Consider the following 56792-nt stretch of genomic DNA (forward strand, 5'->3'; position numbering starts at 1 on the left):
ATCACGATTAAGGTTCCGTTCAAGCTTCGATATTGTTCAATTTTCAAGGTCCTGTGCCGCTCTCCCTCGCGGGACAGCTTGTTTATTATATCTCGTGAAGTCTTGTTTGTCAAGCACTTTTTTGAAATATTTTTTATCAGCTTTTCAGCGGCTCGCTGTCTCTCGCGACAGCTTGATTATAATACCACACAAGGAAACACATGTCAACAGCTTTTTTCAATTTTATTTCTGTTTTTTGGGGGCAACGGCTTTTCCACCCTTATAATTGTATTTATATATAAGGCGCGTCTTTTTTCGATATAACCCGTCAATTCCCAAATCCCCGCAAAAAACTTTTTATCTTTTTTGAGAAAAAGCCTTTTCAAAGTCTTTAAAATATGATAAGATAATTTCTGCACCAATTAATGTGCGCTCGTGGCGCAGCTGGATAGCGCGTTAGACTCCGACTCTAAAGGCCGTGGGTTCGAATCCCGCCGGGCGCACCAAAAGCCGCTGTATTTCCAAGGAAATACAGCGGCTTTTCATTTTCTCCTGACGACCTGACTTCGATACAGGCTATATCTCCTGAATCCACTTATAAGTCACCCGTTCCTGCAAAAACATTCTCAATTCCTCCAAAGAGCCACTGCACAGATCTTTCGTTTGCAGCACCACCGCTCTCTGCCCGCACACCGGTACCAGCAGCTCCTCGGTTTCCCCCACAAACAGGAATTTATCATAAACAAAGCACTGGGCTCCCGTTTCGGTGCCATCGCTCAAAACCATTCCTTCGTCGCTAAAGATCACCCGCATTCGCTCCATATCTGCAACCGTTCGACGTTGACGGATCAGCTCTCGTGCCTGACGGTCAAAAGCAGACTCCTTCCGGTGTGTCTGTTTTGCGGCCAAAGCCCAGAGCGCAACCGCAAGGCAAAGAATTCCCGGTATCAGTAACGCCTTCAAATGTGTGTACTCCAGAAACGCTCCCAGGCAAAGGACAATGCCCATTGCCAGGTTCAGCCCGCCCAACAGCTTCCGCTTTCTGCTCCGCATGGCAATGCACCCCAGGAAAAACCCCAACACGCTCAGCACAAGCGGTGCCGCCAGCTCTGATGGATCCATTACAGAGGGAACCAGCAAAAACAGGCTCAGCCCCCATAACACTATCCCCCACATGCCTTCCCGCCGCCGACGCTTTTCCAGTATCTCCGGGTCCGCTTTGGGAATCCGATTCAGCCGATCCGTAAATTCCCACAACACCGGAAGCTTCTGGCGGGAGGAAAAATCCGCGCAATACCGCAGCACCTGGCTCAGCTGAGGGGCCAGTCGGTCATCGATTGTGGTAACTTCAAATACAAATTCGGGCTCCATTTCGCGTTCCTCCATCGGCAGCAGCCGGTATTTTGGCTCAGTATACCATGGTATCCTTTGCATTCCATGAAGGATTTTTAAATTTTCCCCAAAAATCAGAAAGCCATCTGCTCCGGTGGAATCCGATCTGCTTCGGTGACGGGGCGGATTGCACGGCAGGGCACCCCTGCGGCCACCACGCCCGCCGGGATATCTCTGGTAACCACGCTCCCCGCCCCAATCACAGAGCCTTTTCCGATGGTTACTCCGCCGCAAACCACCGCATTGGCACCGATCCAAACATCTTCTTCCAGTGTAATCGGTCTGGATGTTCCGATTCCCTCGGCCCGCTGTTCCGGATCCAGAGCATGGCCGGCACAGGCCAGGCACACTCCGGGCGCAATGAATGCCCCGGCGCCGATGTGTACCGGAGATGTGTCCAGAATCACACAATTATAGTTGATCACCGCCAGACCATGCGTGTGAATATTGAATCCATAGTCGCAACGAAATGTCGGCTCAATAAAGGTGAGCGGGTGGCAGGTGCCCAGCAATTGCTTTAACAGTTCCGAACGGGTCTGCTGATCCGGCGCAGACTGGTTGTATTCCCAGCACAGCCGTCGGGCCTTTTCTTTCCATTCCCCCGGAATTGCCCGGTTCTGCCCCACATATCCCTGACTGCTTTTCAGGCAATCCATTATCCTGTTATCCATCTTTGCAATCCTTTCTGCTGCGTTTATTACGTTTTCTCTATCATATCACCCGCACGCGCTTTCGCCAAATTCACGTTTCAGCCTTTTCGGCTCGTGCGTTTTTTGTTATACTGAGTATATCTGCCCATCCGGCAGGCCAATTTTAACAACTGACGAGAGGAGCTTTACTCCCATGCGTTCCAAAAAAATCTGGATCAACGTGATTTTCGCGGTGGTACTGCTGGCTGCCGCCGGTATCCTGTTCTGGATGAACAGCGGCCGCAGCACCGGCGGCGTGGCCGAACTCACCTACGGGGACGATAACACCGTAATGGAGATTCCCCTGAACAAGGACGCTCAATACGACATCGATACCGGCTATTACACCATCCATCTGAAGGTGGAGGACGGTCGGATCGCCTTTGTGGATTCCCCCTGCCCGGATCACAAGTGTGAAGGCTTCGGGTGGCTGAGCCGGGAGGATGACTGGGCCGCCTGCCTGCCCGCCCGCGCCACATTGATCGTACTAAGCGAAAGCTGAGTGCCCCCTCTTTGCCCGCGGGCAAAGGGGGTATTTTTATAAAAACAGCTTTTCCACCCTGTTTTTGTAAAATCAAGGTAGAATATTTCGCGCTTTTCAGACCGAAAACGGCAAAAAAATGGTATAATGATTCAGGTATGCACATATCACAAAATTCAGGAGACTGCATTTTATGACCATTTTTAATGTGATCAATCTGGCCGGCGGCATCGCGCTGTTTCTTTACGGCATGTCCATCATGGGCGCCGGCCTGGAAAAACTGGCTGGCGGCAAGCTGGAAGGCGTTCTGCAGCGGCTCACCCGTTCGGTGCCCCGGGCAGTGCTGCTGGGCGCGGTGATTACCGGCCTGATTCAGTCCTCGGCCGGCACAACCGTAATCTGCGTGGGCCTGGTGAACTCCGGCATCTTCACGCTGCCTCAGGCCATCGGCGTGATCATGGGCGCCAACATCGGCACCACCGTCACCGGCCAGCTGATTCGTCTCTCGGACATTTCCGGCGGCGGCTGGCTGCTCACCATGCTCAAACCCAGCACCTTCAGCCCGCTGGTGGCCTTTGCGGGCGCAATTCTGTTCGTGTTCTTCAAGGCCCCCAAAAAGCGCAACATCGGCCAGATCATGATGGGCTTCGGCATCCTGTTTACCGGCATGTTCACCATGGAAGCCGCAGTGGCCCCCTTAAAGGACAGCCCCTTCTTTGTACAGCTGTTTTCCAGCCTGCAGAACCCCATTCTGGGTGTGCTGGCAGGCGCGCTGGTCACCGTGGCCATTCAGTCCTCCTCGGCCAGCGTGGGCATTCTGCAGGCGCTGTCCACCACCGGCGCCATTACCTGGGGCAGCGCCATCCCCATTATCCTGGGCCAGAACATCGGCACCTGCTCCACCCCGCTGATCGCCTCCATCGGCGCATCCACCGGGGCCAAGCGCAGCGCCATCGTGCACCTTTATTTCAACGTAATCGGCACCACGGTCTTTCTGGTGGGCATTTATGGCCTGAAGGCCGTTGGCCTGTTCCCCTTCTGGGATCAGGTGATGAGCAAGGGCGACATTGCCAACTTCCACACCCTGTTCAATGTGCTGGTTACCCTGATGTTCATGCCCTTCACCCGGGCACTGGCCTGGCTGGCGGAAAAAACCGTGCCCGAGCGTGCAGAGGATGCGCAGGATCTCTCGCTGCCCGTGCTGGACGAGCGTCTGTTCACCAGCCCCGCGGTGGCCCTGCAGCAGGCCCGGGCCGCGGTGGAGAAGATGGGCCGCCGCGCCTCCACCAACTTCTGCAAGGCATTTGGTCAGCTGGAGCATTACAACGATGAGGTAACCCAGAACATTCAGACCCGTGAAGATCTTCTGGACAAGATGGAGGTGTCCATCTCGGATTATCTGGTGAAGATCGGTGACCGGGAGCTGACCGAAAACGAAAACCGGCAGATCACCGAACTGCTGAAGCTGATCGGTGAATACGAGCGCATTGGCGACTATTCCATCAACATTCTGGAATGTGCCCAGCGGGTGCAGGATCGGGAACTGCATTTTTCCTCCGCCGCAAAGCAGGAGCTGGAGCTGCTGTATCAGGCCGTAAAGGAAATCCTGCAGCTGACGGCCGGCGCCTTTTCCGGCGCGGATCTGGCCAAGGCCGAACAGGTGGAGCCCCTGGAAGAAACGGTGGATCAGATCTGCCTTGCCATGCGGGAGCGGCATATCCTGCGGCTGAAGTCCGGCCGGTGCGAACTGGAGGCCGGCATCGTGTTCCTGGATATTGTCACCAATGCAGAGCGTGTGTCCGACCACTGCTCCAACATTGCCGGCCGACTGGTGGGCAATGAACTGGATATGGACGCCCACGCCCGCAAGCAGGCACTGCACGCCGGCAGCAGCCCGGAATACAACCGTATTCTGGAAGATTACCGGCAGAAGTATCTGGCTCTGCTGCCTCAGATGAGCTGAATTATTTGCACTTTCAACACGCAACCGCCCTTTGCTTTCGGCATGGGGCGGTTTTTGTTTTGCAGTCTTTTAAAAATTTTTACGACAATCTATTGACAAAGGTGTTAGTCAGTGCTAACCTTGTATTGCAGTTAGATGTTACTAACCATTGCAGCGATGCTGCGCCCGCACCCGGGCACAGTGCGCAAAAGAAAGGATGCGTTATGATGCCCATTTCCATGGCGGCGGTCGGTCAGTCCTATGTGATTCGGCGGCTCAGCGGCAATTCTGAGGTTCGGGCCCACCTGCGGGCTCTCGGTTTCCACGAAGGGGTCAGCGTTACGCTGGTCAACCAGCTGCAGGGCGATGTGATTGTCCATGTAAAAGACGCCCGCATCGCCATCAATCAGGAGCAGGCCCTGCATATCTATGTGTAAGCGGAGGCGGGCCCCTGCGCCCGCTTTCCGTTGGCAACAGGCCGGTCGCCCCGGTGGCCGGAGCTTAGAGGAGGAGAAATTGATCATGACTTTACAGGATGCAAAAGTCGGCACCCGTGTGACCGTGCGCCGCATCAACGGCGAAGGCGCCTACAAGCGCCGCATCATGGACATGGGCATCACCAAAGGCAGCGAGATCCACATTCGCAAGGTGGCCCCCCTGGGCGACCCGGTGGAAATTACCGTACGCGGATATGAGCTGTCGCTGCGCAAGGCGGACGCCGCCTGCGTGGACGTGGAGCCGGTAACCGCATAAGCGGCACGGCTGTTTTTTTCGCCCATTGGTTAGTTTTGACTAATCATAGTTTGCTTGCGTAAACCAACACTGGAGGAGGAATTCACAGCTATGGCAATCACCATTGCACTGGCCGGCAACCCGAACTGTGGCAAAACCACCATGTTCAACGCGTTGACCGGCGCGAATCAATATGTGGGCAACTGGCCCGGCGTTACCGTGGAGAAAAAGACCGGCAAACTGAAAACCGGCAAAAAGGGCGAGGTGGTCGATGTGACCGACCTGCCCGGCGTTTACTCGCTTTCCCCCTACACACTGGAAGAGGTGGTTACCCGGGATTACATTCTGAATGACCGCCCTGACGTGATCATCGATCTGGTGGACGCCACCAACATCGAGCGTAACCTCTACCTGACCGGCCAGCTGATCGAGACCGGCATCCCGGTGGTGGTGGCGCTGAACATGAGCGACCTTGTGAAGAAAAACGGCATCCACATTGACGTGGCCGACCTCTCACTGCGGCTGGGCTGCCCCATCGTGGAGACCAGCGCCTTAAAAGGCACCGGTCTGAAGGAAGTGGTGGCCGAGGCTGTAAAGCTGGCAAAAAGCCGCCAGATCAAGCGGCCCGGGGCTGTTTTTGAAAAGGCCATCGAGGAAAAGATCGCAGAGGTTTGCGCCAATCTGCCTGCAGGCGTTCCGGATCAGGAGCAGCGGTGGTACGCCATCAAGCTGCTGGAGCAGGATTCCAAGGTGCTGGAGCAGCTGCATCTGGGCGAGGACAACGCCTACAAGCCTCTGTCTGATGCCATTGCCAAAGAATACGACGACGATGTGGAGGCCGTGATCACCGATCAGCGCTACCGTCACATTCAGGGTCTGGTGCACGCCACCGTGAAAAAGCCCGCCGGGCAGATGAGTCTTTCGGACCGAATCGACCGGGTGGTAACCAACCGGGTGCTGGGCCTGCCCATCTTCCTTGTGATCATGTGGGTGGTATACTACATTTCGGTGTCCACCGTGGGCACCTGGGTCACCGACTGGACCAACGACACCTTCGTGGGCGGCATCCAGGGCATGGTGGGCGATCTGCTGGCCAGCGCGGGCGTGAGCGATGTGCTCACCAGCCTGGTGGTGGACGGCATCATCGGCGGCGTGGGCGCCGTGCTGGGCTTTGCACCCCAGATGGCCATTCTGTTCCTTTTCCTCTCCATTCTGGAGGACTGCGGATACATGGTGCGCATCGCCTTTGTGATGGACCGGATCTTCCGCCACTTCGGCCTTTCCGGCAAGAGCTTCATTCCTCTGATGATCTCCTCCGGCTGCGGCGTGCCCGGCATCATGGCCTCCAAGACCATTGAGCAGGACAACGACCGCCGCCTGACCATTATGACCACCACCTTTGTTCCCTGCGGCGCGAAGCTGCCGGTCATCGCCCTGCTCAGCGCGGTGATGGCGGGTCAGGCCACCGGCAGCAAGCTGCTGGCGGCAAACCTGGGCCCCGTGATGTATGTGATCGGCATCGGCGCGGTGCTGGTGTCGGCCATCATGCTCAAAAAGACCAAACCCTTCTCCGGCAAGCCCGCCCCCTTTGTAATGGAGCTGCCCGCCTACCACATGCCCAGTGCCAAAACCGTGCTGATGCACGTGTGGGAACGGCTGCGGGGTTACCTGATCAAGGCCGGCACCATTCTGTTCCTGGCCTGCGTGGTCATGTGGTTCCTCTCCAGCTTTGGCTTTGAGAACGGCGCCTTCGGTCTGGTGGAGGATACCTCCGCTTCCCTGCTGGCTGTGGTAGGCAGCGCCATCGCGGTGCTGTTCGCCCCTCTGGGCTTCGGCCAGTGGCAGCCTGTGGCTTCCTCCATCTCCGGCTTCACCGCCAAGGAGGCCATCGTCTCCACCATGGGCGTGCTGGCCAACGTATCCGAGGATCTGGTGGAGGATACCGGCGCGGTAGCCGCCGCGGTGGGCACCTGGTTCCCCTGTGCAGCCGCCGGCTTCTCCTTCCTGGTATTCAACCTACTGAACAGCCCCTGCCTGGCGGCCATTGCCACCATGGCCAAGGAAATGCAGGACCGCAAGTGGTTCTGGTTCGCCATTCTCTATCAGAACATCTTCGCCTACGCGGTGGCGCTGATCGTGTATCAGCTGGGTGGTCTGGCCACCGGTCAGGTTGCCGTGAACCCCTGGACCTTCATCGCCTTCGCAGTGCTGGCGGTGATCCTGTTCCTGCTGTTCCGTCCGGATCCCTACAAGGCCAACCGGGTCTATGCAAGACGTTCGGTGGAGGCCGCTGCGTAAGCCATGGGTGAACCATCTGTTTCCATGTTCTATGTGCTGGCCGCGTTTCTGGCGCTCTACTTTGCGGCCATGGGCCTGTTCCGCCTGGCGGAATGGCTAAAAAAACGCTTCAAAAAATAAGCCGCACGCGCCGCGGCAGAAAGAGAGTTTCCATTATGACATTTGCAGATCTGATTGTAATCCTGATCGTTGCGGTGATGCTGGTGCTGGCTGTTCTGGCCACAAAGAAACATTTTGGCGGCAAGGGCGGCTGCTGCGGCTGTTCCGGTGGCTGCGCCGGCTGTTCCGGCAGCTGCCACGCGGGCGGACATTGCAGCCACCCCGCACCGGACCGGAACACCCCCGATTCGGGGCATGCCGGATAACCGCTTCCGCCAGTTTTCAGACGAAACATTTCCCCCAAGATTTCTTCCAATCTTCTTTTTCAAACAGCAGAACCGCCCGGGAAATTTTTCCCGGGCGGTTCTGTATGTTCCCGGCTTAGTTTTCCACGGAAGCAGGCATTCTCTGTGGAAAACCCAGGGCACAAAAAATACACCGGGATCTCTCCCGGCGTATTTTAAAAAACAGATTATTTCAGGAAGCCCTGAATGATCTTTTCCTCAGCTTCCTCGCTGGTCAGGCCCAGCGTGCGCAGCTTCAGCAGCTGCTCGCCGGCAATCTTGCCGATGGCGGCCTCGTGGATCAGCTGAGCGTCCACATGATTGGCCTCCAGACCGGGCTGAGCCAGCACCTTGCCGTTTTCCGCCAGAATGGCATCACACTCGGAGTGGCCGGTGCAGGGGGCGTTGCCCTTGATGGTGGAGTAGAACTCCTGACGGGAATTGCCCCGGGCCACGCTGCGGCTCACCAGATCGCAGGCACCGCCCTCGCCCTCCATGCGCACCACAAAATCGGTGCGGGCAAACTCGTCGCCGTCGGTCATGATGCGCTCGCGCACCACCAGACGGGCGTCCTTCTGCAGCACCGCACGGGTCTTGCGGGTAGTGCTGGTCACGCCGCCCAGCTGCACAGTGTCCATTTCCAGGCTGGCACCCTCGGCCAGCTCGATGTCGGTCACCGGGTCGATGCGCTTTTCGCCGGTGCCGTTGCCGGTGGCGATGTGTTTTTCCAGATACAGCACCCGTGCGTTCTTCTCCAGAAAGAAGCGGTGAATGCCGTTGTGGCGGGCCTGCTCCTCGCCCTCGCTGTGCACGCCGCAGCCGGCCTGCACAGTCACGTCGGCGCCCTCGCCGATGTAAAAATCGTTGTAGACCAGATCGTCCACACCGGCGTGGGTCACGCAGGCGGGGATGTACACGGTCTCACCCTTGGTGCCGGGCTTGACCCGGATCACGATGCCGGGCGCACCTTCCTTGTTCTCGATGGAGATATTCTCGGTGGACTGGCGGCCAGCGCACTGGCTGTCCTCCCGGATGTTAAAAGCGCTCTTTCCGTCGATGGGGTTGGCGGAGATCAGGCGCAGCAGTTCGTCGGTGATCTGGTTCATACGATCGCACTCTCCTTTTCCAGCGGGCAGCGCACCGCGTGTTCATTGGCCAGCAGCTGAGGCAGAATCTCCTGCCGGGGGCCGTGCTGGCGCACCTTGCCGTCTGCAATGACGACAATCTCGTCCGCAATGGACAGAATCCGCTCCTGATGGCTGATCACCAGCAGGGTGCCGGTGCTCTTGGCACGCAGCTCCTCAAAGGTCTCCACCAGACGGGCGAAGCTCCACAGGTCGATGCCGGCTTCCGGCTCGTCGAAGATGGACAGCTTTGCCTTGCGGGCCAGCACGCTGGCAATCTCGATGCGCTTGATCTCGCCGCCGGACAGGCTGGCGTTCAGCTCGCGGTCGATGTATTCGCTGGCACACAGGCCAACCTTACCCATCAGCGCGCACAGCTCGCCCTCGTTCAGCTCCTTGCCCGCGGCCAGCTCCAGCATATCCCGCACGGTGAGCCCCTTGAAGCGCACCGGCTGCTGGAAGGCATAAGCCAGGCCCTTTTTGGCTCGCTGGGTCACGTCCATATCGGTGATGTCCTCGCCGTCAAAAATGATGCGGCCGCCGCTCAGGGTCTCCACACCGGCGATCAGCTTGGCCAGACTGGTCTTGCCGCCGCCGTTGGGGCCGGTGACCACCACCAGCTTGCCCTCGCCCAGCTCCAGGTCGATATCCTTGATGATGCTCTCGCCGCCCGGAATGCTCCAGGCCAGATGCTCCAGTTTCAGCATAGCATTCTTCCTCACTTTATTTTCAAACCTTCTGCCCGCACACCGTGGCGGGCCGTATAATCTCATTAACCTACACTATTATCGTCCAGTTCGCCGGAAATGTCAATATCCTCCCAGCGGGGCTGCTGCTCGACCTCTGCCTCCACAGCCGGTTCGGGTTCCGGCTGCTCCGCGGGCGCTGGTTCCTGCTGCCGGGCTGGGGCGCTTCGCGCATCCTCCAGACCGGACAGATAGCTGCGGGAGCCGATGACCTCCATAGCCCGTTCCAGCCGCAGCTTGCCCTGCCAGTAGCCCTGCGCCGCCAGCATATAGGCTGCACCGGTGCGCTCGGCCTGATCCAGCAGGCCGGCCAGGTCCGTCTGCTGCTCGCCGGTGAAGGGATGCTCCCAGACCTCCGGCAGCGGCTTTTCGCCCTTGCGGGTGCCCGCAAGGCGGGCGGGGGTGATGTGGCCGGTGATGAAGCCCCGGCCGCCGAACAGCGGCTCCACCAGCCAGAACAGCGCATACTTCACGCGCAGCCGGCTCACGAAATGGCCCCGGAGCATCCGGGTGTGGGCGAAGCTGTCCTTCAATGCCTGCCGGCTCACGGTCAGCCCCAGCGCCGCCTGAATGCCGGCCTGCAAAAGCTCGACCGCGCCATCCAGCGCCTGCCCGTTCAGGGCGGGGGTATTGTCGTTCACCGGCACCGCGCTTTTTCCGGTATCCTTCTGATGGAGAAAGCTGTCCAGCGCGATCTCAAAATAGCCGTGGCCGCCGGGTCGGCTATAAGCCGCGCCCGGTTTGGTGATCATCACCACATAAGGGTGCAACGCGCAGTCTGCCGCGTAGTGGCACAAAAAGCCCAGCGCATAGCTCTGCTGCGCCGGAGTCTTTGCGTTTTCCAGCAAAGACTGCAACAATGCACCGGTATTTTCGTCGTGCAGCCGGTCGCCGATTTTGGGCAGATCCTCGCCCCGGCGGGCGCTTTTGCGCCAGATCCGGTAGCAGAACAGCATGTCCGGCCCGTTTGCGCCGCAGTCGAAGGCCGCGCCGTCGGCGGGGGTGATGCCCGCCAGCCGCGCCGACGCCCGGGCGGTTCGGATGTGAGTATAGCCTTCCGGCATGGAATTCAATCTTCCTTTCAGCCCCCGGCCTTTTCGGCAGGCAGAGGGCGGTAAAATCGCTGAAAAAAAGGGTATGCGAAAATGATTACGCATACCCTTTTATATTACACGATATTGGCCGATTTCTCAATTCTTTTTGCTTTTCGGGCGGCATTTGGGTGCAAATTTATGCCTTTTTCTCCTCGCCGTCCGTCTCCTGAACCGGCCCCAGGGCGCTGAGCGCCTGTTTGAGCAGCTCCAGCGGCTTTTCGCCGGGGGCCACCCGCACCGCCAGATAGGGCTTGGCACTGCTGTTCACGGTGATGCGCCCGGGCAGCGCAGCTACCGCCAGCTTCACCCGCTGGGCGTTCAGTGTGTCGGAATAAAGGATCAGCGCGTCCCGCTTCTGGCCGATCTCGTAGATGCCGGCCCGGGCGGCGCTCACCCGCACCAGCGAGATGTCCACCAGACCCGCCACACTGTCCGGCACGTCGCCGTAACGGTCGATCAGCTCGTCCAGCACATCCTGCGCGTCCTCTTCGGTCTCGATGGCCGCAATGCGCTTGTAGGCCTCGATGCGGCCCGCCGCCTCGGCAATGTAGCGCTCGGGAATGTAGGCATCCACCGTGATGTCGATCAGGCATTCGCTCTTGTCCGGCTGCAGCTCCTCGCCCTTGGCCATGGCGATGGCGTTGTTCAGGATCTTCACATACAGATCGTAGCCCACTGCTTCCATGTGGCCGTGCTGGCTCTGGCCCAGAAGGCTGCCCGCGCCCCGGATCTGCAAATCCCGCATGGCAATGCGGAAGCCGGAACCGAAGCTGGTGAACTCCCGGATGGCGGAAAGCCGCTTGGCCGCCACATCGGTGAGCACCCGGTCCCGCCGGAAGGTGAAGTAGGCGTAGGCCTTGCGGCCGGAACGGCCCACCCGGCCCCGGATCTGATACAGCTGGGCAAGGCCCATCTTGTCCGCGTCCTCAATGATGAGGGTGTTGCAGTTGCGCACGTCCACGCCGGTCTCGATCAGGGTGGTGCAGACCAGAATGTCGACCTCGCCGTCCAGCAGCTGCTGCCATACCTTGGACAGCTGCTCCTCGGTCATCTTGCCGTGGGCGGTGGCAATGCGGGCCCCGGGCACCATCTGGCCCACCATGCCGGCGCAGGCGTCGATGCTGTCCACCCGGTTGTGCAGGTAGTAGACCTGCCCGCCCCGGGCCAGCTCCTTTTTGATGGCCTCGGCCACAATGTTGGCGTCGTATTCCATCACATAGGTCTCGATGGGCTGGCGCTCCACCGGGGGTTCCTCAATGGTGCTCATATCCCGGATGCCGCTCATGGCCATGTTCAGGGTACGGGGAATGGGCGTGGCAGACAGGGTGAGCATATCCACCCCGATGAAGGCTTCCTTCAGCTTTTCCTTGTGCTTGACGCCGAACCGCTGCTCCTCGTCGATGATCACAAGGCCCAGGTCATTGAATTTCACGTCGTTGCTCAGCAGCCGGTGGGTGCCCACCACCACGTCCACGGTGCCCTCCTTCAGGCCCCGCAGCGTCTCCTTCTGCTGGGTGGGGGTACGGAACCGGCTGAGCAGCCCGGCCTTCACCGGGAAGGCCTCCATCCGGGCCAGCAGACCGTTGTAATGCTGCCAGGCCAGCAGAGTGGTGGGGGCCAGAATGGCGCACTGCTTGCCGCCCATGATGCACTTGAAGGCCGCCCGCAGGGCCACCTCGGTTTTGCCCACGCCCACGTCGCCGCAGAGCAGCCGATCCATAGGCCAGGGCTTTTCCATGTCCTTTTTGATCTCGGCGGCGGCAGTGAGCTGGTCGCCGGTCTCGTCGTACTCAAAGCGAGTCTCAAAGTCCCGCTGCCAGTCGCTGTCCTCCGGGAAGGCGAAGCCCTTGGCCTGTCGCCGCTTGGCATACAGCTCGATCAGCTCCTGAGCCATCTCGGCGGCGGCGGTCTTGACCCGGCGGCGGGTCTTGGCCCACTCGGTGCCGCCCAGCTTGGCCAGCTTCACCTTGTCGGAATCGCCGGGGGCGGTGTAGCGGCTGAGCAGGTCCAGCTGGGTGACCGGCACATACAGAGTGTCGCCCTTATCGTAGCTGATCTTCAGATAATCCTTCACCACACCCTGCACTTCCAGCCGCTGGATACCGGTATACATGCCGATGCCGTGGTTCTGGTGCACCACATAATCGCCGGGCTTGATGTCGGTCAGGCTGGAAAGGGCGTCCTTGTTTTTCTTTTTGGCGGGCTTTTTGCCGCTGTCGGCGCTGCCCGCCTTGCGGCTGGTGAAAAGGGCGTATTTGGCAAAGGGAAACTCCGCACCGCCGGTCAGGTGCCCCGGGCGCACCGCGACCACACCCGGCCCCGGCAGCACATCCTTTGCAGCGGTGGCGGCAAAGCCCTTGGCCGCCAGATCCTTTGCAAGCGCGGCGGCGGCGCGGGAAGTGCCCGCCAGCAGCTCCACCACATAGCCCTGCCTGGTCAGCGGCTCCAGATCCTCGGCCAGCGAGGCCACCTCGCCGCTGAAGGGCGGATGAGCATGGGCCGGGGCGTTCACGATGTCCTTCAGCTTTATCTCCGGCATGGTGCGGGCAAAATTCTCGCAGCACAGGCTGGGCATGCTGTCCACCGCATGCATCAGATCCGGCAGATCCTGATACAGCACATCCAGCCCGGGGCAGAGCAGCCCTTCCTCAAACAGGCCCTTCATCTCCTCGGTGCGGCGGAACTGGGTGGCCTTGTGAGCCTCCCGGATGGCGCTGGGCTCCTCCAGCACCAGAATCGCATTGTCGAAGTAATCCAGCAGGGTGGCGGGCTTGGGGTAGCGGATGCCCAGATACTTGTCCAGCGCCTCGGGCACAAGGCCCGCGTCCAGCTGGGCAAGATCCGCTTCCATGGCCTTTTCCATGGCGCTGGCCCGCCGGCCCTTCTGGGCGGCAAGGGCGCTGCGCAGGGCGGCGGCAGTCTCGGCCGCATCGCCGAACAGCACCTCACGGGCGGGCGAGATGTACACCTTTTCCAGCGCGTCATCCCGCCGCTGGCTCAGAATATCGAAGCTGTTCAGGGTGTCGATCTCATCGCCCCAGAACTCCGCCCGGGCGGGGGCCCTGGAGTCCGGCGGGAACACGTCCACAATACCGCCGCGCACGCTGAACTGGCCGGGGCCCTCCACCTGGCTGCGCCGGTGGTAGCCCGCCGCCAGCAGCCGGGCGGCCAGCTCCTTCACCGGAATGGTCATGCCCGGCTTCAAGGTCAGGGTGTTGGCGCAGAACTCGGCCTTGGGTACGGTGTATTGCAGCAGGGCCTCGGCGGGCACGCACACCGCCCGCAGACGGCCACCCACCAGATCGCCCAGCACCGCCAGGCGGCGGTACTCGTATTCTCTGCCCGCACCCTCGATGGGCCGGAGCAGAAAGTCCCGGGGCGGGAACACGGCGGCGGGCAGGCCCAGCGCCTCCAGATCCTGGGCAAAACGGGTAGCCTCCGCCTCGCCGGGGGTCACCACCAGCAGGCTCTGGCCATTCTCTTCCGCCAGCTCCCGCAGAAGCCGGGCATGGGCCACCGGGGGCATGCCGAACAGGGCCGCCGCGCCGGGGGTCTGCAGCGCCGTTTGCAGGCGCTTGTATTCCGCTGTATGCTTGAAAATCTCGAACATGGAAGTTCCTTTCTGTGCTGTTTCGGGCAGCACCATTTGCCCCGATCCGCCCCGCCGGGGGGCGTGCAGACCGGGGATGCTGCGCGGGCAAGGCGCCCGATTTGAATCTCTATCTAGATTATAAAAGAAAACCGCCGCCGGGGCCAGTCGTTTTTTGCCCCGGGGCGGTTTTCTTTTTGTATTTTCTTTCCGGTTTTACTTTTTCCCGTTCAGGTAGCGGGGCAGCACGAAGAAATACAGCCCGCCGCCCACGAAGAAGATCAACAGCAGGCTCAGAATGCCCCAGGGCGCGGCCGCGGTGTCCACCTGAGCCAGCACATCGGCGCTGGCGGTGGCACGGGTCAGGCCCATCTTGTTCAGGGCCACGTTCGAAGCGATGGCGCTGCTCCAGCCCACCAGAGCCGGGCCCATGATGGCGCTGAACTTGCCGAAGATATCGTAGAAGCCGAAGAACTCGCCGCTGCGCTTTTTGTCCGGGATCATCTTGCCGAACATGCTGCGGCTCAGCGCCTGAATGCCGCCCTGGCTGGTGGCCACCATGATGGCCATCACCCAGAACTGCCAGACCTCACGCAGGAAGAAGCCGAAGATGGTCACACCCACATACACGCAGATGCCCACGCCCACCATGGTGCGGGCGCCGAACTTCTCGCTGGCCTTGATGTACAGCAGGCAGAAGGGCAGGCCCAGCACCTGCACCAGCAGCAGCGCCAGCAGCATGCTGGTGGAATCCAGGCCCAGGGTATCGCCGTAGCTGGTGGACATGTGGATGATGGTGTTCACGCCGTCGATGTAGAAGAAGTAGGCGATCAGATACACGAACATGGCCTTGTGATGGAATATCTCCTTCACGGTACCGGCCAGGCCCCGCAGTGCGTGGCCCACCGCGCCTTTGGTCTTTTCGTTGTAGCTCTTCTGCTCCACGTTTTTCAGCAGGGGGATGCTGAACACCAGCCACCACACGGCGGTCAGGCCGAAAGCGAAGGACAGGCAGAACAGCATCTTGTCGCTGCCCAGCACCAGATTCAGAATCAGGAAGGTCAGCAGCGGAATGGTGGAGCCGCCGATGTAACCCATGCCGTAGCCCATGGTGGACACCTTGTCCATCCGGTCCTCGGTGGTTACGTCATTCAAAAAGCTGTCGTAGTAAAGGTTCGCACCGGCGAAGCCGATGGTGGACAGAATGTACAGCGCCAGCACTGCCATGCCCACCTTTTCCGCCATGCCCGGCTCCATGAAGTCCATCATGGGAGTGGCGGCCATCAGCGCGCAGGATACAACGCCCACCAGCATGAAGCCCACAAACAGCTTTTTGCGCATGCCCTTGAAGTCACCGAACACCCCCAGCACCGGGGCCAGCAGCGCCACGATGGCCATGGCCGCGCTGGTGGCGTAGCCCCAGGTGCTCATACCGGAGGCAGAATCCGCCATGTAACCCGCAACCGTATTGTAGAAGATGGGCAGGATGGTGACCACGATCACCGAGTGGGCGCTGTTGGCCCAGTCGTACATCATCCAGCTCTTTTCTTCTTTTGTATATCCTTTGAGCAGTTTCATTCCTTCTCACCTTTCCACCGGGCCGAAAGCGGCGCCGGCAACTGTTCAAATTTTTGAAATAATCCATGTTCAGTGTAGCACGGGCAGGCACAAAGTACAACCAAAAAGCATTTTACAAATGCGTTTATTTTTTAACAGTGCATTCCGGTCTGTTTGACATTACTGCCGGGATATTGTATCGTAAACTTATTCCTTTTCCCCGCAGAACCCGCACGGCAAGGAGGGCGAAGCGCCATGGCGCGGCGAAAACTGTTTTGTGAATACGGCCCGGTATGCTACCGGATCTCTCTGCGCAAGGAGCGGCTTTTGCGCCGTGTGCAGGATCTGACGGGCCGCCAGCGGTTTGCCTCCACCCGGCAGGCCGAGCCTCTGCCTGCTTTGGTGAAAGGCCACTGCTCGGTGATCCGCCGCCGGCTGGCCGGAGTGGATCCCCGGCTGCAGGAGGGCAAGGCCCGCAACCTGGAGCTGGCCGCCGCGCAGGTGAACGGGCTGATCATCGCCCCCGGCGAAACCTTCTCCTTCTGGCGCACGGTGGGCAACGCCACCCGCCGCAAGGGCTATCAGGAAGGGCTGACCATCTCCGGCGGGCAGCTGGGCCGGGGCATCGGGGGCGGGCTGTGCCAGCTGGCAAACCTGATCCACTGGCTGGTGCTGAACAGCCCCCTCACCGTCACCGAGCTGCACCATCATTCCGATGCCCTGTTCCCGGACGAGCGGCGCACCGTGCCCTTCGGCACCGGAACCTCAGTGTTTTACAACAATGTGGATTACCGCTTCCGCAACGATAGCGATCAGCCGGTGCAGCTGCTGGTCTGGCTGCGGGAGGACGAGCTCTGCGGCGAGCTGCGCTGCCTGCGCCCCTTCCCCTGCCGCTACCGGCTGGTGGAGGAAAACAGCCACTATGCCCGCCTGGACGACGGCTACTACCGGCTGAGCCAGGTCTACAAGCTCACCATTGACCGGGCCAGCGGCCGGACACTGCGCCGGGAGCTGATTCTGGACAATCACTCCCGGGTACTGTTCGACCCGGCCCTGATTCCGCCGGAAGAGCTGCGCAGGGAGGACGGCGGCCAATGGTGCCCTGACCCGCAAAAGGAGAATGCTGTGTGAACAATCGGATTTGTTTGAACGATCTTGTGGAACGCTGTGCCCAAAGCCCCCATCTGCCCGCCTACGAAAGCGGCGGATGGGGGCTTAGCTACGGCCAGCTGCTCACCCGCGCCCGGGTTCTGGCCGCGGCGCTGGGGCAGCTCTGGCCGGGCGAAGGCCCCATCCTGCTTTACGGCCACAAGCAGCCCGCCCTGCCGGTGGGCATGCTGGCCTGCCTGCTGGCGGGCCGGGCATACGTGCCCTGCGACGAGGGCTGGCCCGCCGCTCGGGTGGAAACCGTGTTCCGCCAGGCGGGGGCCGCCGCTCTGCTGTTTGCCGACGAAGCCCCCGCTCCCTGGCCGGAAGAGCTGCCGACCGCGCCCCTCTGGCCCATGTGCGAGCCGGGCATTATTGAGCCGTTGGCTGCGCCCCGCCCCTGCAGCCCGGAACAGACCGCCTACATTCTGTTTTCCTCCGGCAGCACCGGCCGGCCCAAGGGCATTCCGGTGCCCCGGCGGGCGCTGGCGAACTTTGCCCGCTGGATCACCGCCCGGCCCGCGCTGACCCTCGCCCCCGGCGAGACGGTGGTGGGGCAGGCAGGCTTTTCCTTCGATCTCTCGCTGACGGATCTGACCCTTGCCTTCTGCGGACAGGGGCGGCTGGTGAGCCTTTCCCGTGAAGAGCTGGCCGACCCGGCGTTGCTGTTCCGGCAGCTTTCGGCCAGCGGCGCAGCGGTGCTGGTGTGTACCCCCACCTTTCTGGAGCTGTGCCTGTGCGACAAAAACTTCTCCCCGGCGCTGATGCCGAAGCTGCGGGCGGTGTTCTGCTGCGGCGAGGTGCTGCCCAGACCGGCGGCGGAGAAATTCCTGTCCCGTTTCCCCGGCGCAGCCCTGCTGAACGCCTACGGCCCCACCGAGGCCGCCTGCGCGGTGTGTGCGGTGAACGCGGCCGACGCGCTGGCCACCTTTGCCGACGGCCCTCTTCCGGTGGGTCTTGTGGAGCAGGCTGCGGTGGAAATCGCGGCGCTTGGCCCAAAGGGAGAACTCCTTGCCGAAGGGGAGCCCGGCGAGCTGGCCCTGCGGGGCGAGAGCGTGTTTTCCGGCTACCTGCCCGGCAGCGGCGACGCCCGGTTTTCCGGCGGCTGGTACCGCACCGGCGACAGCGGCTTTGTGAAGGGCGGCCATGTGTGGTGCACCGGTCGGCTGGACGACCAGCTGAAATACTGCGGCTGGCGCATCGAGCCCGGCGAGGTGGAAGCCGCACTACACGCTCTGCCCGGTGTGGAGCGGGCGGCGGTGCTGCCCCAGCGCTCACCGGACGGCCGGGTGCGCCGGCTCTGCGCCTTTTTGCAGGCAGCCCAAAGCGCCCGCCTGCCAGAAGAGGAGGTTCGCCGTCTGCTGGCTCAGCGCCTGCCCGCCTACATGCTGCCCGGCCGGCTGTTCTGGCTGGACGAGCTGCCGGTGACCGAAAACGGCAAGTGCGACCGGGCGCAGCTGGCCCGGGAATTTCTGCTGTGATCGCCGAAAGGAGACATTTTCAATGCAACTGACCGACGACATGATCCTGAGCCTGATCGCCAACGCCTGCGGCACGCCCCGGGCGCTGGAGGAGGGTATGGATCTGATCGAAAGCGGGCTGATGGATTCTCTTGCCCGCATCACCCTGTTCGAGGGGCTGGAGGATCTGGGTGTGGAGCTCTCCCCCACACAGCTTGCCCCCGATGCACTGCGCAGCGCCCCCGCCATTCTGGCTGCGGTGCACGCGGCGCTGTAGCCCCACTGTTTTTGTCTGAATGGAGTAAGGTTTCATGTGTTCTTCCAATTCTGAGTCCCCGGCCGCAAAACGCGGCTGGCGAACCTTTGTGCCCTTTGCTGCCTCCTCGCTGGTTTCCTCCGGGGTGGATCTGGGGGCGTTCTGGCTGCTGTGCTGCGCATTGCGGCCCTATCTGCCGGAGGCAGTCTACATCACCGCCGCCACCATTGTGGCGCGGGTGCTTTCCAGCCTGATGAACTATCTGATCAACTATTTCTTCGTCTTTCAGAGCCGTGCGGCGCACCAGCGCAGCGCTACGCTCTATACCATTCTCACCATTCTGAAAACGCTGGCCAGCGCATTTTTCGTCTCGCTGCTGGTGGGCCTTGTTCCCGGTCTTCCCGAGCTGGGCGCCAAGATTCCGGTGGACGTGGCTCTCTTCGTGATCAATTATCTTGTGCAGAACGCCTTTGTCTACTGATATTCAAAAAAGCCCCGCAGAGCATGCGTCATTACGCAGCTCTGCGGGGCTTTTGCGTATTGAATTTTTCTCAGCCGTTCTCCATGGCGGTCACTTCCGCGCTGGTCTCACCGGCTTGTTCCATGGTGATCTCTGTGGAATCAGCTTCCGGCTGAGGCTCCTGCCGGTCGGTATTCTCCTGTTCGGCCAGATGCTCCGTCAGCTCATCCTCATCCCACCAGGTGTAACTGTCGTCCTCCCAGTAGCGCACCATGTGGGTCACCTGAACCGCCAGCTCCTGAGCACTGGCGTTCATCTGGAACGGGCCGCCGATCTGCAGCTCCCACTGATCGTCGCCATTCTCCGAATGGAAGTCCACCTGATCCACGCCCAGCTCCCGCAGGGCGGGCAGCATCTGCGCGCAGGCCTCGGCAAAGGCATTTTCATCCGCGTATGCACCGGCCAGGGTCAGATTCACCCGCACCAGATCCTCGGTTTTCAGATCCGCCAGCGTCATTTCCCTGTCGAACTCCATCCGGTTCAGGTCCACATAGCTGTAACCATCCAGCACGATTCCGTCAGGCAGCTTCTCATTCAGATGCTCCTCCAGCTCCTGCTCCAGCCGCCGCTCAGTGTACTCCCGATCCGGCCCGTAATAGCGCAGCAGAATGGGCAGGGTGGCCGCGCCCATGCTGGCGCAGATGAGCACAAAGCAGACAAACATGCTCAGCAGATCGTATTTCAGCTGGGCGTCACCCTTACGGGCATTGGCCCACAGTACCTCTACACCCAGAGCCACCAGCACCAGCGGAGCCAGCTTTGCCACGGTGAACAGCGGGAAATCCGGCAGAATCATGCTTGCGGCAATGCAGCCGCCGGTAAGGATCAGCGCAATGCCCAGCGTGAAAAAGCCCACCCGGCGCACCTTCGGCCGCTCCTGGCGCATCTTCTGCGCCCGCCGGGGCTGCGGCGCGCCCTGCGGCCGGTCTGCCTGCATTTCCGGCTGTGCGGTTTCTTCCATGGGGTTCATCGGTTCAAAATCGGTATTGTTCATTGCCTGTTCCTCCCTCATTCACCCTTGTATTCGGTGAAATCGTCCTCCAGATCCTGCGGCAGCTCGCCGCCCTTTTTCGGGCCGGAGCCCCGGATCAGCCGCACGCCCGCGTACACGAAGATCACCGACACCGCCAGCGTGGGCAGATTGTTGATAAGAGAACGCACCGCGTTCACCACCGGGTTGTCGTAACCGAAGATGTCGGCCAGATCCCACACCCAGGGATAGATGAAGTTGGAGTAAAGGCCCCAGACGCCCAGCAGCACCAGGCCCCAGCCCACCAGATTGTGGCGCTGCATGGCCAGCCGGGCAAGGCCTTTCAGTTCGTCCAGATTGAACTGGTACTCGTCCGGCGGGCAGATGCCCATCTTCAGCTGGCTGCGCAGGTTCAGCGAATCGAAGAAGCTGTACATATACACCACGGCGGCGAACACCGCGATGGGGCCGAACAGCCCCGCTCCCAAAGCGATGAGCAGCACAAAGGCGGTCACCTGAGAAAGGCCCCGTTTCATGTATCCCTGATACATCTGACCCGCGCCCGGGATAAAGGAAAAGCAGAAGGTCAAAAATCCATTTTTGATCATATTGTCGCACGCTCCCATTCAGTCGTTTTGATCAGTTGTCCTGCCGGTTGATCAGCTGGCTCAGCCACTGGCCCAGCCCGCCGTTCTCTGTATCGTCCGGCTCATCCGGCCCGGCTTCTTCCGGATCATCCAGCTGGTGCACGTTTGCCGGCCGGTGCTCCGGGCCAAGGCCGTTGTCCGGCCGGGCCGGTTCGCCCCCGTCGGCCACACCGATGCGCTCCAGCAGCTGGCCCAGCGGGCCAGGCTCCTGCGCCTGTGCGGTCTGCTCCAGCGCGGGCGGCTGGATGGCCAGCGCCTCCATGGCTCCGCCAAACACACCGCTGTACCACAGGCCCGCAGTGATCACCACCGCGGCGGCCGCCGCTGCATACCGGTTCCAGGCGCTCTTCACGGCCCGACGGCGCAGCCTGCGCATCACCGGCAGAGTTACGTCCTGCTCCGGCTCCTCCAGCACATCCCCGGTAAGCAGAGCAGTATATCGCGTCAGGCACTCGTCGCAGAAGCTCAGATGCTCCGCGGCTTCCAGCCGCTGCAATTCATCCAGCGTACCGTCGATGAGGGCCTGCAGTCCCTCGTCGCTCAGATGGCCGTTTTGTAAAAACAGTTCCGTCATTGCGCCTGTCTCCTTTCTGTGATCTGCTGCTGCAGCAGGCGTTTTGCCCGATACAGCTGGGTATGTACCGTTTTGGGCGGGCGGCGCAGAGCGCGGGCGATCTCTTCCACGCTGCGCTCCTGCAGAAAATACATCACCGACACCTGGTAATAGGGCTCCCGCAGGTCCTTTACCATCTGGCGGATTGCCTGGGCTTCCGTCTCGCTCACCGTCAGATCCTCCGGCCCCGGGGGTGCCGCGCCCACCGCCGCCGTTTCCGGCATGGACTCGTCTCCGGGGGTCATCACCCGCCGGTTCCAGGCGCTCTTCAAATGGTCGCGGGCTTTGTTGGTCGCGATGCGGGCCAGCCAGGGCTTGTAATGTTCGGGCGGGCAGTCATCCATGTGAGAAAAGGCTGCAACAAATGTATCCTGGGTCAGGTCCTCCGCCAGCTGATGATCCCGTACCAGCTGGTAGCACACGGTATAGACCAGCTTTTGATACTGCTCCACCAGTGCGCTGAACTGTGCATTGGTCACTCGGCTGAACGCCCCCTTCCCTTACTTGTTTGCCCCTTCGCCCAATACAACGAACCTGGAAGGAGGTTTTCTTCACAAATTGAAAGATTTTTTTGCCTTGGGCAACCCCGCACAAAAAAACGAGCAGGCGGCGCGCCGCTTGCTCGTTTTTTCAAAGGATGAATCAGGCCTCTTCCTTGCTGCCCATCAGCCAGGTGACCCAGGCGCCCAGGGCCGCCAGCACCAGGCCAACCACCAGCTCCACCACCGAGAAGCCGCTCAGAGCGTCGGCAGAATAGAGGATGGCAAAGGGAGAGGAGACGATCAGGCCGATGATGGCCGCGAAAGTCTGGCTGGGGAATCGCTGGAACAGATACTCAATCACCTTGGCGATCAGGAAGATGCCCAGCACAACACCCACACCGAAGGGGGCCAGCAGCAGGCAGTTGTTGATCACGCCGCCGATGTCCATGTCCTTGAGCATGGTTACGGTGCCGGTAACCAGCGCCAGAATGGTGCTGTAATAGCCCAGCACCATCAGCACCATGCTGCCGGACACACCGGGAATTACCATGGTGGCGCTGGCGATCAGGCCCAGCAGGAACAGCACCACAATGGTGCCGGGGTTCAGGGTCAGGGTCTTGACCGCACCCTCGGAGCCCTGCAGCAGAGGCAAGCCCACGCCGATGGCCAGCAGCACCAGGAAGCTGATCACTTCGCCCGCACCGATGCGGCCGCCGGGCTTTTTGGCCACGTTGCGGGTCAGGTTCACCCACAGGATGGGCAGGCCGCCCAGAATCAGGCCCACAAAGGTCAGGCAGGTGGCCAGCACATGGGCCTCCAGCAGGTACTCCAGCAAAAAGCCGAAGCCTACAATGCCGATGCCCATGCCGATGCCCAGAGGGATCAGCAGCTTCATGCTCTCCTTAAAATGCTTGAACAGGCCGGTCACCGCGCTGATCAGCTTGTCGTAGATGCCCATGGACACCGCCATGGTGCCGCCGGACACGCCGGGAATGATGTTTGCGATACCGATCACGATACCGCGCAGGATATCCAGTAAAGCTTTCATAATAAACCGCGTTTCCTTTCTTTTGGATCAGAGGTTTCTCTCGTTCTCATTCAGACCCCTTGCTTTGGGCCTGACCTTTTTACTATACCGTATCCCGCTGCTGCATGCAACCCAAAAACAGCGTTTTCCCTTCTCCTTCCCACCGTTTTGTGGGCAAATGCCCGCAATTTTGTCCAGAAAGAAAATTAACTTGCATTTAACATTTATTTGCAGGAAAAACTTACATTTTCTCTGGTACACTGATGATGCACCCGAAATGCCGGGTGCGGACTGCTTTGAGAACGAGAAGAAAACGGGAGGAATCCATTCATGAACGCATCGCAAAAAACGACTGCCACCCAGTCGCAGAAACTGATGATTTTTGTTTTGACCATGTCGCTCTACGGCCTGGCCACCCTGTTTACCGAGCTGATCCCCAAGTTCCAGATCGGTCTGGTGGAATTCTCGGTGGAATATTTTCTGTTCATCCCCCTCACCCTGGCCATGCTGTTCGACCCGCTGAGCGCGGCGCTGGGCGCTTCCACCGGTGAGCTGGTATTCAGCGAGATCATGCTGGGCCAGTTCGGCGGCCTGGGCGAGCTGGAGAAGTTCATCACCGTTGCCATCGGCGTTTACATCGCCGGCCGTCTGGTGAAGGATCCCCGCAACAAGCTGGCGGTGGGCGCGGCCGCCCTTGCGGGCACCGGCCTGCAGCTGTTCATGGGCGCTGTGGTGGACGTGCTGAAGGTGCAGTTCGCCGTGGAGGATTTTGAGGCCGTGGCCGGCCTGCCCGAAAGCGTATTTGCCACCGAGGGCTTCGCCTTCCTGAACGATTTCCTGTTCAGCGGCATTCTGTTCTGCATGCTGCCCACTCTGTATCTGGTTCCCCGCCTGTACGGCAAGATCGAGCCCCTGCTGGGCATGGCTCCCCGCACTGCGGGCGCAGAAGGCGGCGTAAACCTTCGGGTCGCGGGCATCTGCGTGCTGGGCTTCGTGGTGGCTGTTCTGGCTGAGCTGGCCGCCACCGCCGGCATGGCCCTGATCGACTGGGAGGCCAGCTGGGCTGAAAGCGGCACCGCAATGGCCGCCGGCATGGTGGTTGCCGCCGCGCTGGCTGTGATTGTGCTGCTTGCCCTGAAGAAAAACAGCGAAAGGAACGTGGCTGGCTGATCATGAACGCAGTGGAGATCCAACACCTGACCTACACCTACCCCGGGGCGGAAAAGCCCACCCTGAACAACCTTTCCCTCACTGTGGAGCAGGGCGACTTTCTGGCCATTGTGGGCAACAACGGCTGCGGCAAAAGCACCCTGTGCAAGGTGCTCAACGGCCTGATCCCCCATTTCATCACCGGCCGGTTTGAAGGCCTTGTCACCGTGGACGGGCAGGACACCCTGAGTGCCGATGTGGGCGAACTTGCCCGGAAGGTGGGCTATGTTTATCAGGATTTCGAAAACCAGATCGTTCGCCCCACCGTGTTGGACGACGCCTCCTATTCCTGCCTGAACTACGCCTTCCCCGATTACAAGGATCGGGGAAGGCGCGCTCTGGCCCAGTGCGGGCTGGAGGGGCGCGAGGAGGAATATGTGTGGCAGCTGTCCGGCGGGCAGACCCATCTGCTGGCGCTGGCGGGCGCAGTGTCGCTGCAGCCGGGCATCCTGATTCTGGATGAGCCCATCGCCCAGCTGGATCCCATGCACGCCGACCGCATTTATGAGGTGCTGCGGGATCTGAACCAGAACCACGGCAAGACCATCATCGTGATTGAGCATCACACCGAATACATTGCCGATTACTGCAAAAATGTTCTGCTGTTGAAGGACGGTCAGGTGCAGTGGAAGCTGCCCACTGAAAAGGCCCTTCAGCGGGTGGATGAGCTGGAACACTGCAACATCTTTCCGCCGCAGGTAACCCAGGCGGGCCGACTGCTGCAAAAGCGGGGTCTGCTGGCAGAGGACGCGCCCCTGCCCACCACCGTGGATACCGGAGTCGACTGTTTTTCCGCCTTGCCCTTCCGGCTGCCCGCTCCAGCACCCGCATCTGTGGTGCCGGATGCTCCGCAGGCCGTGGAGTTTGAGAACATTCAGCTGCGTTACCGCTCGGTGAAGGGCGAAGCCCGCACCATTTTTGACGGGCTGAATCTGACCATCCGCCAGGGCGAGCGGGTGGCGCTGATCGGCTCCAACGGAGCGGGCAAGTCCACCCTGATGAAGCTGATGGTGGGCCTGCTGCGCCCCGCCGAGGGCCAGGTAAGCCTGCTGGGCCAGCCGGTGGGCGACCGCCGGGCCGAGGAGCTGGGGCGACTGATCTCACTGGTCTACCAGAACCCGGAGGAAATGTTCATCAAGGACTCCATCCGGGCCGACATCGCCTATGCCATGCAGGTGCGGGGCGTGCCGGACTGGCAGACCCGCTGTGAGGAGCTGCTGGCCCGGTTCCGGCTCACCGAGCTTGCCGACCGGGACGGACGGCTGCTCTCCGGCGGCCAGATGCGCCGGGCCAGCCTTGCCATCGGCGTAGCGCTGAACCCGGCCATTCTGCTGCTGGACGAACCCACCGCCAATCTGGACATCGCCACCCGCCGGGAGATTCTGGGCGTGCTGGAGGAGATGAAGGACGTGATCCACACGGCGGTCATCGCCACCCACGACATGCAGCTGGTCTGCCAGTGGGCGGACCGGATCATCGTATTGTATCAGGGCCAGGTGATTGCCGACGGCCCCCGGGACGAAATCTTTGCCCGGCAGGACGTGATCGACCGGGTGGGCATCCGCCCGCCGGAAATCTTCGCCATGGCCCGCCGGCTGGACCCTGCCGCCCGCTGTTACACCGTGAACGACTTTGTGAACGCCTTCGAGGAGGCCGAATAAACCATGCTGAACAAACTTTCGGAAAATATCCTGGACAAATTCTCCATGGATTTTCTGCGCAATCAGGTTCTGAAAAACGCCTACGGAAACGACGATACCCCCATCGCCGCACTGGATCCCCGGATTCTGCTGGTGTGGTACCTGTTTTTTGGTCTGGTGCCCTGGTTTGTGAACGATCTGCCCTTTCTGCTGGGCTGCTTTGTGCTGGTGACCATCACCACTCTGTTGGCGAAGGTGGCCGGGCTGGTGCTGTTCCTGTTCGGTCTGGGCGTTTTCTCCCAGACCGGCTACCTGTTTCTGGTCACGCTGCTGTTCGGCGGCAACGCCTCCGCCGTGGCCCCGCTGCTGGTGCTCACCCTGAAGGTGGCCACCATCTCGCTGGCATCCATCACGGTGTTTTCCGGCCTGGACCCGGACCGGCTGAGCAACGGCCTGATGTGGTTCGGCTGCCCCGAGCGGCTCAGCTTTTCCATCTCCTACGCCTACCGGATGCTGCCCATGCTCATGGAGGAATTCCAGAACGTGCTGCTCTCGTTCCGGCTGCGGGGCAACCCGCCCGCCCACGAGACCATCTGGGGTAAAATCCGGTATCTTGCCTACCAGATCAAGGTGGTGATCTGGGCCTTCTACCCGCTGATGCTCAATACCGCCAAGCGCTCCCGCACCACGGTGGAGGCGCTGGAGCTGCGGGGCTATCGCTACGCCGCCGTAAACAAAGAGGTGAAAAAGATCAAGCTTTCCACCCTTCAAATCCGCTACGACGACTGGCTGTTTCTGGCGATTTCCGCTTTGTGGGTCTGCCTCACGGTATTTGTCTCCACCCTGCTGTGAGCATTCGATCCGCCGTTTGAAAAAAGGAAGTGTTTTTGTTGCTGTTTGATTTCCACACCCACGGCAAGCTGGCCAAAAAGCTGCCGTTTTCCACCGCCTACACCGACTGGCTGTTCGGTGAGGCCCGCCGGGCCGGGCTGGACGGCCTGTGCCTGACCGAGCATTTCAACACCCTGCAATTTGAGGATCTGTATGGTTATCTGGCTTCGGTGAGCCAGCGCACCGGCGACTGCCTTGTGCTGGAAAACGGCCTGCGGGTCTTTCCCGGCATGGAAACCGACGTGGCCGAGTGCGGCCATATTCTGAGCATCGGGCCCATGGAGGCCATTCTGGAGCTGAATCGCCGCCTTGCCCCCCACAAGGAGCGGGGGCACTTCCCTCCTCTGGCCCAGCTGCTGGATCTGTTTGAGGAATACCCGGTGCTGGTGGGCTGCGGCCATCCCTACCGGGCGCCGGGCCATGTGCCAGAGCAGCCCCTGGAACAGCTGCGCCGCTTTGCATTTCTGGACATGAACGGCAAGGACATGGCCATGGACCCGGAGCGCACCCGTGCGCTGACCACCCAGCTGGGCAAAACGCTGGGCATTCCGGTGGTCTCCGGCAGCGATACCCATCAGGCAGTGCAGTACGGCTGCATCGCCACCCGCTTTGAGCGGGAGTTCACCACCGTGGAGCAGTTGCGTCAGGAAATGAACGCCGGGCGCTACTCCATCGAGCTCAGCGAACAGGCCTCCTTCCTGGTGCGCACTGCCGGTCTTCTCAAGCGTTCGCTCAAGGAGATTCACGCGCTGGGCGGCGACTATGTGGAGGTTCTCACCAGCCAGGCTCCCGTATAAAAATGCCCTCTTCCCCCGTGCCGGGTTTTCACGCCCGGTGCGGGGCTTTTTTACACGCCTTTTCTGGACAGGCCCCGCCCGCCGGGGGTATAATGCAACCAGCGGCCCCTTTCGCCGCATTTTTCTGTATATCAATCGAACGGGGATTCAATGCCATGGAACTGCGCCTTCCCATTCCGCCGGAACAGCTTACCCGGGCGGAACGCTCCATTCTGGATTTCATCAACACCAATACCGACGCCTTTCTGTTTCTGTCCATCGGGCAGCTGGCGGAACGGCTGGGCCTTTCCGAAGCCACCCTTTCCCGCTTTGCCCGCCATGTGGGCTGCCGGGATTTCAAAGCCCTGAAAACGCTGGTTCTGGAACAGGCTGCCGCCGGTCCGGCGGTAAAGCTGGCCGGCACCCTGCAGCGGTCCGGCCGTTTTTCGCCCCGGGACTGGCTGGCCAGCCAGCAGGCCTGTCTGGAAACCACCGCCGCCCAGCTGGACGAAGCGGAATTTGACCGGGCGGTGGCCGCCCTTGCCGGTGCAGGCCGGATCTACATCCACGGCAAAAACGCCTCGGCCAGTCTTGCCCGGCTGCTGCACTTCCGGCTGCGCCGTCTGGGGCTGGACGCCCGGCTGCTGCCCACCTCCGGCTCCGAGCTGCTGGAGGGTCTGGCAGGCGCGGAAAAAGGCGATGTGGCGGTGCTGTTCAGCTTTTCCAAACTCAGCCGGGAGGGCCGCATCCTGCTGGAGCAGAGCCACGCTGCCGGCTACACCACCCTGGCCTTTGTGAGCCGCACCTGCCTGCCGCCGGATCAGGCGGCGGACATCAATCTGTTCGCCTATCGGGGGCCGGAAAAGGAATACCACTCCATGGCCGCCCCCGCCGCACTGGTGGACGGGTTGCTGGTGGCCCTGACCCAGGAACTGGGCCCCCGCGGCGCAGCTGCACTGGAGCGGCTGCAAAAGCTGAAAAAGCAGTATTATCCCGGATAACAGAAAACACCCGGCGGGAAGCAGGCAGGCTCCGCGCCGGGTGTTTTTGTTTTGTGGATTCAAAGGGTCACAGATCAATGATCAGGCCCACCGGGCAGTGGTCGCTGCCCTCGATGTCCGCATAGATCAGGCTGTCCTTCACCTTGTCCATCAGCCGGTTGGACACGATGAAATAATCGATACGCCACCCCGCGTTGTTCTTGCGGGCGTTGAAGCGGTAGCTCCACCAGCTGTACGCGCCGGTTTTATCCGGATAGAGAGCGCGGAAGCTGTCCGAAAAGCCGCTGGCCAGAAGGTTGGTCATCTTTTCCCGCTCCTGATCGGAAAAGCCCGCGTTCCCCCGGTTGGTTTTCGGGTTCTTCAGGTCGATCTCGTTGTGGGCCACGTTCAGATCGCCGCAGTAGATCACCGGCTTTTCCCTGTCCAGCTCCATCAGGTAGGCGCGCAGATCGTCCTCCCACTGCATCCGGTAGTCGATGCGGGCCAGCCCCTCCTGGGCGTTGGGGGTGTAGACGTTCACCAGATAAAACTCCGGGTATTCCAGCGTGATGGCCCGGCCCTCGTGGCTGTGCTCCTCCGGCCCAATGCCGTAGCGCACGCTCAGCGGCGGCTGCTTGCAGTAGCAGGCGGTGCCGGAATAGCCCTTTTTCTCGGCGCTGTAAAAATACTCGGTGTAGCCCTCCGGCTCAAATTCCGCCTGCCCGGGCTGGCACTTGGTCTCCTGCAGGCAGAAGATGTCCGCATCCAGCGCGGCAAAACTCTCGGCAAAGCCCTTTTTCAGCACCGCCCGCAGGCCGTTCACGTTCCAGCTGATGAATTTCATCGCAAGCCCTCCAAAACAGTAACTTTTCCTGATTATACCGAATTTTCCTGCAGTGTGCAAGGGGTCAGGTTCCGCCAAACAGATTGATCACGCACATGGCCACAAAGGCCACAATCCACAGCAGCATGCCCGGGTTGAGCAGCGCCGCCCGCACCGGGTGCTGGGGCAGGCCGGTTGCCGGGCGCACGAACATCCGGCGGCGGAAGTCCCAGAACTGCACAAAGCCCCAGCCCGCCAGCGCCAGAATTCCCGCTCCCAGCAGGGTGTTGATCACCGCGCCCTCGCCCACACCGGTGAGCACACAGCTGCTGAAGAAATTGATGAACAGATGGATCAGCATGCCGTAGAATACGCTGCCGGTGCGGCAGACCAGATACCCCAGCCAGCAGCCCAGCACAAAGGCATAGAAGAACTGCTCCAGATTGCCGTGGAAGCTGCCGAAGAAAAAGGCGGAAAGCAGGACGTAGGGCAACTGACCGAACCGGATCAGCTTGCGGTACAGATACCCCCGGAACACCAGCTCCTCGCCCACCGCCGGCACCAGACTGACCAGAATCAGCGCCGCCCAGGGCGACATCTCTTCCACCGTGCTGTTCAGGCTGTTTCCCTGCAGGCCGGTCAGGGTGCGCAGCAGCATCAGGGCCAGATTGGTGACCAGGCTGGCCGCCATACATCCGGCATAGCCCACCGCCGCCGCCCGGGCAAAGGTGAAGGGGCGCAGCGCCCGTTTGGGACGCAGCGGCATTGCTGCGTTGTCTGGCAGAAAATGGCCCACGGCCAGCAGCACCGGCAGCCCCAGACCATAAATACTTATATCATTCAGGAGCATCAGCAGATCGGTGGTCACCCGGTTCGTGGTCCACACCGCCGCCATGGTCATCAGGCTGCACCCGATCAGGCTGACCAGCGTCATGCCGGTGAATCCCAGCCCCAGCAGACCCACCGCTACGGCAAATTCGTTTTGTTTTTTCTGCGGCATGTAACCGCCTCCTTTGCTGCGGAGCTGCTTTTTCCCTTCGCTCCACTTGGAATAACCCCAGTGTACCATACCATCTGCCCAAACGCCAGAGCGGGATGCACCAAAATCCGGTGCATCCCGCTCTTTTCATCAATTTTTCCTGTTTACAGCTCCCGCACCGTCCAGCGCAGCAGCCGCCGCACCGACCATGCCGTCCAGCCCAGCAGCAGCACCGCCGCAAGGGCCAGCACCGCCCACAGAGCGGCCGGGCTGGTTTTATACAATTTGATCAGCGAATTGGGCGAAAAGCAGATCAGCAACCACAATACCCAGACGATCCAGAAGCCTCTGGAGCCAAGGGTATTCACCGTGGCCGCCACGCACATGCCCAGCAGCACCGGAGCAAGCAGGATCAGCAGCCAGACCGGCACGGGCAGCATCGCCAGACCGTCCATGTCCAGCACAATGCCCCGGGGCGCATAGGCCAGCCGGTAGATCAGATGGCTCACTCCGTCCAGCACAAAAAGCAGCACAGCGCTTGCCAGCGCACCGCCCAGATGCCAGCCGGCGCAGCGCAGCACCTGCTGGCGGCGGGCTCCGCCCAGGGCCACCCCCAGCGTGAACGCCCGGTTCAACCGCTGAAAACCGGTGAACGCGCTTACAAAAGCCAGCAGGATCAGGCAGATCATGGCGGAAAAAATCACCGTGGTTTTTTCGCCGGTCACCGCCAGCGCCACCGCCGTGACGGTCTCGATCAGCAGCCAGAACACGGCCACCGCAGCCAGCTGCCAGTCCAGCCCGCTGCCGTAGAGCAGCCACTGGTTTTTCCATCGGTCCTTCTTCATTGTGTGTCCGCTCCTTTCCTCACAGCAGATTCACCTGAGCGGTGCGGCACTGGCGATACAGCCCGAAGCTGGCCACCCCGCCCACCGCAAGGCTCACGCCGCAGATAACCCACAGGATGGTATCCATACCGAAGAACGAGAAAATTATATGGGCAACCATGGCAGCCATGTATCCCAGATACAGCACGATCACCAGCCCCCAGCCGAAAATCCGCCAGCCGGTTTTCTGCACCAGCGACAGCCAGCTGCCCATGGCCCCCATGGCCCACAGCAGCAGAAACAGCGCCAGCCCGGAAAGTCCCCGTGCCGGCAGAGTCAGCGAAAGCCCGGTTTCCTCCGGCGTAAAAACCGACGCGCCCCAGTCCAGCAACGCCTGCATGGGCAGGCAGACCAGTGCCTGCGCCGCAATGGCCAGCTCCATGGTGCTCCAAAGACTTTTGCGCACCGCGCCCATCGCGAGACCGATGTTCACCAGACTGCGCACCAGCGAGGAACTGAGGATCGGGCTTATGATAAAGAACATCATGATGCCGCCCCGGAGATAGTTGGAGAACAGGGATTCCGGCCCGAAGAGCGCCGTACTCACCAGGCAGAACACCACAAACCCGAAAAGCACGCCCAATCCAGTGGCGGAGTACCGCCAGAAGGCTTTGATGTTGTTAACCATCCTGCACCTCCCCGTGGCCGCACAGGGCCACAAACACCTTTTGCAGGTTCAGCGGGGTCACATCCACATCCCGGCCGCTTACCGCCTGTGCCAGCTCATTTTCGCCGCAGCGCACCGTCACCGCCTTGTGGCGGCCCATCCGCTCGGTGGAGAGCACCGTCAGGCCCTGCGCGGCAGCATCCACTTCATCCTCCCGGCCGCTGATCAGGTGGAACTGGGCCACCAGCTCCTCGGTGGGAGCCTTTTCCACAATGCGGCCTTCGTCCAGAATGATGACCTCCTCAAACACGGCGGCTGCTTCTTCAATAATATGGGTGGATACCACAAAGGTGCGCCCGGTCTCGGCGTAGTCCTCCAGCAGCAGCTTGTAGAACAGCTCCCGGGCCATCACATCCAGACCGGCCACCGGCTCATCCAGCAGGGTGATCGGTGCCCGGCTGGCCAGCGCCACCACGATGGTGACCATGCTCAGCATACCCTTGGACAGCTTGTTGATCCGCTTGTTCTCCTCCAGCCCGAACCGCTGCGCCAGCCGGTGGGCGTAGTCATCGTCCCAGTTTTTGTAGTAGATCGAGGCAATGCGGAAATAATCCTTCACCTTCAAACCCGCGGCCACGCTGTTCGGCGCGCCGGAAAACTCCCGGGAAAAGCACAGCTGCTGCAGCGCCGCCGGGTTTTCCCACACGGGCTGGCCGCCGCAGGTGATCTGGCCGCCGTCCGCCGCCAGCTGGGCGGTGAGCAGGGCCAGCAGAGTGGTCTTGCCTGCGCCGTTGCGGCCAATCAGACCGTAGATGCGGCCCGGCTCAATGGTCAGCTCCAGATTTTTCAGCACTTCCTTGGTTCCAAAACTCTTATTCAGGCCCACGGCCTTCAATGCCATCTGTTCCATACTCGCTTTCCTCCCCGGCCCTTCTTTACTGGGCCTCGCTGTAAGCCCGGCGGATCATGCCGGCCAGTTCCTCCTCGCCCAGGCCCAGGCTTTTCGCCTCTCTGGCCAGGGCGGTCACATACTGCTGGTAAAAGGCGGCCCGGCGCTTTTTTTGCACCAGCGCCACCGCTCCATCGGCCACAAACATGCCGATGCCCCGTTTTTTATACAGCACTCCGTCGTCCACCAGCAGGTTGATGCCCTTGGCCGCCGTGGCCGGGTTGATGCTGTACTGCCGTGCCAGCTCGTTGGTGCTGGGCACCTGCTCGCCCTCCTGATAGATGCCCCGCAGGATGCTGTCCTCCAGCATTTTTGCAATCTGCAGATAGATGGAACTTTGATCATTCAGGGTTCCATTCACAGCCTCGGCCTCCTTTCCGCCTTCTTGTTCATTGGTTCATTACTTGTGTAACTAACTATATCACCTGTGGGATATTTTGTCAAGCGCGCCCGGCCTCAAAACAGTTTCGCAAACGGCACTCGGCGTGGTATACTACCCAGAGACCATCCAAAAGGAGAACAACGCCAATGCCCACCCTTTCCCCCATCGCGCCGGATCTGCTGGCCTGGTTTTCAAAGAACGCCCGCACCCTGCCCTTCCGGCAGGACCCCACCCCCTACCACATCTGGGTCAGCGAGATTATGCTGCAGCAGACGCGGGTGGCCGCCGCGCTGGAATACTACGACCGCTGGATGAAGGCCCTGCCCACCATCCGGGATCTGGCGGAATGCGACGAGGAAAAGCTGCACAAGCTGTGGGAGGGCCTTGGGTATTACAGCCGGGTGCGCAACCTGCAAAAGGCCGCCCGCATTGTGTGCGAGGAGTACGGCGGCCAGCTGCCCGCCGACCACAAAAAGCTGCTGGCGCTGCCCGGCATCGGCGACTACACCGCCGGGGCCATCGGGTCCATTGCCTTCCATCTGCCGGTGCCCGCTGTGGACGGCAACGTGCTGCGGGTGTTCAGCCGCCTGTACAACGATGACCGGGACATCGCCGACCCCAAAACCAAAAAGGCCTACACCCAGTGGGTGATGGAGCACCAGCCGCCGGATGCTCCCGGCCCCTACAACGAAGCCCTGATGGAGCTGGGGGCACTGGTCTGCCTGCCCAACGGCGAGCCGCTGTGCGATCTCTGCCCGCTGGCTCATCTGTGCCGGGCCCGGCAGGCCGGCACCCAGAACACCCTGCCGGTGAAAAAGGCTGCCAAGGCCCGGCGGGTGCAGCCGATCACTGTTCTGCTGGTGAAAAGCCAGGCGGGCTGGCTGCTCCAGCGCCGCCCGGACTCCGGCCTGCTGGCCGGGCTGTGGCAGCCGGCGCTGTTTGAAGAGTCCATTCCCTGGGCCGAGGCGGCCGCCCGGCTGGAGGCCCTGGGCATTCCTGTGCGGCAGGGCAGCGCCCTCAAGCCCGCCAAGCACATTTTCAGCCACATCGAGTGGCGCATGAACGGCTGGCAGGCCGAAGCCGATGCCTGCCCTCTGCCCCCGGGCTATGTGTGGGCAGACCGGGCGGCACTGACGCAGCAGTACACCCTGCCCGGCGCTTTCAAGGCCTACCGGCCGCTGCTGGAGGAAACGGTCTGACCCGCCGATTTTCGGCCATGTTCACAAAATCGTATTGTATTCCACCGCCCGGCGGGATATAATAAACCTATATTCAACGAATTCCGGCCCGGGCCGTTTTGCCCGGCCATTATCAAGGAGGAATTGATTATGAAGCATTCTACCTTTGTTGCCGTTCTGCTGTTCCTTGCCAGCGCCGTGGGTGCGCTGACTGCTGCCTGGCTGTACATCCGCCGCCGGGAAAAGGAGCTGGACGAGTACGAGCAGCTGCTGTTCAGCGAGGACTTTGACGACGAGCCCGCCAGCGCCGAAGAGGACGTGGACGCCGCCGACGAAGTTCAGGAGCCCGTGGACGAGGCCTGATCCAACCAAATGCACAAAAATGCCGCCGGGGAAATTCCCCGGCGGCATTTTTTCGTTTGTTTTCCGGCTTACTCCTGCCAGAGCAGCTCCGGTCCAATCTCGGCCAGGCTGTGCACACCGCACATGGCCATGGTATCCTGCAATTCGCTTTTCAGCTTGTTGGTAAGCAGCGCCACGCCCTCGGCCCCGCCGCCGTATACGGCGGTCACATAGGGGCGGGCCAGCAGCACCGCATCCGCGCCCAGCGCCAGCGCCCGGAACACGTCCAGCCCGCTGCGGATGCCGCCGTCCACCAGAACCATCATGCGGCCCTTCACCGCTTTGGCAATGGCGGGCAGCACCTGTGCCGTGGCGGGCACGCCGTCCTGCACGCGGCCGCCGTGGTTGGAAACCACAATGCCCGCGGCCCCGGCTTCCAGCGCCTTCTCGGCGCCCTTTACCGTCATGATCCCCTTCAGAATAAAGGGCACGCCCGCGTAATCGATGATCTCCCGCAGCTCCTCCACGGTCTTGGGGCCGGCGGGCGGGTTCAGCCCCTTCAAAAAGGGCAGGCCGGCGGCGTCAATATCCATGGCGAACACCTTCGCGCCCGCGGCCTTGGCCTCATCCAGCTTGGCAAACAGGGTCTGGCGATCCCAGGGCTTTACGGTGGGCACGCCCCGGCCCCCGGCTGCGCCAATGGCAGCGGCAGCGGCGCGGAACACCTCCGGGTCGGTGCCGTCACCGGTGAAAGCGGCAATGCCCGCTTCGACGCAGGCGGGAACCAGAATCCGGTTGTATTCCTCGTCGGTGAACTTGTCGCCGTAGTGCAGCTTCACCGCACCCACCGGCGCAGCCAGCACCGGCAGCTCACAGGTCTGGCCGAAGAAGTCGAACCGGGTGTCCACAGGCTTATTGTCGCAGATGGTATCCATATTCACGCAGATCTTCTGCCAGGCCGCATAGTTGGCGGCGGCCATGGTGCCGGTGCCCTTCGCGCCGGGGCCGGGCATGGTTGCGCCACAGGCCCTGCCGTCGCACACCGGGCACACCTTACAGTAGGGGCCGCTGCAGGTGCGGGCAGCGGCGAGCATTTCCTGATAGGTCATGGTTTCATTCCTCCCTTTGCTGCTTTTGATTCTAGCCCCGCTGTGCACACTGTGTCAAGCGGTGCGTTCCCGGTATCATTTTTTACTGTGCATCGCCTGCAAATATGGTATAATGGTAAATATTATGGGGAGTTGTGCCCCATTTTACCGACTGCCTGAAAAGGAGGCCGCTGGATGAAACGATTGTTCCTGTGGCTGCTCATGGTCGTTCTGTTCACCGGGGCGATTGTTGGAGGCAGCCTCGCCTTTTTGTATTACCACATCACCGAAGAAGACCTGCCCGAAAAGGCCATCACCCTGGCCGGTCAGACGCTGGACGAACCGGTGGGCTACCAGTGGACGGTGCCCATTCTGGGTGGAATGGTCTGGCGGGAGCTGGATCTGAGCCCCGGCTCCGCCATCCAGACACTGGACGAGCCCATTACCACCGCCAGCGCCGAACTGGTACTGGCCGAGGGCATGACCGAAAGCGCCACCACCCTGCTGCTGCAAAGCAGCGAGGGCGAAACCCTGTTCGAGGGCGGAGCCGACCAGTGGAAGGACTACACCTTCCCGCAGGATGGTGTGTACCTGCTCACCATCCGTGCCGGCTGTGAGGACACCGGCCAGCGCCCGGGCAAAGCCTACGGCTGGTATCAGTATCAGTGCCGCTTCACCGTAAGTGCCGCGGCCAGCGTCACCCTTTCCAGCGAATCGGTGCGCCAGGGCGACACGGCCGCCATCTATGTGGGTGGCCTTCTGGGTCAGCAGTCCGACCCGCCGGTGGCCGACACCGACCTGGGCCAGGTCTGGTTTGCACCGGTAAGCGGCGGCTGGATCGGCTACCTGGGCATCCCCTACAACGCCCCCGGCGGCGACCACACCATCACGGTGGAGGTGGGCGGCGAAGCCCTGACCGCCACCCTCACAGTGGGGGCCAGCCAGTACACCACCACGACCTTGAGCGGCGGCGACGCCACTGCCGAGGCCAATGCCCAGTTCCGGAATAAAATCTACGGCTTTTACACCCAGGGCACCAATGAAAAGCTGTGGACCGGGCGGTTCTCGCCTCCGGTGCAGGGCAACATATTCCAGCCCTACGGCGCATATCTTATTGCAGCCGACGGCTCCCGGGCGGGACAAGCCGCCAACCTTACCTATGTGACCACACCGGGCTACGAGGTCATCGCCCCGGCCCCCGGCAAGGTACTGCTGACCGAAAACCTGCTGCTCACCGGGAATACGCTGGTGATCGACCACGGCTGCGGTGTGAAGAGCTATCTGTATCACCTGCAGGATCTGAATGTTTCCGTGGGTTCCATTGTGGCGCAGGATCAGGTGATCGGTCACGCGGAAAACACCCTGATCTGGGAGGTCAGGGTGGGCAACAAGAGCGTGGACCCCGCCAAGCTGACGCAAACCACAGGCGGGCTGTTCTTCCAGCCCTGAATCCGCCGCGCACTGCGCGGCCCAAAACCTTTGATGTGAGGTGGAATCATTGAACAAAGACACAAAGCAGCCGGCGGACGGCGCTCTTCAGCCCGACGAACAGGAAACCGGCGAGCAGCAGACCGCCAATTCCCCTGCCGTGCAGGAGGAATCCTCCGCCCGGCCGGAAGGCACGGAAGCCGACGCAGGCGAAGCGGACGGTTCGGACGAGGACGAATACGAAGAAGAGCTGTATGAGGAGGAAGACTGGGAGGACGAGGACGAGGATGCCCCCCTCAGCCTTGGCGCACGCCTGTTCAGCGCCTCCACCTCCCTTTTGCGGTGGATCGTGCTGGTGGCGGTGCTGCTGGCTCTGATTCTGGGCGGCACCTTCTTCAGCATGTACCGGAGCGTGAGCCTGAACAGCCTGCCCCAGTACGATGTGAGCTGGGCGGGCCAGACGCTGGAAGCCGCCGGCTACGACTGGTCGGTTCCGGTGATGGGCTTTCTGCACCGGGATTTTTCCAAAAAGCCGGGCAGCAGCTGGCAGGATCTGGAGCCGGTGAGCGAGAGCCACCCGTCGCTGGAGCTGCCGGAATACACCACCGCCCTTCTGACCATTGAAAACGAGGTAGGTGAAACCCTGTTTGAGGGCGACACAACTGCCTACAACGAATTTCATTTCAGCGAGAACGGCGCCTATTCCGTCACCCTCACGGTCACCTCGCCGGAAACCACCGGCGCCGCGCAGGGCTCCTACACCTATCAGTTCAACTTCCAGCTGGAGGCCCAGCCCCGGCTGGTGCTCTCTGCCACCGGCGTGGCCCAGGGCAGCGTGATCGGCGTGCGGCTGGAGGGCGTTCTGGGCGACATGGTCCCCTCGCTGACTACCGAACTGGCCGAGCTTCCCTTCACCCTGTATCAGGGCGAGTGGGGGGCCTTTGTGCCGGTGGACTACAACCAGATGGCCGGCAGCTACGACATCAGCGCCACTGTGAACGGCCAGACCGTTACCGAAACCGTGCAGGTCTACGGGCGGCAGCGCCGTGAACTGGACACCTATACCATCGACGGCACCTCTGCCATTCCCTATGTGGGCGCACTGCCCGGCAACATGGATTTTCTGTGGGGGATCAATGACCCGGACATCTACTGGGACGGCCCCTTTATCCAGCCGGTGCAGGGCAAGATCCTGCGGGATTACGCGGTACTGGAATACACCGACCGTCTGGACCCCACCGACCCGCTGAACGCGGCCATCCCGCTGGATCAGATCGCAGCCTACAACGCCAACATCGCCCCCCGGCGCAGCATTAACGTGACGCTGGAGACCACCTCCGGCAGCGCTGTGGTAGCTCCCGCCGCCGGCCGGGTGGTTTACGCCCAGACCAATGGCAGCCTGGGCCGTGTGGTGGTGATCGAGCACGGCTGCGGTGTGAAGAGCCTGTTCTATCTGCTGGGCCGCCGGGATGTGGACGAGGGCGACTTCGTGACCCAGGGCCAGCAGATCGGCACCACCCAGGGCCATGTGATCTGCGAAATGCGCGTGGGCGATATTCCGGTGAACCCCTGGGATGCCTGGCGCGGAGCCGGCGGACTGTTCTTCTGATCCGCCAATTCTGACCAAGGAGCCTGTATTTTATGACCAAGACGCAAACCCTTACCCGCACCGCCATGGGCGCAGTGATCATTGCGCTGTGCGCCTGGATCAGCATTCCGGCCGCAGTGCCTTTTACCCTGCAGACCTTCGGCATCTTTCTGGTGCTGGCAGTGCTGGGGGCCCGCCAGGGCAGTGCGGCAGTCATTGTCTACATCCTGCTGGGTCTTGTGGGCCTGCCGGTGTTTGCCGGATTTTCCGGCGGGCCGGGGGCGCTGCTGGGCCCCACCGGCGGCTACATTGTGGGCTTTGCCCTCATCGGCCCCGTCTGCCTGCTGGCAGACAGGCTGCCCCTGCCGGAGCTGGCCCGCTGCCTTGCGGGGAATCTGGCCGGACTTGCCGTCTGTTATAGCTTCGGCACCTTCTGGTTCCTCCGGGTGTCGGCTATGAACGGCAGCGCATACAGCCTGCCGGCCGTGTTGGGCATGTGTGTGATTCCCTTCATCCTGCCGGACTGCATCAAGCTGGCGCTGGCCCTGACGGTGGGCCGGCGGCTGGCACGGGCGCTGCGGCCCGTGGGCACCACCTGTTGATCGGCTTTCGCAAAACCAGAAGAAGGCCTGCTGCGAATGCAGCAGGCCTTCTTTTTTGTTTTATTCAATTTCGTCCAGCGCAAAATCCCCCAGCGTCAGCTCGTCCAGCGCGGCCTGGGACTCGGCAGCCAGCCGGCGGCTCTGGTTCAGAATCGCCCGCTCCAGCAGATTGCGGACCATGCGACCGTTGCCGTTTTCAGCGGCGTTCTCCGCCTGTGCCCGGGTGAAGTATTCGGTGATCGGTTCCCGGCAGCCCTCGGCCAGCCGATATCCCCTGCCCTTTGCACTCAGCTCCAGAATCCGCCACAGCTCCTCGCCGGTGTAATCCGGGAATTCAATCCGGTTGGGAAAGCGGGAAGCAAGGCCGCTGTTGGCGGTCAGAAACTGCTCCATCTCTCTGGAGTAGCCCGCAAGGATCACCACCAGATCATCCCGATGATCCTCCATGCCCTTCACCAGCGTGTCGATGGCCTCCAGCCCGAAGCTGTCGTCCTTTCCCCGGTAGAGGGAATAGGCCTCGTCGATGAATAACACGCCCCCCAGCGCCGAGCGGATCACCTGATTGGTCAGCGGCGCAGTGTGGCCCACATAGCGGCCCACCAGATCCGCCCGGCTCACCTCCACCAGCTGGCCGCCCCGCAGCGCGCCGATGGCCTTCAGGTACTTGCCCACCAGCCGGGCAATGGTGGTCTTGCCGGTGCCCGGATTGCCTGCAAAAATCATGTGCATGGAAACCGACCCGGTTTTCATGCCTGCCTGGGCCCGGCGCTGATTGGCCTGCACACTGTCCTTCAGGCGCAGCACGTAGTCCTTCACCTCGGCAAGGCCCACAATGTTTTCCAGTTCCCGGTCCACCTCATCCAGCATACCGGTGTATTCCTGCCGCAGCAGGCCCAGCAGATCCACCGGCTGACCGCCGGCCACCGCCGCCAGCACCCGGCCCTCCGGCGCGCTGAGGGCAACAGCCGCACCCGCCACCGGCTCCTCTTCCAGCTTGTATTCCGCCAGTGCCCTGAAGCACCGGTCAAAAAATTCCCCGATGGGCGCTGCCCCCCGGCCGGGGCTTGCCTGCCGCCGGGCCAGCGCCAGAAATTCTTCGTTCGCCGTAACGGTCAGCTTCAACTGCCGGGCCGCGTGTTCGGTCAGCTGCTCCAGCCCCCGGGCAGCGATTTCCGCCAGCTCCTCCTCGGTGAAGGGCCGGGTGGCGCACACGTCGCTCAGTGCGTTCACCACGCCCGCGCCCATCCGGTCCGCCATCTTCTCCGGCCCCTTCCCGCTCAGGAACACCAGATACTTGCCCCGGGGGCTCAGGGCGCTCACCGCGTCCGGCACCAGCGCGGTGCCCACGTCCACCAGCATGCCCTTCTGCACCGCATAGCGGCTGTTCAGCGGGGCGCTGCCGGTTTGCACCAGTGCCACCAGCGTGTTCAGAAAGCCCGGATGGCATCGCTCATAGTTACAGAACACCAGCATCTGCCCCGGCCCGTTCAGCGCGGCGTACAGATCCTGCAAAAACAGCTTTTCCTGCCCGGGCCCCGGGTAAAGGCCCAGATCCATCCATGCGATCTGCGGGCCGCTGAGCAGCTTGCGAGCTGCCATTTCCCGGGCAATGGCATCCAGCGCCGTGTGTTTTCCGGTGCCTGCCGGGCCATGCACCAGCAGCACGCCCCGGGCCGTTTCTCCCGTCGTGCCCAGCACAAAGGGCCGCTTGAAAGCCCGCACCAGCTGTTTGAGAAATTCCGACTGGCCCAGCACGCTTTTTCCCAGCGCCTGCTCCAGTCCGTCAAAGGCATCCGTCTGCACGGGGGCGGGCACGGTGCGCCGGGCCGCCTGCGTCTCGGCCTCGGTGAGCAGCCCGTCCTTCTGCATGGTATGCTCCAGCTCACCGCCCAGCCGGGCGATCTCCCGGGCCTGATGGGCCAGCGCCTCATCCAGCGCCTTCTGGTTTTTTTCCAGCGTCTGCTGTGCGGTCTCTGCCGTTTTCTCGTTCCGGGCAGGCTTTGCCGTGCCTGCGCGCAGCCGTCCGCCGGGGCCGAACACCCCGTTCATCAGATCCTCCCAATCACTCGCTCCCATGCCTCGCGCCCTCCTTTTTGCCGTCTGGCGGCGTACTTTTCCCTTATTGTACCACAGACGGCAGCCATTTTGCGGCAAAAAAACAGGACATCCGGCCAGCGGCCGAATGCCCTGTTTGAAAATCACACGTTGCCGAACTCGCTGAGTTCCAGGCCCTCGTTGTGCTGTTGAGCCCAGTTGATGGCCCAGGGGGTGGTGAAGAGCAGCAGCTTGTTGCCCTTCAGATCCTCGATGCGCTTGGTGTCGCTGGTCAGGTCCAGATCCTTCGGATCCAGATCCTCGTTCTCGATCCAGCGAATGTGCTCGAAGGGCAGCTTCTGCATGCGGATGTCCACATTGTACTCGTTCTTCAGCCGGTACTCCAGCACCTCGAACTGCAGAACGCCCACAACGCCCACGATCACTTCTTCCATGCCGCCGTTCAACTCGCGGAAGATCTGGATGGCGCCCTCCTGGGCCACCTGCTCCATACCCTTCACAAACTGCTTGCGCTTCATGGTGTCCACCTGGGTGATCCGGGCAAAGTGCTCGGGCGCGAAGGTGGGGATGCCCGCATACTGGATCTTTTCCTTGCCGGTGCACAGGGTGTCGCCGATGGAGAAGATGCCCGGGTCAAACAGACCGATGATGTCGCCGGCGTAAGCCTCGTCCACAGTGGCCCGATCCTGGGCCATCAGCTGGGTGGACTGGGCCAGCTTGATCTTCTTGCCGCCCTGCACATGGGTGACCTCCATGCCGCGCTCGAATTTGCCCGAACAGATGCGCATGAAGGCGATGCGGTCCCGGTGGGCCTTGTTCATGTTGGCCTGAATCTTGAAGATGAAGCCGGAGAAGGTGTTCTGGGCGGGCTCGATCAGCTCGTCGCCGCTTTTGCGGGGCAGCGGGCTGGGAGACAGGCGCAAAAACTCCTTCAGGAAGGGCTCCACACCGAAGTTGGTCAGCGCGGAACCAAAGAATACCGGGCTCAGGCGGCCGGTCTGTACGGCTTCCATGTCGAAGTCGTAGCTGGCGCCGTCCAGCAGCTCGATGTCCTCCGCCAGCTTTTCATGCAGCGGGGCGGTGATCAGCTCGTCCAGGCTGGGATCGCCCAGCTCGGCCTCGATCTTGTCCAGAATCTTCACGCCGTTGGCCTTGCCGTCGCTCTGGAAGGCCAGAATGTGGCGGCTTTCCCGGTCGAACACGCCCTTGAACTCCTTGCCGCAGCCGATGGGCCAGTTCATGGGGTAGGTCTGGATGCCCAGAATGTTCTCGATCTCTTCCATCAGATCGAAGGGGTCCCGGGCTTCCCGGTCCATCTTGTTGATGAAGGTGAAGATGGGGATGTGCCGCAGGGTGCAGACCTTGAACAGCTTGATGGTCTGGGCCTCAACGCCCTTGGCGGCGTCGATGACCATGACCGCCGCGTCGGCGGCCATCAGGGTGCGGTAGGTATCCTCCGAGAAGTCCTGGTGACCGGGGGTATCCAGGATGTTGACGCATTTTCCGTCGTATTCAAACTGCAGCACCGAACTGGTAACCGAGATACCACGCTGTTTCTCGATCTCCATCCAGTCGCTGACCGCGTGGCGGGCGCTCTGCTTGCCCTTAACGCTGCCTGCCTGCTGGATCGCGCCGCCGTACAGCAGCAGCTTTTCGGTGAGGGTGGTCTTACCGGCGTCCGGGTGGCTGATGATCGCAAAGGTGCGCCGGCGCTGGATCTCTTGCCGTAAATCGGCCATAGATGCTTGTCCTCCTTATATTCTGGGGCGGCGCACACGCGCCGCGCGGGGTTTGGTCCTTAAAAACACAACACTCTATATATTATTACATACAGAATGGCTTTGGCAAGGGGAAAACCGCAAAAACAAAGGGTTTTCGGGCATTTCACCAGCCCTTTTTGCGCACAAGGCAGGGCAGCGGCGCGGTGGGGGCCCAGTTGGCGAACTCGCACACCAGCACCGTGTATTCCCGGATGGGCAGATTGCGGAAAAATTCCAGCAGGGCGGTTTTTTCCCCGTCGCCGTTGGGGCCGCCGCTGTACAGGCAGGCCGCCAGAATTCCGCCGGGGCGCAGTGCGTCCAGCGCAGCCTTCACCGCGGGCAGGCTGCTTTTGGGGGTGGTGAACAGGCTGTGGTCCGCCCCGGGCAGATAGCCAAAGTTGAACATCACGCAGTCCGCCGTGTTTGGCTCCACCAGCTTTGCCAGCTCCGCATGATCCGCCTGCACCGCCCGGCCGATATCGGAAAGCCCTGCCGCAGCCAGCCGGGCATTGGTGTTGTCCACCGCCTGCCGCTGCAGATCCAGCGCCAGCACCCGGCCCTCCGGGCCTGCCAGCCGGCACAGAAATTCGGTGTCGCCCCCGTTGCCGCAGGTGGCGTCCACAAAAAAGCCGCCGGGCAACAGATTCTGCCGCAGGAAATCATGGGTCAGACCCACGGCAGTGGGATCCGGCACCCGCCGTCTGCGCCAGAGATTTCCGGCGGGGGCAAAACCGAATTTTTCCGCCAGCGCCTTCTCTGCATCGCCGTTCGGCAGCTCCAGCAGATGCAGGCTTTCGCCGGCATATCCGCCGGTGGCTTTCAGCACCTGACGCAGAAGAAAACTGCCGTAACCGCGGCGCCGCCAGGCCGGATCCACCCACAGGGGCCCCAGCCGCCAGCCCTCGTTCTGACGAGTGCATCCGCATCGCCCCACAAGCAGCTTTTCCTTATATAACAGGAATTCTTCTCCCTCGCGTATCACCCGCACGCCATTGCCCTGCCTTTCCAAATATGATATTCTTATAGAATCAGCTTCCCGGCATAGTCCGATGCCCGGAACCATACCAATTATACATGGATTTCACATTTTTTTCACCCGGCCATAAAATGTTTTTCACGGCGGCCGGATAAACTATAACCAGAACGATAAGCAAGGGGCCGCAAGAGCGGCGTTTCAATCGGACAGACGCCCCGGACCCCCTGTTCACCTGAAAGGATGATAAACATGGAAAACAAATGGGAATATGATTATTCCGGTACCTATCCGGGCAGCGGCGGCAGCAATCCCACCCCCGCTTCCTACACCCCCATCGGCCCCAGCGGCGAGCCCTCCATGGGCGCCGGCGCCGACTACACCGCCCCCGGCTACACAATGCCCGGTGGCCCCTCCGCCCCCATGGGCGGCGAGCCCCAGCCTCCCCGCATGAAAAAGCGGCACCCCCACCTGAAGAAAATCGGCGCAGGTGCGCTGGCTCTGGTGCTGGTTGCAGGCGTGAGCTTCGGCGGTGGCTACGCGGGCTTCTATCTGGCCGATAAGACCAGCAGCGCCCGCATCGTATATCAGAGCGCCAATCCCTCCGGCACCGCCACCAGCAGCACCGACGGCTCCACTTCTCTGGATCCGCTGGTGAGCGTGATCAACTCCATTACCCCCAGCGTGGTGGAGATCACCACCGAGCAGATGGTCACCACCAGCTACGGCTTCTGGGGTGGCCAGCAGATCGTTAGCGGCGCGGGCAGCGGCGTAATCTACACGGAGGACGGCTACATCATCACCAACAACCATGTGGTGGAGGGCGCCGAACAGATCACCGTAAAGCTGAACGACGGCACCACCTATAACGCCACTCTGGTGGGCGCGGATTCCCAGAGCGACATCGCAGTCATCAAGATCGATGCCACCGGTCTGACCCCGGCAGTTCTGGGCGATTCCGACACCATCGCCATCGGCGAAACCGCCATCGCGGTGGGCAACCCCAGCAACCTGGGTGTGACCTCCACCGACGGCATCATCAGCGCGCTGAACCGCAGCGTAACGGTGGAAGGCAACACCATGAATCTGATCCAGACCAGCGCTGCCATCAGCCCGGGTAACTCCGGCGGCGGTCTGTTCAACTCCAGAGGCGAGCTGATCGGTATTGTAAACGCAAAGAATGCCGATGAAAACGCCGAGGGTCTGGGCTTCGCCATTCCCATCAACACCGTGAAATCCGTTGCGCAGGATCTGATTGAAAACGGTTATGTGACCGGTCGTCCTGCTCTGGGCATCACCGTGGTAAGCATTACCGACGCACAGACCGCCATGCAGTACGGCGTTTCCACTCTGGGCGCCTATGTGCAGAGCGTGAGTGAGGGCAGCGGCGCTGCCAACGCCGGCATGAAGGTGGGCGACCGCATTGTGAGCGTGGGCACCAAGACCGTGACCACCGCCACTGATGTGACCAACGCCCTGCAGGATTATGCTGCCGGCGACACCGTTCAGGTACAGGTAGACCGGGGCGGCGAGCTGATTACCCTGAATGTGGTTCTGGGCGAAAAGACCCAGGCCTGATCCCATCCCAAACCGATTCCGATTTTTCATATCGTTTCCTTTTTTCTGTTTTCACACAGGGGCCGGGGGCCGCACGAAAGTGCGGCCCCCGGTTCCTTTTTACCCGCTTTTCATTGACGTATCCCGCCCAAACAGGTATGATTAAACTATTCCCCCTCCGTCCGGCCGCCTGAGGCGGCAAAGGGCCGGTTCTCCGGCGAAAGGAGCCTTTTATGAACGAGATCAAACATCGGGCCATCCAGAAAACGGTGCAGGGCCTGAACGAAAATTACCAGAGTCACGAGCTGCTCACCCTCAAGCAGGGCATGGAGCTGCCCAACCGCAAGGCGGTGATCAACATCCTGCGGGATCTGAAGGAGATCATCTTCCCCGGCTATTACGGCCCCGGCAGCCGCCTGGGCGATTTTGGCGACCACTACGCCGGCTACCGGCTGGACCGGCTGTACGACGACCTGCGCGCGCTGCTGGCCACTGCTCTTCTGTATGAGTGCGGCGAGGACGGCTGCCAGCTGCACACCGAGCCCCGGGCCGACGAGGTGTGCGCCGCGTTTTTTGAAAAGCTGCCCGCTTTGCAGCAGACCCTTCTGAAGGATGTGCAGGCCGGCTTTGAGGGCGACCCCGCCGCCAAAAGCCGGGAGGAAATCATCTTCTGCTACCCGGGCTTCTACGCCATCTACATCTACCGGGTGGCCCACGAGCTGTATCTGCAGAACGTGCCCTACATCCCCCGCATCATGACCGAATACGCCCACAGCAGCACCGGCATCGACATCAATCCCGGCGCACAGATCGGTGAATACTTCTTCATCGACCACGGCACCGGTGTGGTCATCGGCGAGACCACCGTGATCGGCAATCATGTGAAGCTGTATCAGGGGGTCACCCTGGGTGCGCTGTCCACCCGCGGGGGCCAGCAGCTGATGGGCGTGAAGCGCCATCCCACCGTGTGCGACAATGTGACCATTTACTCCGGCGCCTCGGTGCTGGGCGGCGAGACCGTGATTGGTGAGAACACCACCATCGGCGGCGGCACCTTCATCACCGAGTCTGTGCCCGCCAACAGCCGGGTGCTGGCAAAGCGCCCGGAGCAGACCATCAAATCCCCCACCGACGTGACCGACTGATCCGAAAACAGCAGCGCCGGGGCAAACCGTCTGGTTTGCCCCGGCGCTGTTTTCGTTTTTATTCCGTCTGCTCCTTCCACAGGCAGACGCTCCCCCGTTTTTCCTTTGCCCGGTAAAGGGCGCTGTCCGCGTTTTTGAGCAGCTGGGCAGGGGTCATGCCCGGGCGGTATTCCGCCACGCCGAAGCTGGCGCCCACCCGACAGGGCGAAAAATCCTCCATCTCCTCCAGACTGCGGCCAATCTGCTCGCATGCCTGCACGATGCGCCGCAGCTCCGGCGCATGGAACACCAGGCAGAACTCATCGCCGCCGTAGCGGAAGGCAGCCTCCTCCCCGGCACGGCTGCGCAGAATCGCCGCCACCTTCTGCAGGCAGGCATCTCCCTTCAGGTGGCCCATGGTATCGTTCAGCTGCTTGAAACCATCCAGATCCACCATCACCAGCACCCCCTGGCCGCCGGCACACAATTGGCCCAGCCGGTCGTTCAGCGCGGTGCGGTTGAGCAGGCCGGTCAGGCCATCCCGCCGGAGCTCCCACTTCTGCCGGGCCGCCTGCTGGATCCGCTGCCGCTCATAATAAATGGATGCCAGACACAGCAGATAGCACCCCAGCAGCATCACGATGCTCAACAGCCAGTTGATTCGATTTTCCGTATTTTCCAGCCGGTGACGCTGGGTGGAATCCCACACCACCAGCAGATCCACCACCGGTACCCCCAGCAGGCACACACCGGCGGTGATGGAGGTGAGCCGGTAATCCCCGTAGGAGGTGGTGAGCATAATGGCCACCACCGGCAGCAGAATCAGCGCCGGAAACAGACTGTGCACTTCATACAGCACCAGGCAGACGCCTGCCATACAAAGAGAAACCATGGTCTGCCGGGTCTGCCTGCTTAACCACCGGTTTTTCATCGCCAGCATTCCCACCAGTACCAGCACACAGTTGATGGTCACCGGCGTAATCAGATATTTGATGATATAGAGAACCGGTTCAGCGCTCACAAACCCTTCGATCCGGTTCAGGGCAAAGGCCATGATCAGCTCCAGCACGGCGGCTGCCAGCGTAAGCGCACCGGTCATATAGCAGTGCAGGCGCATCCAGCTTTCGTTCTGTGCATTTCCCGACCGATCATTTTTTCGGTGCATCCGCTTTCTCCTTTCGCCTGTTCCGTGTTGTTTTATTATAACAAAAAAGCCTCTTTCGGCACAAGCCGAAAGAGGTCTCCGGTTTTCTGCATCCTGCCCGTCCGCGCAAATTTCACAAGGCTTCCATGCGCTGCTGCCGCCCGGTTTGCCTTGCTGCGCACCGGGCCATACTTTCAAAGGCAGCTCAGTCCTCCAGCGGAATCACATCGCAGAATACCGCCTGGGTCTTGGTGCCCAGCTTACGGTCCTTGTGGTAGCGGCCGAACAGCCATTTTTTATACTGAGCCTTGTCCATGATCTGGCCGAAGAAGGTGTGCAGCCAGTTGGGCTGGCCCTGCATCAGCTGGGCAAATTCCAGAATTTTCAGGGGTGCATCGTGGGTGAGGATATAATCCACCTGCCAGCCGGCGGCTTCCAGATTGTCCGCGCAGGTTTTCAGCTCTTCGCTGGTGGGCAGCTCGGCACGCCACCAGTTGATGCCCTCGTCCCGGTCCTCCTTGTCCCAGCTTTCGGCCCCGCCGAAGCACAGCAGCTTTTTGCCTTCGATCTCCAGAATACTGCCCCGCTCGATGTAATACAGATTGCCGCCGATGTGCCGAGCCCGGCCGCCCATGTAGTCCACCTCGGGATATTCCTTCAGCAGGTCAAAATTCTCGTGGCAGCCGTCGATGAACAAAAGCTGGTAGCGGCGCTTTTGCAGCCATTTCAGCTTTTTCTGTTCCGCCTTGTCGCCGCTCCATAAAAAGCCAAAATCCCCCAGCACGATCAGAGTATCCTGCTTTTTCAGCCGCTTTATCTCTTTTTCCGAAAAACGTTCCACCTCACCGTGGATATCGCCGGTCACATAAATCAAGCCTTGCCGCCCACCTTTCACCAGAAAAACACTTTATAAACCCTGTAAAAAATGCTATAATACAAGGTAAATCACTGGGCATTCTGCCCGGGATCAAATCGCTTTTTTCGGGCATTCTGCCCGTTTGTCCCACCGCGTTCCCCCGCCTTCCGGCGCCGGGTTCGAGCGGTTTCGCACTAAACATTTTAACGCGTTTAAAAGGAAAAGTCCACATGAAAAAATTTACCGCGCTTTTGCTCGCTCTGGTTTTTATGGCGGCTGTTTTCGCTTTGCCCGCCGGGGCGGTGGGGTTTGAGCCCCCCTTCGAAATTTCCGGCAAGGCCGCCTACATCGTGAACACCGACACCAACATCATCGTATATGAAAAGAACAGCGAGGAATCGCTGCCCGCCGCCAGCACCACCAAGCTGATGACCGCCATTCTGGTGATGGAGCAGTATCAGGACCAGCTGGACACCGTGACCGGCGAGTCCTCCGCCTATATTCGGGACACCATCTACACCTTCGGTCTGGAGCACGGCGCCCTGGCCAATGCGGATATCCGACTGGGCGAGCCCCACACGCTGCGCAGCCTGCTGTACGCCTGCCTGGTGCCCAGCGCCGCCGATGCCGCCATGATCCTGGCCAGCACAGTGAGCGGCGGCAACATCGACAACTTCGTTTACATGATGAACAGCAAGGCCAAGGAGATCGGCTGCACCGGTACCACCTTTGTGGACCCGGTGGGCATGAGCATCGACAATGTGACCACCGCCCGGGATCTTTACCTGATCTTGCGCTATGCCATGAGCTTTGACGTGCTGCGGGAGATCATGGGCACCGTCAAGTGGGACATGGGCCAGGATTTCATGCCCAGCCGCTACTCTGCCTCCAACCCCTACAACCTCTACACCACCAATATGATGATCTACGAGGGGCCCGGCGCAGAATATTACCGCAAATATACCAAGGGCGGCAAAACCGGCTCGCTGGAGGACTGGCAGAATCTGGCCGCCTGGCACACCAGCCCGGACACCGGCGAGACCTACATCAGCGTAGTGCTGAACAGCCCGGTCTCCTGCGACCCCTACCCTTACCAGAAGGACCACCCCGCCTCCTACGAGACCGGCCTTTTGATGGACTGGGTGTTTGAGAATTTCGCCATCCAGCCTGCCATGAAAACCGGCGAACCGCTGGCAGAGGTAAAGGTGAAATATTCCACCGACGCCGATACCGTGATGCTCTTCCCCGCAGATGATATGATGACCATCCTGCCCAAGAACACCGACGAGAGTGTGACCCAGAAAACCTTCCAGCTGCCGGAATACGTCACCGCCCCGGTGAAAAAGGGTGATGTGATCGGCACCGTGACCCTTTCCCTTTCCGGCCAGACCATCGGCGTAGTGGAGCTCACCGCCGACCGGGATCTGGATCGCAACATGCTGCTGTTCACCCTGTCCAAAATCGGGGAATTCTTCGGCAGCCTGTACTTCAAGGTACTGCTCTGTGTGAGCGCTGTGACCGCCGTTGCCTATGTGCTCCTCTATTACCGTTATCAGGCCACACGCAAGAGCAACCGCCGGCCCCGCCGCCCCTCGCTGTGACCGCGACCTGTTGTTTCCCGCGCCCTTCGGGTGCTGTGAAGAGCCCTGCCGCCCTTGCCGCGGCCTGGCCCAAATTCATTTGAGAGAGAGTTGGAGCTTTATGTTGGATGTGAAACGCAACCTGACCACCATCATGGACTTTTATGAGCTCACCATGGCCGCCGGGTACCTGGAGGAAGGCTACGAGGACAAGATCAGTGTGTTCGATATGTTCTTCCGCAAGATCCCCGACGGAGGCGGCTTTGCCATCATGGCCGGCCTGGACACCTTCATCGATGCGGTGGAAAACCTGAAATTCACCCAGGAAGACATCGACTACCTGCGTGGCACCGGGGTGTTCAACGAGCGCTTCCTGGACTATCTGAGCCACTTTAAGCTGCACTGCAACATCTGGGCCATTCCCGAAGGCACCCCCATCTTCCCCCGCGAGCCCATTGTAACCGTGGAGGGCCCCTCCATCGAGTGCCAGCTGCTGGAGACCCTGCTGCTGGTCACCATCAACCACCAGTGCCTGGTGGCCACCAAGGCCAACCGCATCGTGCGCAGCGCCCAGGGCCGCCCGGTGATGGAGTTCGGCGCCCGCCGGGCTCAGGGCTACGACGCCGCTGTTTACGGCGCCCGCGCCGCCTACATCGGCGGCTGCTCCTCCACCAGCTGCGTAATGGCTGCCCGTGATTTCGGCATCCCCGCCTCCGGTACCATGGCCCACAGCTGGGTGCAGATGTTCCCCAGCGAATACGAAGCCTTCAAAAAATATGCAGAGTTGTATCCCGATTCCTGTGTACTTCTCGTTGACACCTATAACGTGATGAAGAGCGGCGTGCCCAACGCCATCAAGGTGTTCGATGAGGTACTGAAGCCCCAGGGCAAGCGCCCGGTGGCCATCCGCATCGACTCCGGCGACATTGCCTATCTGTCCAAAAAGGCCCGCAAGGTGCTGGACGCTGCCGGTTACGAGGACTGCGGCATCTGCGCCTCCAACAGCCTGGACGAATACATCGTGCGGGATCTGATTTTGCAGGAGGCCAAAATCGACAGCTTCGGCATTGGTGAGAACCTGATCACCGCCAAGAGCGATCCGGTGTTCGGCGGTGTGTACAAGCTGGCCGCGGTGAAGGACGGCGAGGACTACATCCCCAAGATCAAGGTAAGCGAGAGCACCGAAAAGCTGACCATTCCCCTGCTGAAAAAGGTGTGGCGCATCTACGACCACTACACCAAAAAGGCCATGGCGGACTATGTGACCGTTTATGACGAAGAGGTGGAGGTGGGCGACGGCCTGACCCTGTTCGATCCCTTCCAGACCTGGAAGGAGCGCACCTACACCAACTGCTCCGCGGTCTGCCTGACCACCCCCATCTACGAGAACGGCAAGCTGGTCTACGAGCGGCCCAACGTGACCCAGATTCGGGAACGCTGCACCGTGCAGCTGGAAAACCTGTGGGAGGAAATGCGCCGTTTTGAGTATCCCCACAAGTATTATGTGGACCTTTCTCAGAAGCTGTGGGACTGCCAGCACAAGCTGCTCACCGACCTGAGCAAGGTCACCGGAAAATCGGCGGACTGATTTTTCATAAATAAAACAGCATCACCCGGGGAACACTATTCCCCGGGTGATGTTTTTATGCTGCGAAACACAACGTTGTTCTTTGTGGGAGCCTTCGGCTACGGGCAGATTGAACTGCTCTACCGGGGCTATACCCACTGGACCATGCTGGCCGCAGGCGGGGTGATCCTGCTGGTGCTCCGCGGCCTGGACTGTGTCCTTCCCCGCCGGGTGCCGCTGCTGGCCCGCTGCGCTGTGGGCTCAGGCTGCACCACCGGCCTGGAGCTGGCCATGGGGCTTATCTGCAATCGGATGCTGGGCATGGGCATCTGGGATTACTCCGACCGGTGGGGCAACCTGTGGGGCCAGATCTGCCCCCGATTCAGCTTCTACTGGTTTCTGCTGTGCATTCCGGTCTTTGTCTGCTTCGCCTGTGCAGACCGGCTGCGCGCAGCCCTTCGTCCCGCCTGAGATTTCCCTGTCGCCCGCATATACAAAAAGCCTGCCGCCGTGGAGTTTTCCACGGCGGCAGGCTTTTTCTGTTGAAAATCCGTCTGTATTTTTCCTCAGGGCTCCATCTCCAGCACCACGGCCTGCCAGGGCTGAGCGGCAAACCGGTCGAAGCCCGGCTGCGGGCCGCCTTCCTGATTGTTGAGCAGTACCTGACGGATGATCCCCGGCAGCGCCAGACTGCGGGGCAGCTCACTCAGGTTGCAGACCACCAGCAGCGTTTTTCCGCCGCCGGTGCGCCGGTAGGCCATCAGGCCCTCCTCTTCCTCCAGCACCGGCTCACAGTCGCCCCACACCAGCGCTTCCTCCCACTGAGGGTCTTTGCGCAGGGCCAGCAGCTTTTTGTACCAGTTCAGTACCGAATCCGGCCGGGCCTGCTGCTTCTCGGCGTTGATGCGGGTGTAGTTGGGGTTCACACGAATCCAGGGCGTTCCGATGGTAAACCCGGCATTGGGGCCACCAGTCCACTGCACGGGCGTGCGGGCATTGTCCCGGCTGTAATGGGCGCAGGCAGCCAGCGCCTCGGCTTCGCTCAGGCCCAGATCCAGGCAGGCGGCATACTCGCCATGGCTGCTCACATCGTCCATATCCCCGATGCTCTCAAACCGGGTATTGGTCATGCCCAGCTCCTGCCCCTGATACAAAAACGGAATCCCCCGCAGCAGCACGCTGGCGGTGGCAAGGCAGGTCTTGGCCTGTTCGTTTTCCTCCTCGCCTTGGGGCAGGTAATGGCTCACGCCCCGGGGCTCGTCGTGGTTTTCGATGATGTTGGCCAGAAAACCCACGCCCGCCGCCTGCCGCTGGGAGGCAAAGCAGGCGTCCCGGTACTGGGTAGTGGTGGGCTGTTTTGCCCTTGCCCAGCCCTGCGCATCCTTCCCCAGGCAGGTGGGCGCGAAGTCGAACATGGTGGAGAAGTGCCCCTCCGGGCCGATGAACTCCGCCAGCCGGGCGGGGTCGGTGTCGAACACTTCGCCCACCGTGAAGGCCTTGTGGGGTGCGAAGGTCTCCCGCTTCATCTCTTCCAGAAACGCCCCCAGCCCCTCGGCCACGCCGGGCTCGGTGAGCATCCTGCGGCAATCGGAAAGGCCGTCCGGCCGGTCTGCCGGGTAATCCCGGAAGGCCAGATCCTTTTTGATGTTCACAATGGCGTCGATGCGGAAGCCCGCCACGCCCTTGTCCAGCCACCAGTTGATCATGCTGTAAATTTCCCGACGCAGGGCCGGGTTCTCCCAGTTCAGATCCGGTTGCTTTTTATGGAAGAGATGCAGATAGTACAGATCCGTCTGGCCGGGCACAAGGCTCCACACGCTGCCGCCGAAGTATCCCCGCCAGTTGCAGGGCGGCTTGCCGTTTTTGCCCTTGCGGAAGTAGAAATACTGCCCATAAGGGCCTTCCGGATCCGCCACGGCCTTCCGGAACCAGATGTGCTCATCCGAGCAGTGGTTCACCACCAGATCCATCACCAGTCGGATGTCCCGTTTTTTGGCTTCCTCCAGCAGATGGTCCATGTCCTCCATGGTACCGAAGCGCGGGTCGATGGCCTGATAATCCGAGATATCGTAGCCCTGATCCGCCAGCGGGCTCTGGTACACCGGTGACAGCCAGATGATGTCCACACCCAGCTCCTTCAGATAATCCAGTTTCGCGGTGATGCCGGGCAGATCGCCCACGCCGTCGCCGTTGGAATCGTAAAAGCTTTTCGGCCAAATCTGATAGGCCGCCTTGTTGTGCCACCATTGCCGTTCCATGGTTTCTGCACGCTCCTTTTTCTGGAATCGTTTTCAGGCCCATTATAAACAGCAGCGGCAACCTTTGCAAGCCCTTTGTCCGTTTCCGGTAAATTTCCGGGAACAGCTTATTCCACGGTTACGCTCTTGGCCAGATTACGGGGCTTATCCACGTCGCAGCCCCGCAGAACGCTCATATAATAGGCGAACAGCTGCAGCGGCACGATCATCAAAAGCGGCATGAACACGCTTTCCAGCCGGGGCAGGCGCACCACATAGTCCGCCGCACCCTCAGGCACCGTCGCTTCCTCCTTGCACAGCAGGATCACCCGTGCGCCCCGTGTTTTGACCTCTTTCACGTTGCTCAACGTTTTTTCAAACACATCGTCCTGAGTGGCCAGCGCAATCACCGGGGTACCCTCGGTAACCAGCGAAATGGTGCCGTGCTTCAGCTCACCGGCCGCGTAAGCCTCGCTGTGCACATAACTGATCTCCTTCAGCTTCAGGCTGCCCTCCAGCGACAGCGAATAGTCAAACCCCCGGCCCATGAAGAACAGGTCGCTGCTGTTCATGAACTGGCTGGCCAGATACTGGATCTGATCGCAGTTTTCCAGCAGCGGCTTCTGCAACGCGGGGGCTTTTTGCAGCTGCTCGGTCAGATAGCCCACCTCGTGCTCGTCCAGAGTACCCCGGGCCAGTGCCAGCCGCAGCGCCAGCAGATACATCACCGCCAGCTGCACACTGTATGCCTTGGTGCTGGCCACCGCGATCTCCGGCCCGGCGTGGGTGTAGATTGTCCAGTCTGCTGCGCGGGCGATGGAGGACCCCACCACGTTGACCACCGCCAGCGTTCTGGCGCCCTTTTCCTTCGCCAGCTTCAGGGCCGCCAGCGTATCCAGCGTTTCGCCGCTCTGGCTGATGATGACCACCAGATCCCCCGGATGCAGAATGGGGTCGCTGTAACGGAATTCACTGGCAATCTGGGTGAAGGCAGGCAGCCGGGCCATCTTTTCAATGGCGGTGCGACCCACCATACCCGCATGCATGGCGGTGCCGCAGCCCACGATGTGAATGCCGGTCAGCCCTTTCAGATATTCGTCGGTCAGGCCGCACTCGCTCAAATCCGGCAGGCCGCCCTTGATACGGGGACCGATGGTAGCCTGCAATGCCGCCTGCTGCTCGTAAATTTCCTTGAGCATGAAATGGGGATAGCCGCCCTTTTCCGCGGCCTCCATTTCCCACTGAGCTTCCATCCGGGGGCGCTCCACCGGCTGACCCAGCCGGTCAAACAGGCGGATGCTGTCCGGCTTCAGCTCCACCATATCGCCCTCCTCCAGCGCGATGTAGGTGCGGGTATGCCGCAGCAGAGCCGGAATGTCACTGGCCAGAAAGTTCTCTCCCTCGCCGCAGCCCACGATGAGCGGGCTGTCCTTCCGTGCGCCGTAGATCACACCCGGCCGGTCCCGGAACAGAATGGCAAGGCCATAGCTGCCCCGCACCTGAGCCAGCGTGCGGCGCATGGCATCCAGCGGGTCGCCCTGATAGTTGTGATCCATCAGCTTGACCAGCACCTCGCTGTCGGTCTCACTGCAGAATTCGTACCCTTTGCGGACCAGATATTCCCGCAGCTGGGCGTAGTTTTCGATGATGCCGTTGTGGACCAGACTTACCCGGGCTGCCGAGAGGGGGTGGCTGTTCACATCGCTGGGCGCACCATGGGTGGCCCAGCGGGTATGGCCGATGCCACAGCCGCTGTCCGGCAGATGCAGCCCGGCCAGCTTTTCCTCCAGTGCACTCAGCCGACCCTGTGCCTTCGCCACCCGGATGCCATCCGGATAGCTCAACGCCACACCTGCCGAGTCATAGCCCCGGTATTCCAGTTTATGCAGCCCTTCCAGCAGAACGTCCAGACTGCCGGCCTTTCCCGAATATCCAACGATGCCGCACATGGCAATCGCCTCCCTATGCTGAAAATATAAATTTTGCGCACGTTTTTGCAAAACATGTGAATCAGTATAGCATACGCGCATCATATTTTCAATTTTATCCGCAAATTTTATATTTTCATACACAAGTTTTCGACGCAGCCGCCCGCCCCTTGGGCATTATCCCCGCAAAAAAGCAAAACAAAAGCCGCCGCCCAAAACGGGCGGCGGCCTTGCAGATGCTCAATCAGGCAAGAAGCAGAACTTACTTCAGCTCGATCTTGGCGCCGGCTTCTTCCAGCTTCTTCTTCATTTCCTCGGCGTCAGCCTTGGAAGCAGCTTCCTTCAGGGTCTTGGGAGCGTTGTCAACCAGCTCCTTGGCCTCCTTCAGGCCCAGACCGGTAGCTTCCTTAACAGCCTTGATAACGGCCATCTTGTTGGCGCCAACCTCAGCCAGCACAACGTCGAACTCGGTCTTCTCCTCAGCAGCGGGAGCAGCAGCGCCAGCAGCAGCGGGAGCAGCAGCAGCCACGGCGGAAAC

General features: G+C 61.1%; 52 protein-coding genes and 1 tRNA gene (1 of these 53 running past the window's edge). 26 read left to right on the forward strand and 27 right to left on the reverse strand.

Annotated elements, in window-relative coordinates; translation table 11 throughout:
* The first annotated feature begins 408 nt into the window (after positions 1-408).
* Positions 409-485: transfer RNA gene (locus tag EDD77_RS09135), tRNA-Arg, on the forward strand.
* A gap of 70 nt (positions 486-555) precedes the next feature.
* On the opposite strand, the gene EDD77_RS09140 is transcribed toward EDD77_RS09135, so the two are convergent.
* A complete protein-coding gene (locus EDD77_RS09140; RefSeq protein ID WP_058963538.1) occupies positions 556-1350 on the reverse strand; it encodes a hypothetical protein in 795 nt (264 codons plus the stop codon).
* 95 nt (positions 1351-1445) lie between these two features.
* On the reverse strand, positions 1446-2042 hold the full coding sequence (locus EDD77_RS09145; RefSeq protein ID WP_058963537.1) for a sugar O-acetyltransferase: 597 nt from the start codon (positions 2040-2042) through the stop codon (positions 1446-1448).
* Between the two features lie 172 nt (positions 2043-2214).
* On the opposite strand from EDD77_RS09145, the gene EDD77_RS09150 reads away from it, so the two are divergent.
* The 6 genes from EDD77_RS09150 to EDD77_RS09175 all read left to right on the forward strand — a co-directional run bounded on the left by EDD77_RS09150 (position 2215) and on the right by EDD77_RS09175 (position 7878).
* Positions 2215-2562, forward strand: coding sequence for a NusG domain II-containing protein (locus EDD77_RS09150; RefSeq protein ID WP_058963536.1), 348 nt, complete (start codon positions 2215-2217; stop codon positions 2560-2562).
* A 172-nt stretch (positions 2563-2734) separates the two neighbouring features.
* On the forward strand, positions 2735-4504 hold the full coding sequence (locus tag EDD77_RS09155) for a Na/Pi cotransporter family protein (RefSeq protein ID WP_058963535.1): 1770 nt from the start codon (positions 2735-2737) through the stop codon (positions 4502-4504).
* A 203-nt stretch (positions 4505-4707) separates the two neighbouring features.
* Positions 4708-4920 carry a FeoA family protein gene (locus EDD77_RS09160; RefSeq protein ID WP_058963534.1) on the forward strand — a complete coding sequence of 71 codons (213 nt, stop codon included), beginning with the start codon at positions 4708-4710 and terminating at the stop codon, positions 4918-4920.
* An 82-nt stretch (positions 4921-5002) separates the two neighbouring features.
* Complete coding sequence (locus EDD77_RS09165) at positions 5003-5236, forward strand: FeoA family protein (protein WP_443983744.1); 234 nt, start codon at positions 5003-5005, stop codon at positions 5234-5236.
* Between the two features lie 90 nt (positions 5237-5326).
* Entirely contained in the window at positions 5327-7513 is a 2187-nt protein-coding gene (gene feoB, locus EDD77_RS09170) for a ferrous iron transport protein B (RefSeq protein ID WP_058963532.1), read from the forward strand.
* Positions 7514-7668: 155 nt separating this feature from the next.
* Positions 7669-7878 (forward strand): hypothetical protein, encoded by a 210-nt coding sequence (locus tag EDD77_RS09175; protein ID WP_058963531.1) that lies wholly within the window; start codon positions 7669-7671, stop codon positions 7876-7878.
* A 206-nt stretch (positions 7879-8084) separates the two neighbouring features.
* On the opposite strand, the gene EDD77_RS09180 is transcribed toward EDD77_RS09175, so the two are convergent.
* The 5 genes from EDD77_RS09180 to EDD77_RS09200 all read right to left on the reverse strand — a co-directional run bounded on the left by EDD77_RS09180 (position 8085) and on the right by EDD77_RS09200 (position 16027).
* The gene (locus tag EDD77_RS09180; protein WP_058963530.1) at positions 8085-9002 is read right to left on the reverse strand and encodes a SufB/SufD family protein; all 918 of its coding nucleotides are present in this window, start codon (positions 9000-9002) and stop codon (positions 8085-8087) included.
* On the reverse strand, positions 8999-9727 hold the full coding sequence (locus EDD77_RS09185) for an ABC transporter ATP-binding protein (protein WP_058963529.1): 729 nt from the start codon (positions 9725-9727) through the stop codon (positions 8999-9001). Before EDD77_RS09185 ends, EDD77_RS09180 begins: the two co-directional genes overlap by 4 nt.
* Positions 9728-9792: 65 nt before the next feature.
* Positions 9793-10830, reverse strand: a complete 1038-nt coding sequence (locus EDD77_RS09190; protein ID WP_058963528.1) for a zinc dependent phospholipase C family protein — start codon at positions 10828-10830, stop codon at positions 9793-9795.
* A gap of 166 nt (positions 10831-10996) precedes the next feature.
* Positions 10997-14506: a transcription-repair coupling factor gene (mfd, locus tag EDD77_RS09195; RefSeq protein WP_243117491.1), complete on the reverse strand. Its 3510-nt coding sequence runs from the start codon at positions 14504-14506 to the stop codon at positions 10997-10999.
* 159 nt (positions 14507-14665) lie between these two features.
* The gene (locus EDD77_RS09200) at positions 14666-16027 is read right to left on the reverse strand and encodes an MFS transporter (protein ID WP_058963526.1); all 1362 of its coding nucleotides are present in this window, start codon (positions 16025-16027) and stop codon (positions 14666-14668) included.
* Positions 16028-16261: 234 nt separating this feature from the next.
* On the opposite strand from EDD77_RS09200, the gene EDD77_RS09205 reads away from it, so the two are divergent.
* From EDD77_RS09205 to EDD77_RS09220, 4 genes are read left to right on the forward strand one after another with little or no spacing between them, the layout of a single operon-like run.
* Positions 16262-17137, forward strand: coding sequence for a VanW family protein (locus EDD77_RS09205; protein WP_058963525.1), 876 nt, complete (start codon positions 16262-16264; stop codon positions 17135-17137).
* Positions 17134-18633, forward strand: a complete 1500-nt coding sequence (locus tag EDD77_RS09210) for an AMP-binding protein (RefSeq protein WP_058963524.1) — start codon at positions 17134-17136, stop codon at positions 18631-18633. The genes EDD77_RS09205 and EDD77_RS09210 overlap by 4 nt, the downstream gene beginning before the upstream one ends.
* Before the next feature lie 22 nt (positions 18634-18655).
* The gene (locus EDD77_RS09215) at positions 18656-18889 is read left to right on the forward strand and encodes a hypothetical protein (protein ID WP_058963523.1); all 234 of its coding nucleotides are present in this window, start codon (positions 18656-18658) and stop codon (positions 18887-18889) included.
* Positions 18890-18923: 34 nt separating this feature from the next.
* Complete coding sequence (locus EDD77_RS09220; RefSeq protein ID WP_058963522.1) at positions 18924-19349, forward strand: GtrA family protein; 426 nt, start codon at positions 18924-18926, stop codon at positions 19347-19349.
* A 70-nt stretch (positions 19350-19419) separates the two neighbouring features.
* Here EDD77_RS09220 and EDD77_RS09225 read toward each other — a convergent pair whose 3' ends face one another.
* The 5 genes from EDD77_RS09225 to EDD77_RS09245 all read right to left on the reverse strand — a co-directional run bounded on the left by EDD77_RS09225 (position 19420) and on the right by EDD77_RS09245 (position 23148).
* Positions 19420-20382 (reverse strand): hypothetical protein, encoded by a 963-nt coding sequence (locus EDD77_RS09225; protein ID WP_058963521.1) that lies wholly within the window; start codon positions 20380-20382, stop codon positions 19420-19422.
* 14 nt (positions 20383-20396) lie between these two features.
* Positions 20397-20966, reverse strand: coding sequence for a hypothetical protein (locus tag EDD77_RS09230; protein WP_058963520.1), 570 nt, complete (start codon positions 20964-20966; stop codon positions 20397-20399).
* 31 nt (positions 20967-20997) lie between these two features.
* Positions 20998-21579, reverse strand: a complete 582-nt coding sequence (locus EDD77_RS09235) for an anti-sigma factor (protein WP_058963519.1) — start codon at positions 21577-21579, stop codon at positions 20998-21000.
* Positions 21576-22097: an RNA polymerase sigma factor gene (locus tag EDD77_RS09240; RefSeq protein WP_187120492.1), complete on the reverse strand. Its 522-nt coding sequence runs from the start codon at positions 22095-22097 to the stop codon at positions 21576-21578. Before EDD77_RS09240 ends, EDD77_RS09235 begins: the two co-directional genes overlap by 4 nt.
* A 163-nt stretch (positions 22098-22260) precedes the next feature.
* The gene (locus tag EDD77_RS09245) at positions 22261-23148 is read right to left on the reverse strand and encodes a DUF368 domain-containing protein (RefSeq protein ID WP_058963518.1); all 888 of its coding nucleotides are present in this window, start codon (positions 23146-23148) and stop codon (positions 22261-22263) included.
* Between the two features lie 309 nt (positions 23149-23457).
* Between EDD77_RS09245 and EDD77_RS09250 the strand changes: the two genes are divergently transcribed.
* The 5 genes from EDD77_RS09250 (at position 23458) to EDD77_RS09270 (ending at position 28644) form a co-directional block, all read left to right on the forward strand.
* Complete coding sequence (locus EDD77_RS09250; RefSeq protein WP_058963517.1) at positions 23458-24297, forward strand: hypothetical protein; 840 nt, start codon at positions 23458-23460, stop codon at positions 24295-24297.
* Between the two features lie 2 nt (positions 24298-24299).
* Positions 24300-25997 (forward strand): ABC transporter ATP-binding protein, encoded by a 1698-nt coding sequence (locus EDD77_RS09255; RefSeq protein ID WP_058963516.1) that lies wholly within the window; start codon positions 24300-24302, stop codon positions 25995-25997.
* A 3-nt stretch (positions 25998-26000) separates the two neighbouring features.
* The gene (locus tag EDD77_RS09260) at positions 26001-26828 is read left to right on the forward strand and encodes an energy-coupling factor transporter transmembrane component T family protein (RefSeq protein WP_058963515.1); all 828 of its coding nucleotides are present in this window, start codon (positions 26001-26003) and stop codon (positions 26826-26828) included.
* A 35-nt stretch (positions 26829-26863) separates the two neighbouring features.
* A complete protein-coding gene (locus EDD77_RS09265; protein WP_242868321.1) occupies positions 26864-27664 on the forward strand; it encodes a PHP-associated domain-containing protein in 801 nt (266 codons plus the stop codon).
* Positions 27665-27819: 155 nt separating this feature from the next.
* Complete coding sequence (locus EDD77_RS09270; protein WP_058963513.1) at positions 27820-28644, forward strand: MurR/RpiR family transcriptional regulator; 825 nt, start codon at positions 27820-27822, stop codon at positions 28642-28644.
* A 67-nt stretch (positions 28645-28711) separates the two neighbouring features.
* Here EDD77_RS09270 and EDD77_RS09275 read toward each other — a convergent pair whose 3' ends face one another.
* The 6 genes from EDD77_RS09275 to EDD77_RS09300 all read right to left on the reverse strand — a co-directional run bounded on the left by EDD77_RS09275 (position 28712) and on the right by EDD77_RS09300 (position 33226).
* On the reverse strand, positions 28712-29467 hold the full coding sequence (locus tag EDD77_RS09275; protein WP_058963512.1) for an exodeoxyribonuclease III: 756 nt from the start codon (positions 29465-29467) through the stop codon (positions 28712-28714).
* A 64-nt stretch (positions 29468-29531) separates the two neighbouring features.
* A complete protein-coding gene (locus EDD77_RS09280) occupies positions 29532-30446 on the reverse strand; it encodes a CPBP family intramembrane glutamic endopeptidase (RefSeq protein WP_058963511.1) in 915 nt (304 codons plus the stop codon).
* Positions 30447-30589: 143 nt separating this feature from the next.
* Positions 30590-31270, reverse strand: coding sequence for a hypothetical protein (locus EDD77_RS18080; RefSeq protein WP_058963510.1), 681 nt, complete (start codon positions 31268-31270; stop codon positions 30590-30592).
* 19 nt (positions 31271-31289) lie between these two features.
* The gene (locus EDD77_RS09290) at positions 31290-31937 is read right to left on the reverse strand and encodes a hypothetical protein (protein ID WP_058963509.1); all 648 of its coding nucleotides are present in this window, start codon (positions 31935-31937) and stop codon (positions 31290-31292) included.
* Entirely contained in the window at positions 31930-32826 is an 897-nt protein-coding gene (locus EDD77_RS09295) for an ATP-binding cassette domain-containing protein (RefSeq protein WP_058963508.1), read from the reverse strand. The genes EDD77_RS09290 and EDD77_RS09295 overlap by 8 nt, the downstream gene beginning before the upstream one ends.
* Before the next feature lie 25 nt (positions 32827-32851).
* Positions 32852-33226: a GntR family transcriptional regulator gene (locus EDD77_RS09300; protein WP_058963507.1), complete on the reverse strand. Its 375-nt coding sequence runs from the start codon at positions 33224-33226 to the stop codon at positions 32852-32854.
* A gap of 167 nt (positions 33227-33393) precedes the next feature.
* On the opposite strand from EDD77_RS09300, the gene mutY reads away from it, so the two are divergent.
* A complete protein-coding gene (gene mutY / locus EDD77_RS09305; RefSeq protein ID WP_058963506.1) occupies positions 33394-34446 on the forward strand; it encodes an A/G-specific adenine glycosylase in 1053 nt (350 codons plus the stop codon).
* Positions 34447-34575: 129 nt separating this feature from the next.
* Positions 34576-34788 (forward strand): hypothetical protein, encoded by a 213-nt coding sequence (locus EDD77_RS09310; protein ID WP_058963505.1) that lies wholly within the window; start codon positions 34576-34578, stop codon positions 34786-34788.
* Between the two features lie 68 nt (positions 34789-34856).
* Here the strand turns inward: EDD77_RS09310 and EDD77_RS09315 are convergent, their stop codons facing one another.
* Positions 34857-35876 carry an alpha-hydroxy-acid oxidizing protein gene (locus tag EDD77_RS09315; RefSeq protein WP_058963504.1) on the reverse strand — a complete coding sequence of 340 codons (1020 nt, stop codon included), beginning with the start codon at positions 35874-35876 and terminating at the stop codon, positions 34857-34859.
* A 174-nt stretch (positions 35877-36050) separates the two neighbouring features.
* On the opposite strand from EDD77_RS09315, the gene EDD77_RS09320 reads away from it, so the two are divergent.
* The 3 genes from EDD77_RS09320 to EDD77_RS09330 are packed head-to-tail and all read left to right on the forward strand — an operon-like array spanning position 36051 to position 39473.
* Positions 36051-37304 carry a murein hydrolase activator EnvC family protein gene (locus tag EDD77_RS09320; protein WP_058963503.1) on the forward strand — a complete coding sequence of 418 codons (1254 nt, stop codon included), beginning with the start codon at positions 36051-36053 and terminating at the stop codon, positions 37302-37304.
* A gap of 49 nt (positions 37305-37353) precedes the next feature.
* Positions 37354-38892: a M23 family metallopeptidase gene (locus EDD77_RS09325; RefSeq protein WP_058963502.1), complete on the forward strand. Its 1539-nt coding sequence runs from the start codon at positions 37354-37356 to the stop codon at positions 38890-38892.
* 32 nt (positions 38893-38924) lie between these two features.
* The gene (locus EDD77_RS09330) at positions 38925-39473 is read left to right on the forward strand and encodes a biotin transporter BioY (protein ID WP_058963501.1); all 549 of its coding nucleotides are present in this window, start codon (positions 38925-38927) and stop codon (positions 39471-39473) included.
* Between the two features lie 60 nt (positions 39474-39533).
* On the opposite strand, the gene EDD77_RS09335 is transcribed toward EDD77_RS09330, so the two are convergent.
* The 3 genes from EDD77_RS09335 to EDD77_RS09345 form a co-directional block, all read right to left on the reverse strand.
* Complete coding sequence (locus EDD77_RS09335) at positions 39534-41549, reverse strand: AAA family ATPase (RefSeq protein WP_058963500.1); 2016 nt, start codon at positions 41547-41549, stop codon at positions 39534-39536.
* 122 nt (positions 41550-41671) lie between these two features.
* Positions 41672-43267 carry a peptide chain release factor 3 gene (locus tag EDD77_RS09340; RefSeq protein ID WP_058963499.1) on the reverse strand — a complete coding sequence of 532 codons (1596 nt, stop codon included), beginning with the start codon at positions 43265-43267 and terminating at the stop codon, positions 41672-41674.
* Between the two features lie 145 nt (positions 43268-43412).
* Positions 43413-44276, reverse strand: a complete 864-nt coding sequence (locus EDD77_RS09345) for a bifunctional GNAT family N-acetyltransferase/class I SAM-dependent methyltransferase (RefSeq protein WP_058963498.1) — start codon at positions 44274-44276, stop codon at positions 43413-43415.
* Positions 44277-44513: 237 nt separating this feature from the next.
* Between EDD77_RS09345 and EDD77_RS09350 the strand changes: the two genes are divergently transcribed.
* Both EDD77_RS09350 and EDD77_RS09355 read left to right on the forward strand, forming a co-directional pair.
* The gene (locus tag EDD77_RS09350) at positions 44514-45839 is read left to right on the forward strand and encodes a S1C family serine protease (protein WP_132587378.1); all 1326 of its coding nucleotides are present in this window, start codon (positions 44514-44516) and stop codon (positions 45837-45839) included.
* Between the two features lie 212 nt (positions 45840-46051).
* The gene (locus EDD77_RS09355; RefSeq protein WP_058963497.1) at positions 46052-46963 is read left to right on the forward strand and encodes a serine O-acetyltransferase; all 912 of its coding nucleotides are present in this window, start codon (positions 46052-46054) and stop codon (positions 46961-46963) included.
* A 58-nt stretch (positions 46964-47021) separates the two neighbouring features.
* Here the strand turns inward: EDD77_RS09355 and EDD77_RS09360 are convergent, their stop codons facing one another.
* Both EDD77_RS09360 and EDD77_RS09365 read right to left on the reverse strand, forming a co-directional pair.
* Complete coding sequence (locus EDD77_RS09360) at positions 47022-48107, reverse strand: GGDEF domain-containing protein (RefSeq protein WP_058963496.1); 1086 nt, start codon at positions 48105-48107, stop codon at positions 47022-47024.
* A gap of 184 nt (positions 48108-48291) precedes the next feature.
* Positions 48292-48951 (reverse strand): metallophosphoesterase, encoded by a 660-nt coding sequence (locus tag EDD77_RS09365; protein WP_242868324.1) that lies wholly within the window; start codon positions 48949-48951, stop codon positions 48292-48294.
* A gap of 221 nt (positions 48952-49172) precedes the next feature.
* Between EDD77_RS09365 and EDD77_RS09370 the strand changes: the two genes are divergently transcribed.
* The 3 genes from EDD77_RS09370 to EDD77_RS09380 all read left to right on the forward strand — a co-directional run bounded on the left by EDD77_RS09370 (position 49173) and on the right by EDD77_RS09380 (position 52560).
* Positions 49173-50543 (forward strand): D-alanyl-D-alanine carboxypeptidase family protein, encoded by a 1371-nt coding sequence (locus EDD77_RS09370; protein ID WP_058963494.1) that lies wholly within the window; start codon positions 49173-49175, stop codon positions 50541-50543.
* Positions 50544-50643: 100 nt separating this feature from the next.
* Positions 50644-52110 (forward strand): nicotinate phosphoribosyltransferase, encoded by a 1467-nt coding sequence (locus EDD77_RS09375; RefSeq protein WP_187120491.1) that lies wholly within the window; start codon positions 50644-50646, stop codon positions 52108-52110.
* Between the two features lie 57 nt (positions 52111-52167).
* A complete protein-coding gene (locus tag EDD77_RS09380) occupies positions 52168-52560 on the forward strand; it encodes a putative ABC transporter permease (RefSeq protein WP_058963493.1) in 393 nt (130 codons plus the stop codon).
* Between the two features lie 95 nt (positions 52561-52655).
* Here the strand turns inward: EDD77_RS09380 and EDD77_RS09385 are convergent, their stop codons facing one another.
* From EDD77_RS09385 to rplL, 3 genes are all read right to left on the reverse strand, one after another.
* A complete protein-coding gene (locus EDD77_RS09385; protein ID WP_058963492.1) occupies positions 52656-54347 on the reverse strand; it encodes an alpha-glucosidase in 1692 nt (563 codons plus the stop codon).
* Positions 54348-54454: 107 nt separating this feature from the next.
* The gene (gene glmS / locus EDD77_RS09390; RefSeq protein WP_058963491.1) at positions 54455-56275 is read right to left on the reverse strand and encodes a glutamine--fructose-6-phosphate transaminase (isomerizing); all 1821 of its coding nucleotides are present in this window, start codon (positions 56273-56275) and stop codon (positions 54455-54457) included.
* 241 nt (positions 56276-56516) lie between these two features.
* Positions 56517-56792, reverse strand: the 3' portion of a protein-coding gene (gene rplL, locus EDD77_RS09395; RefSeq protein WP_058963490.1) for a 50S ribosomal protein L7/L12. The gene runs 99 nt beyond the window's last position; only the last 276 of its 375 coding nucleotides appear in the window; its start codon lies off the right edge, out of view — the gene reads right to left on this strand; its stop codon occupies positions 56517-56519.

Origin of the sequence: Allofournierella massiliensis (assembly GCF_004345265.1) — a bacterium.
GTDB lineage: Bacteria > Bacillota > Clostridia > Oscillospirales > Ruminococcaceae > Allofournierella > Allofournierella massiliensis.

What these genes read in the sequence shown, in the direction of transcription:
- EDD77_RS09140 (WP_058963538.1), bottom strand. Translation starts at nt 1,350, where the DNA reads ATGGAGCCCGAATTTGTATTTGAAGTTACCACAATCGATGACCGACTG.
- EDD77_RS09145 (WP_058963537.1), bottom strand. Translation starts at nt 2,042, where the DNA reads ATGGATAACAGGATAATGGATTGCCTGAAAAGCAGTCAGGGATATGTG.
- EDD77_RS09150 (WP_058963536.1), top strand. Translation starts at nt 2,215, where the DNA reads ATGCGTTCCAAAAAAATCTGGATCAACGTGATTTTCGCGGTGGTACTG.
- EDD77_RS09155 (WP_058963535.1), top strand. Translation starts at nt 2,735, where the DNA reads ATGACCATTTTTAATGTGATCAATCTGGCCGGCGGCATCGCGCTGTTT.
- EDD77_RS09160 (WP_058963534.1), top strand. Translation starts at nt 4,708, where the DNA reads ATGATGCCCATTTCCATGGCGGCGGTCGGTCAGTCCTATGTGATTCGG.
- feoB (WP_058963532.1), top strand. Translation starts at nt 5,327, where the DNA reads ATGGCAATCACCATTGCACTGGCCGGCAACCCGAACTGTGGCAAAACC.
- EDD77_RS09175 (WP_058963531.1), top strand. Translation starts at nt 7,669, where the DNA reads ATGACATTTGCAGATCTGATTGTAATCCTGATCGTTGCGGTGATGCTG.
- EDD77_RS09180 (WP_058963530.1), bottom strand. Translation starts at nt 9,002, where the DNA reads ATGAACCAGATCACCGACGAACTGCTGCGCCTGATCTCCGCCAACCCC.
- EDD77_RS09185 (WP_058963529.1), bottom strand. Translation starts at nt 9,727, where the DNA reads ATGCTGAAACTGGAGCATCTGGCCTGGAGCATTCCGGGCGGCGAGAGC.
- EDD77_RS09190 (WP_058963528.1), bottom strand. Translation starts at nt 10,830, where the DNA reads ATGCCGGAAGGCTATACTCACATCCGAACCGCCCGGGCGTCGGCGCGG.
- mfd (WP_243117491.1), bottom strand. Translation starts at nt 14,506, where the DNA reads ATGGTGCTGCCCGAAACAGCACAGAAAGGAACTTCCATGTTCGAGATT.
- EDD77_RS09200 (WP_058963526.1), bottom strand. Translation starts at nt 16,027, where the DNA reads ATGAAACTGCTCAAAGGATATACAAAAGAAGAAAAGAGCTGGATGATG.
- EDD77_RS09205 (WP_058963525.1), top strand. Translation starts at nt 16,262, where the DNA reads ATGGCGCGGCGAAAACTGTTTTGTGAATACGGCCCGGTATGCTACCGG.
- EDD77_RS09215 (WP_058963523.1), top strand. Translation starts at nt 18,656, where the DNA reads ATGCAACTGACCGACGACATGATCCTGAGCCTGATCGCCAACGCCTGC.
- EDD77_RS09220 (WP_058963522.1), top strand. Translation starts at nt 18,924, where the DNA reads ATGTGTTCTTCCAATTCTGAGTCCCCGGCCGCAAAACGCGGCTGGCGA.
- EDD77_RS09225 (WP_058963521.1), bottom strand. Translation starts at nt 20,382, where the DNA reads ATGAACAATACCGATTTTGAACCGATGAACCCCATGGAAGAAACCGCA.
- EDD77_RS09230 (WP_058963520.1), bottom strand. Translation starts at nt 20,966, where the DNA reads ATGATCAAAAATGGATTTTTGACCTTCTGCTTTTCCTTTATCCCGGGC.
- EDD77_RS09235 (WP_058963519.1), bottom strand. Translation starts at nt 21,579, where the DNA reads ATGACGGAACTGTTTTTACAAAACGGCCATCTGAGCGACGAGGGACTG.
- EDD77_RS09245 (WP_058963518.1), bottom strand. Translation starts at nt 23,148, where the DNA reads ATGAAAGCTTTACTGGATATCCTGCGCGGTATCGTGATCGGTATCGCA.
- EDD77_RS09250 (WP_058963517.1), top strand. Translation starts at nt 23,458, where the DNA reads ATGAACGCATCGCAAAAAACGACTGCCACCCAGTCGCAGAAACTGATG.
- EDD77_RS09255 (WP_058963516.1), top strand. Translation starts at nt 24,300, where the DNA reads ATGAACGCAGTGGAGATCCAACACCTGACCTACACCTACCCCGGGGCG.
- EDD77_RS09260 (WP_058963515.1), top strand. Translation starts at nt 26,001, where the DNA reads ATGCTGAACAAACTTTCGGAAAATATCCTGGACAAATTCTCCATGGAT.
- EDD77_RS09270 (WP_058963513.1), top strand. Translation starts at nt 27,820, where the DNA reads ATGGAACTGCGCCTTCCCATTCCGCCGGAACAGCTTACCCGGGCGGAA.
- EDD77_RS09275 (WP_058963512.1), bottom strand. Translation starts at nt 29,467, where the DNA reads ATGAAATTCATCAGCTGGAACGTGAACGGCCTGCGGGCGGTGCTGAAA.
- EDD77_RS09280 (WP_058963511.1), bottom strand. Translation starts at nt 30,446, where the DNA reads ATGCCGCAGAAAAAACAAAACGAATTTGCCGTAGCGGTGGGTCTGCTG.
- EDD77_RS18080 (WP_058963510.1), bottom strand. Translation starts at nt 31,270, where the DNA reads ATGAAGAAGGACCGATGGAAAAACCAGTGGCTGCTCTACGGCAGCGGG.
- EDD77_RS09290 (WP_058963509.1), bottom strand. Translation starts at nt 31,937, where the DNA reads ATGGTTAACAACATCAAAGCCTTCTGGCGGTACTCCGCCACTGGATTG.
- EDD77_RS09295 (WP_058963508.1), bottom strand. Translation starts at nt 32,826, where the DNA reads ATGGAACAGATGGCATTGAAGGCCGTGGGCCTGAATAAGAGTTTTGGA.
- mutY (WP_058963506.1), top strand. Translation starts at nt 33,394, where the DNA reads ATGCCCACCCTTTCCCCCATCGCGCCGGATCTGCTGGCCTGGTTTTCA.
- EDD77_RS09310 (WP_058963505.1), top strand. Translation starts at nt 34,576, where the DNA reads ATGAAGCATTCTACCTTTGTTGCCGTTCTGCTGTTCCTTGCCAGCGCC.
- EDD77_RS09315 (WP_058963504.1), bottom strand. Translation starts at nt 35,876, where the DNA reads ATGACCTATCAGGAAATGCTCGCCGCTGCCCGCACCTGCAGCGGCCCC.
- EDD77_RS09320 (WP_058963503.1), top strand. Translation starts at nt 36,051, where the DNA reads ATGAAACGATTGTTCCTGTGGCTGCTCATGGTCGTTCTGTTCACCGGG.
- EDD77_RS09330 (WP_058963501.1), top strand. Translation starts at nt 38,925, where the DNA reads ATGACCAAGACGCAAACCCTTACCCGCACCGCCATGGGCGCAGTGATC.
- EDD77_RS09335 (WP_058963500.1), bottom strand. Translation starts at nt 41,549, where the DNA reads ATGGGAGCGAGTGATTGGGAGGATCTGATGAACGGGGTGTTCGGCCCC.
- EDD77_RS09340 (WP_058963499.1), bottom strand. Translation starts at nt 43,267, where the DNA reads ATGGCCGATTTACGGCAAGAGATCCAGCGCCGGCGCACCTTTGCGATC.
- EDD77_RS09350 (WP_132587378.1), top strand. Translation starts at nt 44,514, where the DNA reads ATGGAAAACAAATGGGAATATGATTATTCCGGTACCTATCCGGGCAGC.
- EDD77_RS09355 (WP_058963497.1), top strand. Translation starts at nt 46,052, where the DNA reads ATGAACGAGATCAAACATCGGGCCATCCAGAAAACGGTGCAGGGCCTG.
- EDD77_RS09360 (WP_058963496.1), bottom strand. Translation starts at nt 48,107, where the DNA reads ATGCACCGAAAAAATGATCGGTCGGGAAATGCACAGAACGAAAGCTGG.
- EDD77_RS09370 (WP_058963494.1), top strand. Translation starts at nt 49,173, where the DNA reads ATGAAAAAATTTACCGCGCTTTTGCTCGCTCTGGTTTTTATGGCGGCT.
- EDD77_RS09375 (WP_187120491.1), top strand. Translation starts at nt 50,644, where the DNA reads ATGTTGGATGTGAAACGCAACCTGACCACCATCATGGACTTTTATGAG.
- EDD77_RS09380 (WP_058963493.1), top strand. Translation starts at nt 52,168, where the DNA reads ATGCTGCGAAACACAACGTTGTTCTTTGTGGGAGCCTTCGGCTACGGG.
- EDD77_RS09385 (WP_058963492.1), bottom strand. Translation starts at nt 54,347, where the DNA reads ATGGAACGGCAATGGTGGCACAACAAGGCGGCCTATCAGATTTGGCCG.
- glmS (WP_058963491.1), bottom strand. Translation starts at nt 56,275, where the DNA reads ATGTGCGGCATCGTTGGATATTCGGGAAAGGCCGGCAGTCTGGACGTT.